The organism is Phenylobacterium sp., assembly GCF_030646615.1.
In the GTDB taxonomy this organism is placed as follows: Bacteria; Pseudomonadota; Alphaproteobacteria; order Caulobacterales; family Caulobacteraceae; genus Phenylobacterium.
The window spans coordinates 110522-168192 of record NZ_JAUSLG010000047.1 but is presented as its reverse complement, the minus strand read 5'-3'; the positions used below and the strand labels follow the sequence as shown (position 1 = coordinate 168192).

General features: G+C 68.6%; 47 protein-coding genes and 1 pseudogene (2 of these 48 running past the window's edge). 24 read left to right on the top strand and 24 right to left on the bottom strand.

Features of this window, described 5'->3' with window-relative positions; all coding sequences use genetic code 11:
• Nucleotides 1–344: the 3' portion of a DUF4126 domain-containing protein gene (locus Q7S93_RS08435; RefSeq protein ID WP_304713440.1), read on the top strand. It extends 247 nt beyond the left edge of the window; 344 of the gene's 591 nt are visible here — the last part of the coding sequence; the start codon falls outside the window, past its left edge; it ends in the stop codon at nt 342–344.
• A 3-nt stretch (nt 345–347) separates the two neighbouring features.
• Here Q7S93_RS08435 and Q7S93_RS08430 read toward each other — a convergent pair whose 3' ends face one another.
• The 7 genes from Q7S93_RS08430 to Q7S93_RS08400 form a co-directional block, all read right to left on the bottom strand.
• A complete protein-coding gene (locus tag Q7S93_RS08430) occupies nt 348–725 on the bottom strand; it encodes a hypothetical protein (protein WP_304713439.1) in 378 nt (125 codons plus the stop codon).
• A 78-nt stretch (nt 726–803) separates the two neighbouring features.
• On the bottom strand, nt 804–1823 hold the full coding sequence (locus Q7S93_RS08425; protein WP_304713438.1) for a TerC family protein: 1020 nt from the start codon (nt 1821–1823) through the stop codon (nt 804–806).
• Between the two features lie 253 nt (nt 1824–2076).
• Nucleotides 2077–2988, bottom strand: coding sequence for a DUF6999 family protein (locus tag Q7S93_RS08420; RefSeq protein ID WP_304713437.1), 912 nt, complete (start codon nt 2986–2988; stop codon nt 2077–2079).
• Nucleotides 2981–3646 carry an iron-containing redox enzyme family protein gene (locus Q7S93_RS08415; protein ID WP_304713436.1) on the bottom strand — a complete coding sequence of 222 codons (666 nt, stop codon included), beginning with the start codon at nt 3644–3646 and terminating at the stop codon, nt 2981–2983. The genes Q7S93_RS08420 and Q7S93_RS08415 overlap by 8 nt, the downstream gene beginning before the upstream one ends.
• Nucleotides 3643–4782, bottom strand: a complete 1140-nt coding sequence (locus Q7S93_RS08410; protein ID WP_304713435.1) for a beta-ketoacyl-ACP synthase III — start codon at nt 4780–4782, stop codon at nt 3643–3645. Before Q7S93_RS08410 ends, Q7S93_RS08415 begins: the two co-directional genes overlap by 4 nt.
• A gap of 156 nt (nt 4783–4938) precedes the next feature.
• Nucleotides 4939–5556, bottom strand: a complete 618-nt coding sequence (rpsD, locus tag Q7S93_RS08405) for a 30S ribosomal protein S4 (protein WP_304713434.1) — start codon at nt 5554–5556, stop codon at nt 4939–4941.
• A gap of 168 nt (nt 5557–5724) precedes the next feature.
• Nucleotides 5725–6411 carry a ParA family protein gene (locus tag Q7S93_RS08400; protein ID WP_304713433.1) on the bottom strand — a complete coding sequence of 229 codons (687 nt, stop codon included), beginning with the start codon at nt 6409–6411 and terminating at the stop codon, nt 5725–5727.
• A 339-nt stretch (nt 6412–6750) separates the two neighbouring features.
• On the opposite strand from Q7S93_RS08400, the gene bcsA reads away from it, so the two are divergent.
• The 4 genes from bcsA to Q7S93_RS08380 are packed head-to-tail and all read left to right on the top strand — an operon-like array spanning nt 6751 to nt 16736.
• Nucleotides 6751–11109, top strand: coding sequence for a UDP-forming cellulose synthase catalytic subunit (gene bcsA, locus Q7S93_RS08395; protein ID WP_304713432.1), 4359 nt, complete (start codon nt 6751–6753; stop codon nt 11107–11109).
• Between the two features lie 50 nt (nt 11110–11159).
• Nucleotides 11160–15191, top strand: a complete 4032-nt coding sequence (locus tag Q7S93_RS08390; protein WP_304713431.1) for a cellulose biosynthesis protein BcsC — start codon at nt 11160–11162, stop codon at nt 15189–15191.
• Nucleotides 15188–15673, top strand: coding sequence for a cellulose biosynthesis protein BcsD (bcsD, locus tag Q7S93_RS08385; protein ID WP_304713430.1), 486 nt, complete (start codon nt 15188–15190; stop codon nt 15671–15673). The genes Q7S93_RS08390 and bcsD overlap by 4 nt, the downstream gene beginning before the upstream one ends.
• Nucleotides 15663–16736 (top strand): glycosyl hydrolase family 8, encoded by a 1074-nt coding sequence (locus tag Q7S93_RS08380; RefSeq protein WP_304713429.1) that lies wholly within the window; start codon nt 15663–15665, stop codon nt 16734–16736. Before bcsD ends, Q7S93_RS08380 begins: the two co-directional genes overlap by 11 nt.
• Here the strand turns inward: Q7S93_RS08380 and Q7S93_RS08375 are convergent.
• Nucleotides 16724–17080, bottom strand: coding sequence for a hypothetical protein (locus Q7S93_RS08375; RefSeq protein WP_304713428.1), 357 nt, complete (start codon nt 17078–17080; stop codon nt 16724–16726). The two genes, Q7S93_RS08380 and Q7S93_RS08375, sit on opposite strands and share 13 nt — an antisense overlap.
• 184 nt (nt 17081–17264) lie before the next feature.
• Complete coding sequence (locus Q7S93_RS08370) at nt 17265–18152, bottom strand: SDR family NAD(P)-dependent oxidoreductase (protein ID WP_304713427.1); 888 nt, start codon at nt 18150–18152, stop codon at nt 17265–17267.
• Nucleotides 18153–18266: 114 nt separating this feature from the next.
• Between Q7S93_RS08370 and Q7S93_RS08365 the strand changes: the two genes are divergently transcribed.
• Nucleotides 18267–18701, top strand: coding sequence for a hypothetical protein (locus tag Q7S93_RS08365; protein WP_304713426.1), 435 nt, complete (start codon nt 18267–18269; stop codon nt 18699–18701).
• 6 nt (nt 18702–18707) lie between these two features.
• On the opposite strand, the gene Q7S93_RS08360 is transcribed toward Q7S93_RS08365, so the two are convergent.
• Nucleotides 18708–19952 carry a DUF1254 domain-containing protein gene (locus Q7S93_RS08360; protein ID WP_304713425.1) on the bottom strand — a complete coding sequence of 415 codons (1245 nt, stop codon included), beginning with the start codon at nt 19950–19952 and terminating at the stop codon, nt 18708–18710.
• A 65-nt stretch (nt 19953–20017) separates the two neighbouring features.
• Nucleotides 20018–20827, bottom strand: coding sequence for an RNA methyltransferase (locus tag Q7S93_RS08355; RefSeq protein ID WP_304713424.1), 810 nt, complete (start codon nt 20825–20827; stop codon nt 20018–20020).
• A gap of 64 nt (nt 20828–20891) precedes the next feature.
• Here Q7S93_RS08355 and bla point away from each other — a divergent pair, with 64 nt between their 5' ends.
• From bla to Q7S93_RS08340, 3 genes are all read left to right on the top strand, one after another.
• On the top strand, nt 20892–21905 hold the full coding sequence (bla, locus tag Q7S93_RS08350) for a class A beta-lactamase (protein WP_304713423.1): 1014 nt from the start codon (nt 20892–20894) through the stop codon (nt 21903–21905).
• Between the two features lie 102 nt (nt 21906–22007).
• Nucleotides 22008–22322, top strand: coding sequence for a hypothetical protein (locus Q7S93_RS08345; RefSeq protein WP_304713422.1), 315 nt, complete (start codon nt 22008–22010; stop codon nt 22320–22322).
• Between the two features lie 81 nt (nt 22323–22403).
• Complete coding sequence (locus Q7S93_RS08340) at nt 22404–23624, top strand: NADP-dependent isocitrate dehydrogenase (protein ID WP_304713421.1); 1221 nt, start codon at nt 22404–22406, stop codon at nt 23622–23624.
• Between the two features lie 9 nt (nt 23625–23633).
• On the opposite strand, the gene Q7S93_RS08335 is transcribed toward Q7S93_RS08340, so the two are convergent.
• The 3 genes from Q7S93_RS08335 to Q7S93_RS08325 form a co-directional block, all read right to left on the bottom strand.
• A complete protein-coding gene (locus Q7S93_RS08335; protein WP_304713420.1) occupies nt 23634–24956 on the bottom strand; it encodes a DUF2254 domain-containing protein in 1323 nt (440 codons plus the stop codon).
• Nucleotides 24957–25286: 330 nt separating this feature from the next.
• Nucleotides 25287–26135, bottom strand: a complete 849-nt coding sequence (locus Q7S93_RS08330; RefSeq protein ID WP_304713419.1) for a phosphotransferase enzyme family protein — start codon at nt 26133–26135, stop codon at nt 25287–25289.
• 273 nt (nt 26136–26408) lie between these two features.
• Nucleotides 26409–27170 carry a hypothetical protein gene (locus Q7S93_RS08325; protein WP_304713418.1) on the bottom strand — a complete coding sequence of 254 codons (762 nt, stop codon included), beginning with the start codon at nt 27168–27170 and terminating at the stop codon, nt 26409–26411.
• A 308-nt stretch (nt 27171–27478) separates the two neighbouring features.
• On the opposite strand from Q7S93_RS08325, the gene Q7S93_RS08320 reads away from it, so the two are divergent.
• The 3 genes from Q7S93_RS08320 to Q7S93_RS08310 all read left to right on the top strand — a co-directional run bounded on the left by Q7S93_RS08320 (nt 27479) and on the right by Q7S93_RS08310 (nt 29514).
• On the top strand, nt 27479–28084 hold the full coding sequence (locus Q7S93_RS08320; protein ID WP_304713417.1) for a DUF2939 domain-containing protein: 606 nt from the start codon (nt 27479–27481) through the stop codon (nt 28082–28084).
• 21 nt (nt 28085–28105) lie between these two features.
• Nucleotides 28106–29023, top strand: a complete 918-nt coding sequence (locus tag Q7S93_RS08315; RefSeq protein WP_304713416.1) for an AEC family transporter — start codon at nt 28106–28108, stop codon at nt 29021–29023.
• A 65-nt stretch (nt 29024–29088) separates the two neighbouring features.
• Nucleotides 29089–29514 (top strand): VOC family protein, encoded by a 426-nt coding sequence (locus Q7S93_RS08310; RefSeq protein WP_304713415.1) that lies wholly within the window; start codon nt 29089–29091, stop codon nt 29512–29514.
• Between the two features lie 18 nt (nt 29515–29532).
• Here Q7S93_RS08310 and alaS read toward each other — a convergent pair.
• Nucleotides 29533–32175: pseudogene (alaS, locus tag Q7S93_RS08305) on the bottom strand (alanine--tRNA ligase).
• Between the two features lie 261 nt (nt 32176–32436).
• Nucleotides 32437–33504 (bottom strand): recombinase RecA, encoded by a 1068-nt coding sequence (gene recA / locus Q7S93_RS08300; RefSeq protein ID WP_304713414.1) that lies wholly within the window; start codon nt 33502–33504, stop codon nt 32437–32439.
• A gap of 197 nt (nt 33505–33701) precedes the next feature.
• Between recA and Q7S93_RS08295 the strand changes: the two genes are divergently transcribed.
• Complete coding sequence (locus Q7S93_RS08295; protein WP_304713413.1) at nt 33702–34379, top strand: glutathione S-transferase family protein; 678 nt, start codon at nt 33702–33704, stop codon at nt 34377–34379.
• Between the two features lie 5 nt (nt 34380–34384).
• Here Q7S93_RS08295 and Q7S93_RS08290 read toward each other — a convergent pair whose 3' ends face one another.
• Both Q7S93_RS08290 and flgK read right to left on the bottom strand, forming a co-directional pair.
• Nucleotides 34385–35317: a flagellin gene (locus Q7S93_RS08290; protein WP_304713412.1), complete on the bottom strand. Its 933-nt coding sequence runs from the start codon at nt 35315–35317 to the stop codon at nt 34385–34387.
• A gap of 10 nt (nt 35318–35327) precedes the next feature.
• Nucleotides 35328–37424, bottom strand: coding sequence for a flagellar hook-associated protein FlgK (gene flgK / locus Q7S93_RS08285; protein ID WP_304713411.1), 2097 nt, complete (start codon nt 37422–37424; stop codon nt 35328–35330).
• A gap of 541 nt (nt 37425–37965) precedes the next feature.
• Here flgK and Q7S93_RS08280 point away from each other — a divergent pair.
• The 5 genes from Q7S93_RS08280 to Q7S93_RS08260 all read left to right on the top strand — a co-directional run bounded on the left by Q7S93_RS08280 (nt 37966) and on the right by Q7S93_RS08260 (nt 42598).
• Nucleotides 37966–39399 (top strand): flagellar hook-length control protein FliK, encoded by a 1434-nt coding sequence (locus Q7S93_RS08280; protein WP_304713410.1) that lies wholly within the window; start codon nt 37966–37968, stop codon nt 39397–39399.
• 9 nt (nt 39400–39408) lie between these two features.
• On the top strand, nt 39409–40152 hold the full coding sequence (locus Q7S93_RS08275) for a flagellar hook assembly protein FlgD (RefSeq protein ID WP_304713409.1): 744 nt from the start codon (nt 39409–39411) through the stop codon (nt 40150–40152).
• A 59-nt stretch (nt 40153–40211) separates the two neighbouring features.
• Entirely contained in the window at nt 40212–41597 is a 1386-nt protein-coding gene (locus tag Q7S93_RS08270; protein WP_304713408.1) for a flagellar hook protein FlgE, read from the top strand.
• Between the two features lie 178 nt (nt 41598–41775).
• Nucleotides 41776–42066 carry a CtrA inhibitor SciP gene (gene sciP / locus Q7S93_RS08265; RefSeq protein WP_304713407.1) on the top strand — a complete coding sequence of 97 codons (291 nt, stop codon included), beginning with the start codon at nt 41776–41778 and terminating at the stop codon, nt 42064–42066.
• 145 nt (nt 42067–42211) lie between these two features.
• On the top strand, nt 42212–42598 hold the full coding sequence (locus Q7S93_RS08260) for a DUF5367 family protein (protein WP_304713406.1): 387 nt from the start codon (nt 42212–42214) through the stop codon (nt 42596–42598).
• On the opposite strand, the gene Q7S93_RS08255 is transcribed toward Q7S93_RS08260, so the two are convergent.
• Nucleotides 42572–42982 (bottom strand): RusA family crossover junction endodeoxyribonuclease, encoded by a 411-nt coding sequence (locus tag Q7S93_RS08255; RefSeq protein WP_304713405.1) that lies wholly within the window; start codon nt 42980–42982, stop codon nt 42572–42574. The genes Q7S93_RS08260 and Q7S93_RS08255 overlap by 27 nt on opposite strands.
• Nucleotides 42983–43065: 83 nt before the next feature.
• Between Q7S93_RS08255 and fumC the strand changes: the two genes are divergently transcribed.
• Nucleotides 43066–44457, top strand: coding sequence for a class II fumarate hydratase (gene fumC, locus Q7S93_RS08250; protein ID WP_304713404.1), 1392 nt, complete (start codon nt 43066–43068; stop codon nt 44455–44457).
• A gap of 5 nt (nt 44458–44462) precedes the next feature.
• Here fumC and Q7S93_RS08245 read toward each other — a convergent pair whose 3' ends face one another.
• Both Q7S93_RS08245 and mnmA read right to left on the bottom strand, forming a co-directional pair.
• Nucleotides 44463–45653: an acetyl-CoA C-acyltransferase gene (locus tag Q7S93_RS08245; protein WP_304713403.1), complete on the bottom strand. Its 1191-nt coding sequence runs from the start codon at nt 45651–45653 to the stop codon at nt 44463–44465.
• Between the two features lie 26 nt (nt 45654–45679).
• A complete protein-coding gene (mnmA, locus tag Q7S93_RS08240; RefSeq protein WP_304713402.1) occupies nt 45680–46894 on the bottom strand; it encodes a tRNA 2-thiouridine(34) synthase MnmA in 1215 nt (404 codons plus the stop codon).
• A 205-nt stretch (nt 46895–47099) separates the two neighbouring features.
• Here mnmA and Q7S93_RS08235 point away from each other — a divergent pair, with 205 nt between their 5' ends.
• The 4 genes from Q7S93_RS08235 to Q7S93_RS08220 all read left to right on the top strand — a co-directional run bounded on the left by Q7S93_RS08235 (nt 47100) and on the right by Q7S93_RS08220 (nt 51427).
• Complete coding sequence (locus Q7S93_RS08235) at nt 47100–47297, top strand: hypothetical protein (protein WP_304713401.1); 198 nt, start codon at nt 47100–47102, stop codon at nt 47295–47297.
• Nucleotides 47298–47463: 166 nt separating this feature from the next.
• Nucleotides 47464–49005 carry a glucan biosynthesis protein gene (locus Q7S93_RS08230; protein WP_304713400.1) on the top strand — a complete coding sequence of 514 codons (1542 nt, stop codon included), beginning with the start codon at nt 47464–47466 and terminating at the stop codon, nt 49003–49005.
• Nucleotides 48993–51008 carry a glucans biosynthesis glucosyltransferase MdoH gene (mdoH, locus tag Q7S93_RS08225; protein ID WP_304713399.1) on the top strand — a complete coding sequence of 672 codons (2016 nt, stop codon included), beginning with the start codon at nt 48993–48995 and terminating at the stop codon, nt 51006–51008. Before Q7S93_RS08230 ends, mdoH begins: the two co-directional genes overlap by 13 nt.
• Nucleotides 51005–51427, top strand: a complete 423-nt coding sequence (locus Q7S93_RS08220) for a GFA family protein (protein ID WP_304713398.1) — start codon at nt 51005–51007, stop codon at nt 51425–51427. The genes mdoH and Q7S93_RS08220 overlap by 4 nt, the downstream gene beginning before the upstream one ends.
• Here the strand turns inward: Q7S93_RS08220 and Q7S93_RS08215 are convergent.
• Nucleotides 51403–52566 (bottom strand): phosphatidylinositol-specific phospholipase C1-like protein, encoded by a 1164-nt coding sequence (locus tag Q7S93_RS08215; RefSeq protein WP_304713397.1) that lies wholly within the window; start codon nt 52564–52566, stop codon nt 51403–51405. The two genes, Q7S93_RS08220 and Q7S93_RS08215, sit on opposite strands and share 25 nt — an antisense overlap.
• A 147-nt stretch (nt 52567–52713) precedes the next feature.
• Between Q7S93_RS08215 and Q7S93_RS08210 the strand changes: the two genes are divergently transcribed.
• Entirely contained in the window at nt 52714–54336 is a 1623-nt protein-coding gene (locus Q7S93_RS08210; protein WP_304713457.1) for an EAL domain-containing protein, read from the top strand.
• Nucleotides 54337–54361: 25 nt separating this feature from the next.
• Here the strand turns inward: Q7S93_RS08210 and Q7S93_RS08205 are convergent, their stop codons facing one another.
• Together Q7S93_RS08205 and Q7S93_RS08200 are read right to left on the bottom strand one after the other, a co-directional pair.
• Nucleotides 54362–56200 carry a DUF885 domain-containing protein gene (locus tag Q7S93_RS08205; RefSeq protein WP_304713396.1) on the bottom strand — a complete coding sequence of 613 codons (1839 nt, stop codon included), beginning with the start codon at nt 56198–56200 and terminating at the stop codon, nt 54362–54364.
• Nucleotides 56201–56305: 105 nt separating this feature from the next.
• Nucleotides 56306–57671, bottom strand: partial view of an alanine/glycine:cation symporter family protein gene (locus Q7S93_RS08200; protein WP_304713395.1) — the 3' portion only. It continues 125 nt past the right edge of the window; 1366 of the gene's 1491 nt are visible here — the last part of the coding sequence; the start codon falls outside the window, past its right edge; it ends in the stop codon at nt 56306–56308.

The window sequence follows — 57671 nt, the reverse complement described above, 5'->3', positions numbered from 1 at the left end:
TCAGCCCCATCGCCGGCGCCGTGCTGTTCGCCAGCCAGCAGAATGTGCTGAGCGACATGCACCCGGCCATCGGCGCCCTGGCCGGCCTGGTTGTCGCCGGGGGCTTTCATGGAAGTCGGGCGGCCGTGCGGCCCGTCTCCACCGCCACCACCGGCGGCCTGGGCAATCCCGTGCTGTCTCTGCTGGAGGATCTGCTCTCGGGCTTGCTCAGCGTCCTGGCGGTCTTCCTGCCGGTCCTCGCCTTTGGCCTCGCCGGCCTCGTGGCGGTCATCGGGGTGCTGATGCTGCTGCGCGCCGCCCGGGCCTGGCGCGAACGCAAGGATGCCCGTCTGCGGCCGGGCTGAGGTTCAGAGGCCGGGCCAGCCGATCAGCGGATTGAGCAGGAAGACCGGATCGCGGGCCACCAGCCCCAGCTCCTCATAGCTGAAGGTCAGCGACACATGCCCCGCCACCAGCGAGCGGCATTCGTCCAGCCGCTTGCGGCCGAAGGCCAGGGTCACCGCCTCGCCCTGCCGCTCCACATAGAAGGCGAAGTCGCCCTTGGTGGTGCAGCCGTTGGAGGCCACCTTGATGGTCAGCTCCCGCCGGCCGGCCTCTGCAGCGTAGAGCGGCTCCAGTTCGGCCAGGGGGACCCCCGAGGGCGCAAGGATCGGCGGCGGCGGAACCGTGGCGCAGCCGGCCAGCAGGGCGGCGACCGAGGCCATCATCAGAAAGCGGCGTGTCATGCCCCCTATCGGCCACATCCGCGCCGCCAGGGAAAGCCCATGTCGCTGGCAAGAGCGGGTCGATGTCCATGGAGAGGCTCAGACTATCCCGCCTTCAACGCCGCCCTTGGGATGCTTGGGCTTGAGCAGCGAGAAGATCACGCCGCCGGCCAGCAGGCTGACGGTGATGCCCAGCGACCAGGGGGCGGGGAACTTTCCGCCGAAGAAGAGGTCGCCGGCGAAGATCTTGAAGCCGATGAAGACCAGCACCAGGGCAAGCGCCACCTTCAGATAGTGGAAGCGGTGGACCGCGTTCTCCAGGGCGAAATAGAGCGCCCGCAGCCCCAGGATGGCGAAGATGTTGGAGGTGTAGACGATGTAGGGGTCCTGGGTGATGGCGAAGATGGCCGGCACCGAGTCGATGGCGAAGACCAGGTCGGCGAACTCCACCAGCACCAGGGCCAGGAACAGCGGGGTGGCGAACAGCACCACCTTGCCGCTGACCGGATGGGCCTGGCGCACGAAGAACTTCGAGCCCTGGAAGGTCTCGGTCACCCGGAGATGGCCGCGCAACCACTTCAATATGGCGTTGTTGGTGAGGTCCTTGGCCTCTTCCGCGTCGCTGGAGAAGGACTCCTTGAGCATCTTGGCGCCGGTGAAGAGCAGGAAGGCGGCGAAGATGTAGAGGATCCAGGCGAAGTTGGTCACCAGGGCCGCGCCGATGCCGATCATGATCGCCCGCAGGATGATCACCCCCAGAATGCCCCAGAAGAGCACCCGGTGCTGCAGCTCCCGCGGAACGGCGAAATAGGCCAGGATCAGGGAGATGACGAAGACATTGTCGAGGGCCAGGGTCAGCTCGAGGAGATAGCCGGTATAGTATTCCACCGCCTTCTGCGAGCCGAGGTCGTACCAGATCCAGGCGCCGAAGGTCAGGCCGAGGGCGATATAGGCCGCCGCCGCCTTCACCGATTCCGCGGGACCAATGACGTGGTCCTTGCGATTGAAGACCCCCAGGTCGAGGGTCAGGACCGTGAGGACGATCCCAAGGAACAACAGCCAGAGCCAGGTGGCCTGACCGAGGAACGGCGTTTGCAAAAATATAAGGAGAGCGTCCATCGGACCCCGCACCTCTCATAGTCACGACGCCGCGTCCGCGTCTGGAGAGTGAAGATCCGACATCGTCGCGACCGCCGTCGCGACCAGAGGGGCCCGGACCGAGCGGCGGACATAGGGGGACAGACCGGCCCCGTCAACAGGGTCGAAGCGTCTTCGGGTCGAATAGACCCAACAGCGACGTCAGTCGGCGCCTCAGCCCCCGATGTCATGGGAGGCTCCGACATAGTCCCGAGCCTTGAAGGCGGGTGTCGCCCTAGAGACCCGACAGGGGATTGCGGGGATCCAGCGGCAGGCCGGCGGCCTGCCTCTGCTTCAGCAGGCGAAGCCAGCCATGCAAGGCCTCGCAGTCGAGCCCGTGGAGCATCAGCCGCTGTCCCGCCTGGACCGTCGAGAGCGGGACCAGGGGGTGTCCATTCTTCACGAAGGACATGTGGTAGTCGGTCCCCAGGATCTTGCCGATATAGATGGCCACCGTCTCGTCGAGCTGGAGCGACTGGGCCGCGCGGATGAAATCGGCCCGCGGCAAGAGCAGCGCATAGAGCGGCGTATAGGCCTCGATCGCCGTCTGCACGTCGGCGAAGTTGAGCCGCCCCTTCGGCAGTTCGCCCAGCTCGAACGGTTCGTCCGAGATCATCGAGAAGTCGGGGCGCTCGACCGGCGCCAGGTCCCGCCCCTGGCCGCGCAGGCTGGCGCCCAGCTGGATGATGAAATTGAAGATGTTGAGGTCGTGCTGAAGAAAGACGTTGTCCTCCAGGTCCTTCAGCGTCCGCGGCCGCAGGGGAACGGTCTCGACCTCGACGGGACCGGCATTGCCCTTGATGAAAGCCAGCAGCTCGGTGCCCACATGAAAATGGCGCAGGATCAGGGTGTTGGCTTCCGGGGTGCAGAAGGTGCGCAGGCCCCAGTGGATCAGCCGGTGAAGGGCGCCGTTCAGGTTGGGATGGTGCGGTGAGATCCCCCGGACGATCTTCACCAGGATGAAGAAGACGAAGATCAGCGGGCGGCTGACCGGAAACAGCCACCGCCGCGACCAGGAGGCGTTGCCCATCAGCAGCGCCTTCTTGGCCTCCGGGGCGATCGGCAGGCCCTGGTCCAGATAGAGCGCCAGCCACGGGTTGGGGTCCCGCGGATCATAGGCTGACAGGTCGAAGGCCGCCTCAGTCACCGGTGATCTCCTCGATCTGCAGGGCGTAGAGCCGCGCGGTCACCCGGGCGGTCTTCACGATCTTCGCCGCCACCGCCGCATCGGGCAGGACCATGGCCAGCATGGCCTCGAACTCCTTGATGTGCTCGAGGTCGTTCTCCCCATGATAGAGCAGAAAGCGGAGCGCCTCGTCGGGCAGGCCGAGCCGCCGCTGGACCAGCCGGCCCCATTCGGCGGCCTTGATCGAGCCCAAGCCCTCGATGATCCACATGGCGCCCAGAAGGCCGAAGGGGTTGGGCCTGGACGCCTCATGGAACATCCAGGCCGAGAGCGCCTCGGATCCCAGGTTCTTCTCCGCGCCCTGGATCACCGCCAGGTCGCCGCCGGAGGTGACATAGTCGCCCTCCAGAAGCCGGAAGTCCCGGTGCTCGGTCACGGCGTGCCGCATCAGGGCGGAGCGAAGTTCCAGGTGGCGCTCATCGATATTGGACGCCGCCCGCGACATCCACAGCGCCCCATCGGCCACCTGCTGGCGCAGGCCGACCAGAAAGGCCTGATAGTCGGCCAGGTCGAAGCGGCCCCGGGTCAGCTTGCGGATCAGCGGCGTCTGTTCGAGCCGCCCCTCGAACTCCGTAAAAACAATCGTCAGCTGGCGCAGGACGTCCGGGACTCCGGTCATTCCACCGCCTCCAGCAGCATGAAACCCACCAGAGCGCGGCCGCTCTCAGGCACGACGCAGAGCACCTGCTGGCCGGGCGACAGGCGACCCGATCGCAGGAAGGCCTCCAGCATGACCCAGATCGAGGCCGAGCCCACATTGCCCACGGAGCTCAGATTGGAGAACCACCTGTCGCGGTCGATCATGCCGGCGGTGCTCTCCAGCAGGCCCTCGATCTCGGCCCGCAGGGACCGCGCCGAATAGTGGCAGAGCAGATGGTCGATCTTGGCGGGCTCGATCCTGCCGGCCTCCACCTTCTGCAGATAGACCCCGACCCAGGCGCGGATGACGCGCTTGAGCAGGTCGAAGTCCTGCAGCAGGGCGACGGCGCCCTGCGCATGGGCGGCGACCGGTCCGGCGAACGCCCAGGTGGACAGCGGGTCGGCGCGCGATTGCGGCGCGGCGCCGGCCCACATGCAGGGGTCAAAGCGATCGGCCAGCGAGATCAGGTCGATGAACCGCACCTTCAGGGACAGGCCGGAGGGACACGGGCTGGGCTCCATCACCACCGCCCCAGCGCCGTCCGAGAGGGTGAAGCGAAGATAGTCGGCCTCCGGTCGCAGCCGGCCCTTGGCGTCCACCAGGGCCGAGCCCTCATAGAAGGCGGGGCGGAACCAGCGCGACGAGAACTCGCTGGCGGCGGCGGCGGCGACGTCATGCTCGCCCGCCCGCACCGACAGCCAGGCCGACTTGGCCGCCATCAGGGCCGAACCGCAGACCGACTGGAAGCTCGCCACCTCCAGCGGCCCGCCCCCCAGCTCGCCATGCACATTGGAGCCGTGGCCGGGGACCAGATAGTCCCCCTGGGTGGTGGCGGTGGCCAGGAAGGTGAGATCCTGCGGGCTTAGCGCCGCCTGATCCAGGGCGGCGCGGACAGCATCGGCGCACATGGCGGCGTTGGAGGTGGTCGGCCGGCCCTCAGCGTCAAGGGCGTAGTGGCGGGTCTCGACGCCATTCCAGCGCAGGGCGCGACGCCCCAGGGCGCTGTCCCGGCCGCCGATCCGACCGATGTGATCCTCGATCGCGGCCGACGGCACAGGGGAGCCGGGCAGGTGCGCCCCGACCCCGGTGATGTAGACGTCGCGAAGCTCGTTCATGGCCCCTCGGCGAGGACAGACGCCACATGCGCCCGTGTGCGCAGGACTTATCAGGGTGATGCGCACGGGGGGCAACCGTCGCCACGGCCGGCAGGACAAAGGAAAAGGGCCCCGGATTGCTCCGAGGCCCTTCGATATCGCGGAATAGCCGGCGCCTTAGGAGGCGTAGAATTCGACCACGAGGTTTGGTTCCATCTTCACCGGATAGGGCACTTCGGCCAGTTCCGGGGCGCGGATGAAGCGAGCCGACAGGCCCTTGGCGTCGAGTTCGATATAGTCGGGAACTTCACGTTCGCCCGAAGCCTGGGCTTCCAGCACCAGGGCCATGTTGCGCGAGCGCTCGCGCACTTCGACCACGTCGCCGGGCTTGACCCGATAGGACGGGATGTTGACGCGCTTGCCGTTCACGGTCACGTGGCCGTGGTTCACGAACTGGCGCGAGGCGAACACGGTGGGCACGAACTTGGCGCGGTAGACCACCGCGTCCAGGCGCGATTCCAGCAGGGCGATCAGGTTTTCCGAGGTGTTGCCCTTGCGGCGCGCGGCCTCGGTATAGGTGCGGCTGAACTGCTTTTCGGTCAGGCTGCCGTAATAGCCCTTGAGCTTCTGCTTGGCGCGCAGCTGAAGACCGAAGTCGGAAACCTTGGACTTGCGGCGCTGGCCATGCTGGCCCGGGCCGTAGGACCGCTGGTTCACCGGCGACTTGGCGCGGCCCCAGATGTTCTCGCCCATACGGCGGTCGAGCTTGTACTTGGCGGAATGACGCTTGGTCATGAACACTCTTCATCATCGACACGGCCCGGCGCTTCCGAGAGTGGAGGCGCGATCTCAACGGCGGGGCCCGTATCACCCGTAATGGTCTTCGCACCGCGCAGTCGCCCGCCGGTGTGAAGGAGCGGTCTATGCCCACCGGGGCGGTGGGAGTCAAGGCGAGCGGCGGCGCTAGGGCCTAGCGGCCATGGCGGACAGAGCCATGGCGTCATTAGCCGGACGGGACGGAAGCTCACCCAGGACCTTCCGCCGCACGATCTCAGCCAAGGCCCGGACCTCGGCGGCGGCCTGGCCCCGGGGCTCCCATTCGGTGACCCCCTGTCCCTCCGACAGGGCCGACTGATAGGCCTGGCGCACCCGAAGGGGCGCGGCGGCCACGGGGACGCCGGCGAAGCGCAGGGCGTCCAGGGTCGAGGACACTTGGTTGGGTTCGCGGCCCTGCCGCGCCGAGGGACACTGGTTCAGGACGATCAGCCCGCTGGCCCGAAGCTGGCGCAGGAGTTCCAGGGTCTTCAGGGCCGCCGCCACATCGAGATAGGTGGGGCGGCTGACCACCAGGCAGAGATCGGCCACCTTGATGGCGGCGACGACGTCACCCTCCGGGGCGGCCGGCGTATCGATGATCAGCAGATCTCCGCCGCTGCGTCGGGAGGCCGTGGTCAGGGCGAACAGCTTGGAGGCCGAGGTCTCCACCACTGACAGGCTATGGGCCCGCAGCGCCTCACTGGAGGATCGCAGGGGATCGGCGTCGGCCAGTACGGCGCGAGCGCCCCGCTCGCGCAGCGCCGCCGCCAGATTCACGGCCACCGTGGTCTTACCGGCGCCGCCTTTGCGGGAAATGACTGCGATGGTCTTCATGATCGCCCCCGCCGAAACCCTAGGTCCAACTTATCCACAGGATCAAGACGTCCCCACGGGCGAGCCAGCGCCACCATTGCGGGCGCCGGCTCCCCAAGCTCCGATCAAGACGTGTATTTTGAGAGCGGGCCCTGCGGCTTCACGTCACGTTTACTATGTTCAGGAAGATGTCGATAACCATAATCGCAACAAGCTCAGCCGTACCATAAGTATCATATTGTCTGCGGTTGGCGATTTAACTGGTAACCCGACCCCAAGTCCCGACCAGTTCATTCCATAGCTCAAAATGAGCATTCACTTCGTCGCTTATTCTAAAGATGACGAAGTAAATTGCCGCTCATGAACGTTGCACGCGGTATCTTTTTGGGCGCGGCCCTGATCATCGGTCCCTTGGCCATGGGCGCGGCAATTTTCACCCCGCTGCCTCTCCAAGGTCAGATCATCTTCGGGATTGCGACCCTGGTGGCGGCCCTGATCCTCAGCCGCAACGCGTCCCGGGGCGCGACAATCGCCCTATGCCTGATCTCCCTGGCGATCAGCACGCGTTACATGGTGTGGCGCACCACAGAAACCCTGGACTTCCTCAATCCCCTGGGCGCCGTCCTGGGGATCGGCCTCTACCTGGCGGAGGTCTATGCCTGGCTGATCCTGGTGCTGGGCTATGTCCAGACCACCTGGCCCCTGCGGCGGCCGGTGCGGGCGCTCGGCGGCGGCCCGGCCGACTGGCCGAGCATCGACGTGATGATCCCCACCTATAATGAGAGCCTGCAGATCGTCCGGGACACGGTCCTAGCGGCCCTGGCCATGGACTACCCCCCCGAGCGATTCACCGTTCACCTGCTGGACGACGGTCGGCGGCCAGAGTTCAAGGCCTTCGCCGAAAGCGTCGGGGTCAATTACGTCACCCGCCCTGACAATCTCCACGCCAAGGCCGGCAACCTCAACAATGCGCTGAAGCAGACCCGCGCCGACCTGGTCTGCATCTTCGACGCCGACCACATTCCTACCCGCGCCTTTCTGCAGATGACGGCCGGATGGTTTCAGGAAGATGCGCGTCTGGCCCTGCTGCAGACACCGCACCACTTCTACTCCCCCGATCCGGTGCAGCGAAATCTGGTGACCATGAAGGACGTGCCGGACGAGGGCGCGCTGTTCTATGGGGCCGTACAGCCGGGCAACGACTTCTGGAACGCCGCCTTCTTCTGCGGTTCCTGCGCGCTGATCCGCCGGGCGGCCTTGGATGAGACCAACGGTTTCGCCGGTGAAACGGTCACGGAAGACGCCCACACGGCCCTGAAGCTGCAGCGCCTCGGCTGGAACACCGCCTATCTCGACATCCGCCTGGCCTCCGGCCTGGCCACCGAGCGTCTGGCCTTGCACATCGGCCAGCGGGCCCGCTGGGCCCGGGGCATGCTGCAGATCTTCCGCGTGGACAATCCGCTGTTCGGCCCCGGCCTGAGCCTGGGTCAGCGGCTTTGCTACGCCAACGCCATGCTCCACTTCATGTTTCCGCTGCCGCGCGTGGTGTTCCTGACCTCGCCGCTCGCCTTCCTGCTGTTGGGTCAGAACGTCATCCAGGCCGCCGCCTCGATGATCGCAGCCTATGCGGCGCCCCATCTGATCCTTTCGATCGGCGTGGCCAACCGCATCCAGGGCAAGGACCGCCGGGCCTTCTGGGGAGAGGTCTATGAGAGCCTGCTGGCCTTCCATCTGATCAAGCCGACGCTCCAGACCCTGATCGATCCCCGAAGAGGCAAGTTCAACGTGACCGACAAGGGCGGAATCCTGGAACGGGCCTATTTCGATATCCGCCTCATGTGGCCCCATCTGCTGGCGGCCAGCCTGCTGATCGCCGGCGTCGCCATGGGGTTCGGCAAGCTGGCCTGGCCCGATCGATACGAGGTCAACCTCGGAACCCTGCTGCTCAACACCACCTGGTCGGCCTTCAGCCTGCTGATCCTGCTGGTCGCCCTGGCGGTCGGTCGCGAAACGCGCCAGTTGCGAGCCTTCGTGCGGGTCGGCGCCCAACTGCCGGTGCGCCTGACCCTTCGCGGCGGCGAGGTGGTGGAGACCACGACGAGCGAAGTGTCCATGGGCGGCTTTTCCGCCCCGGCCGTGGGCGACGCCGTGACGGCCGAGAGCCTGGCGAGAACCGAAATTCTCTGCGGCGACCGGTGGGTCAACCTGCCGACCAAGGTGGTTGGCCCGCCTGGCCCCACCCTGCGGGCGCAGTTCCTCGACATCCCCCTGGACCAGCGGCGCGAACTCGTGGCCGCCGTGATGGGTCGCGCCGACGCCTGGCAGCCGGCCTCCAAGCCCCCGCCGGCCAACCCCTTCGCAGCGCTCCTCAGCATTCTCCAGGCCAGTCTCAGTCTGTTCCACCGGGGCGGCCACCGCCAGCCGGGACCTGCGCCGCAGCGCCCGTTGCGGCGGGCTCGATCCACGGGGGCGGTGGTGGCGCTCGCCGCCTGCCTGGGGGTGACCATGCAGGCCTCGGAGGCCAAGGCGCAGGATGCGAGCGCGCCGGCCCTGGCGGCCCAGCCCATGGCGGCGACGCCTGGACCCGGGGCGCAGACGCTCCGCCTGACCCTTCGAGATCTCGGCGTCGACCAACCCCTGCGACTGGTTTCAGTGGACGGCCAGGCCGGCATCCCGTTCCGCCTGGGCGCCGACGAGGTGGTCACCGGCGCGCGTCTGACCCTGGCCTATGCCCACTCCCCGGCCCTGCTGGAGGACCTCAGCCATCTCACCGTGCTGATCAATGACGAGGTCGTGGCCACCGCGCCCCTGGCGGCCAGCACGGCCGGCGGCGCCCGGTTGTCACTGGAGCTCAATCCAGCCCTGTTCCTGGTCGAGAACAGACTTAACCTGCGCTTCGCCGGCCACTACACCCGCGACTGCGAAGACCCGCTGCACTCCTCGCTCTGGGCGGTGATCAGCAACGCCTCAGTGCTGGAACTGGACATCGAGCGGCTGCCGGCGCCCCCCAACCTGGCGCGCTTTCCCGCGCCGTTTTTCGACAATGCCGACCGGCGCCTTGAGCTGCCCTTCGTGTTCGTCGGCGCGCCGGGACGCCAGGCGATCCAGGCCGCCGGGGCCCTGGCCTCCTATTTCGGTCTCCAGGCCAGCTATCGCGGTTTCCGCTTCCCGGTGCTCATCGATCAGCTTCCTGCCGGCGACGGTGTGGTGTTCGCCCTGGCCAACAGCGGGGCGCTCGGCCTTGAGCTGCCGCCGATCAATGGACCGACCGTGGCGGTGATCGCCAATCCGCTGGATACCAGCCGCCGCCTGCTGCTCGTCCTGGGCCGCGACCCGATGGAGCTGCGCCAGGCCGCCCTGACCCTGTCCCTCGGCGCCCCTGGCCTCAGCGGGGCCAGCGCGAGCCTCGGCCCGCCGACCGTTCCCACCCGCGCAGCCTATGACGCGCCGCGCTGGATCACCACCGAACGCCCCGTCAAGCTGGGCGAAATCATGGACCCGGCCCTGCTTCACGCCGATGGCCTGCCCCCAGGCCCGGTTCGGGCCTCGTTCCGCCTGCCGCCGGACCTGCTCTTCTGGCCGCAGAGCGCCGCGCCGCTCCGGCTACGTTACCGCTATCCCATGGGCCCCTGGATCGACCGGAGCGCCTCGCGCCTGGACGTGTCGGTGAACGGCCAGTACCTCCGCTCGCTGCGCCTGAACCAGGCCGCCGAGGCCGCGGGCTGGCGCCACCGCCTGTTGACGCCCTTCGTGCGCAACGAAACGACCATCAGCCTGCCGGCCTACAATCTGTTCGGCAGCAATGAGCTGCAGTTCTATTTCGACCTGAAGGCCCGCAAGACGGGCGCCTGCGAAGGCCAACTGCCCACCAATGTCCGCAGCGGCATCGATCCAGACACCGAGCTGGACCTGACCGGCGCCCACCACCTCACCAGCCTGCCCAACCTGGCCTATTTCGCCAGCGCCGGCTTCCCGTTCACCCGGATGGCCGACCTCGACCAGACCGTCGTGCTGCTGTCGGCGCGGCCGTCGCCAGCCGAACTGGGCGCATATCTCCATCTGATGGCCAGGTTTGGGGACGCCACCGGCGCGCCCGTCACCCGGGTCCACCTGGCGAGCCCCGACGACGTCGAAACGCTGCGCAACCGGGACATTCTGATGATCGGACCGTTGAGCCTGCTGGCCGAGAACGCTGATCTCAGCGCTGCTGCGCCTATAGAGATGGGCCAGGGGCGCCTGACCCTTCGGGTCCAGGACTGGGCGCGGCGGCTGTTCTCCACCTGGGGGACATTCATCGGCCGGGATGACGCCGACAGCCGCCAGCGCGCCGCGAGCCTGCTGGTCGAATCCGGCCCGTTCTCCGGCCTGATGAGCTTCGGCTCACCCTTTGGCCAGGGCCGCGTGGTTGTCGCCCTCCTCTCCGACAGGCCGGAACAGATCCTGGCCATCGCCCAGGGGCTGGACGATTCGGAGGTCAATGCGCGGGTGGCCGGGGACCTAGTGGTCGGCACTGGCGAGGGCCTGAACGCCTTCAAGGTCGGCGCCACCTTCCAGGCCGGCGACATGGCCTGGGGCTACCGGATCTTCTGGTGGCTGAGCCGCTATCCCGTTCTGATGGCCCTGGGGCTCGTCCTGGCCGCCATCATCGTTTCCGTCCCCCTGACGTTCGCCATGCGCCGCCACGAGCGCAGGCGCCTCGGAGCCATGGCCGACCAATGACCTTTCATCGCCTTTCCACTTGGCTGTTAGCTGGCGCGGCGGGCGTCGCCTTGGCCGTCGCCGCGCCCGCATCGGCTCAGACCTCGCAGGAGGCGGTCGCCACCCTTGTCCGCCAGGCCGCCTTCTGGCGCGAGCGCGGGCGGGCCGATCTCGCCCAGCAGGCCCTGGAGCGCGCCCTGGTCGCCGATCCGCGGAACGCCGACGCCCTGGCCGCCCTGGCCCGCTACGCCGCCGAGGATGGCGACGCCGCCACCGCCCAACGTTGGGCGGCGCGCCTGCGGGCGGCCGCGCCCAACGATCCGCGCTTGGCGACCCTGGCCCAGGGCGCCCAACGCCGGCAAGCCGAAGCCCGGGATCTGCCCGAGGCCCGCCGACTGGCCCAGGCCGGCCAGACCCAGGCCGCCGTCGCCGCCTATCGCCGCGCCTTTGGCGGCGGTTCGCCCCCGCCGGCCAATGCCCGTGAGTTCTATGAGACCTTGGCGGGCTTGCCATCCGGCCGCGACGAGGCCATCCGCGGCCTCAAGGGCCTGGCCGACGCCAGTCCCCAGGACGCGGGCCTGCAACTGGCCTATGCCCGCGCCCTGACCTACGCCGAGTCCAGCCGCCGGGATGGCATCGCCCGCCTCGCGCGGCTGGCCGTCGGCAGCGGCCAGACGGCGACGGCTGCGGCCCAGGCCTGGCGCCAGGCGCTGCTCTGGCTCGGCGCCGCGCCCCGTGACGCCGGCCTGTTTGAAGCCTATCTCAGCGCCCGCGGCGCCGACGCCGAGGTGTCACGCAAGCTCGCCCAGGCGCGTGAGTCCCGCGCCGTCGCCCAGGCCGCCGTCGATCCCGTCGCGATTGAGCGGACCCAGGGTTTCGCCGCCTTGGAGCGCGGCGACACCGCCGACGCCGAGGCGCGGTTCCAGACCGTCCTGGCCAGCCGGCCCAACGACGCCGACGCCCTGGGCGGGTTGGGCCTGGTTCGCCTACGGGCTGAAAGCTTCACCGAAGCCGAGGAGCTTCTGCGCCGGGCGAGCGCCGCGGCGCCGGCGAGCGCCCAGCGCTGGCGCGAGGCCCTCGCCTCGGCCCGCTTCTTCTCCGGGCTGCGTCAGGCCCAGGCTGCGCTGGACGCGGGCGACTATGGCCGCGCCCAGACCCTGGCCCAGGCCCTGGAAGCGCCCCGTCCCCAGGACGCCGCCCTGGCCTGGTCGGTCCTGGCCGAAAGCCTTCGGCAGGCCGAGCGCTGGGCCGAGGCCGAAACAGCCTATCGCCGGCTGCTGACGGCGACGCCCAACGACGCCGACGCCCAGGTGGGCCTGCTGGAGTCCCTGCTTGCTCAGGACAAGACCGAAGAAGGCTTCACCCTGGCCAACCAGCTGAGCGCGGCCGGCGTCGCGCCGGCGCGGCTGAACCAGATCCGGGCCGCCGTCGAACACCGGCGCGGCGAACGTTTCTGGGCGCAAGGGGACACCGCCAGCGCCCAGAGCGCCTTCCAGACCGCCCTGGCCCTTCGGCCGACCGACCCCTGGATCCGCTACGACTACGCCCGCTTCCTCGACGCTCAGGGCCAGGCCGGCGCGGCTCTTGGCCTGATGGCCGGCGCCGAAGCCCACGGGGACGCCGAGAGCCTGTACGCCGCAGCCCTCTTCTCCGACCAGCAGGGCCGCGGCGACCAGGCGCTGGCCCTCCTGACCCGCATTCCTGCCGCCGCACGCACCTCGGAGATGAGCCTGTTCGCCCAGGGCCTGGAGACCCGCGTCGCCATCGCCCAACTCAGCGAGGCCGCCGCCAGCGGCCAGGCCTACGCCGCCGTGCCCGCCTTGCGGGCCTATGCCTCCCGCGCCGACCTGGCGACCTCTCTGCGCGGCCAGGTGGCGGAGGCCCTCTACACCGCGGGCGATCAGGGTCAGGCCCTGGCCATGGCCCAGGCGGCCCTGATCGCCGAGCCGGAGGACGATCCAAGCGCCTACCGCGGCTTTGTCGTCGTGCTGGCCAAGGCCGGCCGCGACGTGGAGGCGGCCAGCCTGATTCGCCGCATCTCCCTGGAAGGCGCCCAGACTCCGGCGGCCCGCCGCAGCCTGGCCGAACTGGGGGCGACCCTGGGGACGGAGCGGGCCGAGCGGCTGCGCCTGGCCGGCGATCTGGCCGGGGCGTTCGACGCCCTGTCCCAGGCCTACGCCCTGGCCCCTCAGGATCCCGATCTCCTGGCCAGCCTGGGCCGGCTCTACCAGAGCGGCCAGATGTATGGACCGGCGGCCGATGTCTTCGAAGCCGCCCTGCGCCTTCGCCCCAACGATCCCGGCGCGCTCAGCGGCCTGGCCGAGGCCGCCCTGGCCCAGGGGGACCACGCCCGCGCCCGGCGCACCGTACGCCAGGCGATCGGCCAGGCGCCGGAGAATGTGGAGCTCCTGGTCCTCCTCTCGCAGGTGGAGCAGGCGGCGGGCGACCGGCGTGCGGCGCTGCGCGCCCTGGAGCAGGCCCGCGACATCCGCGAACGGCAGATGGCCGCCCGCGGGTCCGCGCTTCTGCCCGGCGGCGTGGGGGCTGGCGGCGGCGGGCTTGGCCCCAACCCCTTCGCCCGCAACCTGACCTCGCCCCTCTCGGCGGCGACGCCGGCCTGGGCGGCTGCGGCGCCGGCATCGCCGTCGGTCCTGGCCTCGGCCTATCCGTGGGCGAGCGCGATCGCCCTGCCCTCGCCGGCTGCGACCCAGATGGCGGCGCTGCAGCCTGCTGCGGCTCCGGCGGATGGCGGACTCTACTGGCCAGCCCCGACCGCGGCTCCTGCCCAAGCGCCTGCTGCGACCGCCCCCTGGGGCGCCGCCGCGCCCGTTCAGCCGGCCTGGCCCGGGGCGAGCCCGCAGGCGCCGACGGCGTTCAACCCCTTCGCCGTTCCGCAACAGGCCGCGAGGGCCTTGCCGGCGCCGGGCGGCCAGGACCGCGTGCTCAACGCCATCGACCAGCAGATCGCCGAGCTCAGCCGGCGGGCCGCGCCGCAGATCACCGGCACGATCAGTCTGCGGGCGCGTTCCGGCGAGGCGGGTTTAAGCCAGCTCAATGAACTCAAGGCCCAGGCCAGCATCTCGACGCCTCTGATCGGCTCGGGCCGCCTGGCCCTGGTGGTCGAGCCCGTCACCCTGGACGCCGGGGCCGCCAGCGCCGACAGTCTTGCCCGGTTCGGAGCCAACCCCATCCTGGCCGCCGACGCGGTCTTCGGGGAATACGATCCGCAGCTCATCGATCCCGGCGCCCAGACCGCCAGCGGCGCGGGGGTGTCCGTCAGCTACACCAGCGGGACCTTCGCCCTGGACCTGGGAGTGACGCCCCTGGGCTTTGGACGGTCCGACGCTGTCGGCGGCGTGCGCTGGACGCCGCAGTTGGCCGAAGGTCTGGAGGCCCGCCTCTGGGCCGAGCGACGGGCCGTGACCGACAGCCTGGCCGCCTATGCCGGCGCCAAGGACCCGGTCACCGGCCAGGTCTGGGGGGCGGTGCGGCGCACGGGAGCCGGTGTGGGCTTCGCCTACGAACAGGACATCGCCGGTGTCTATGCCGATGTCGCCGCCAGCCGATATGAGGGCCTGCTCACCGCCGACAACGAGAGCTACCACGTCAATGTCGGCGCCTATGTCCGCCCCTATGCGAGCGATGAGACCCAGGTCCAGATCGGGGTGAACCTGAACCATCAGGCGTTCGACAACAATCAGAACCGGTTCAGCCTGGGCCACGGGGGGTATTTCAGCCCCCAGCAGTTCACCAGCGTGGCCCTGCCGATCAGCCTGCGCAGCGCGCGCGATCCGTGGCGGCTCGAAGTCGCCCTGACGCCGGGCTATGAGACCTATCGCGAGGACTCCGTCGCCTACTTCCCCGACGATCCCGCCCTGCAGGGCCAGATGGCCTTCTATGCCGGGGAGACCCGAGAGGTGAGCGCCTTCTATCCGAGCCGAAGCCAGAGCGGCTTTGGGTTCTCGGCCGCCGCCAAGCTCGAATACGACCTCAGCGCAGCCGCGGTGCTCGGGCTTGAAACCGGCTTCAGCGGGTTCGGCGACTACGACGAGACCCGCGCGAGCGTCTATCTGAAACAAACTCTCGGGAAAGGCGTCCCATGAGCGATACGCAGACCATCATCCCTGCGGCCGAAACCCAGCAGCTCAACGAGGCCTATCTTTCGGCCCGCCGTTGCAGCGTCCAGTGGCGCGCCTTCCTGGCGGCCCTGGCGGTGGAGTTGCACGTGGGCGCCGAGCGCGAGGAAGTGCTGGGGTTTCTCCGCGCCGTCGGCCGGCGCATGGCGGGGCGCCTGCCTTTGTCCCCCAAGGACACCCTGCCCGAACTCGAGGCCGCCATGAATGACATCTGGAGCCAGGTGGACTGGGGCTGGACACGTCTGCGCCCCATCGACGAAGGCATCGCCATCGTCCATGGGGCCTACCCAACGGCCTTCGAGACCGATGGGATCATGTGGTCGGCCGGCGCCGCCGCCGTGCTCGAGGGCGTGTACGCCGCCTGGTTCGAGGCTCAGGGCAGCCCCCTCACCACCCTGAGGCGGATGTCGGACTCCGCCATGCCCCTGGAATTCCTGCATGGCCGATAGGGCGCGCGCGCAGGGCGGGCTCTGGACCCGACGCCGCACCCTGCTGGCCAGCGCCGGGCTGCTGGCGGGCGGCGGCCCTCCGCTGGTGGCCTGCGCCCGCGCGCCCGAGGCTGTGATGTGGGACGCTTTCAAGGGGCGTTTCCTCGCCGCCGACGGACGCATTCTCGACACCACCGGCGGCGGCGTGAGCCACACCGAAGGGCAGGGATTTTCCATGTTCCTCGCCGCCAGCCATGACGACCGCCCAGCCTTCGAGCTGATGTGGAACTGGACCCAGGCTCACCTGGCTCGACGCCAGGACGGCCTGTTCAGTTGGCGCTATGATCCCCGGGCGCCGGAGACCGTGGCCGACCTCAACAACGCCACCGATGGCGACATCTTTATCGCCTGGGCCCTCCTACGGGCTGGGCGGCGGTGGGGCGAGCGCCGCTACATCCAGGCCTCAGGCCGAATCCAGAAGGCGATTAAGCGACATCTGGTGACGGAGATCGCCGGGCGGCGATTGCTTTCGCCGGGGCTGGAGGGCTTTCGCACGGACGACTACCTTACGTACAACCCGTCCTATTTTGTCGCGCCTGCGCTCCAGGCCTTCCAGGGGGCCGGTCCTCAAGAGGGCTGGTCCCGCATCATCAGCGACGGCCTCGCCGAGGCTCGGGCCGCGCGCTTCGGCGAGCCGAGGCTGCCCGGGGACTGGACCCGGCGGACGTCCGACGGTCAAAGCGTCCTGGAACCGACGCGGCCGCCGAGGTTCGGGTTCGACGCCATCCGGGCGCCCTTCTATCTGGCATGGGCGGGGCTACGCGACCACCCGCAGGTCCAGGCCGCCGCTGCGTTCTGGCGGCCCTATCTCGAGGCGAACACAGCGCCGCCGGCCTGGGTCGATCTCAACACCGGCGAAACGGCCGATTTTCGCATGTCCCTTGGCGCGACCGCCATGGCGCGCTTTGTGGCCGACCCCGAGCGATCACCGAACCCGCACGGCCAGGGCGTGCATGAGGAAGACTATTATTCTGCGGTGCTTGAACTGCTCGCCAGCGTCGCGCGGGCCGATCAGTCGGCGTAACGGCGGAACAGTTCGCTCAGACGTTCGCCCGACGCCCCCTCGCTCGCGCTACCGTCCTTGGCGTAGCGGCGGAAAAGCGTACGAGGCGCCTCTTCCTGCTCCGGGGCAGGCCGCGCATAGACCAGGGCGGGCCGCGACCGCTCCGGGGGTTCGCTGGCGGCGGCCATGGCTTCGATCACCGGGTCTGGGTCCTGGGCCTCCGACGCCGCCGGCGCCTCAAAGACGGCCGCCTCAACGAGGGGCGATTCCACCGGCGCACCGAGGATCTCAGGCCGGCTGAACACCTGGTAGGTGATCCCGGTCTGGTTGATCCGCTTCAGCAGGCTGTTAACGTCGTTGGGCATGTTGCACCGCACAAATTCGGGTCGCTCACATAGCCGAAGTACGCGTCTTCTCCCCATTAGTGAAGAGCGATGGCGTTGATTTTCACGGGCTTTTATAAGCTTTTTTGCGTTTCAGGGGACCCCAGGATGATCCCCCGACCGCAAGCAATCTCAGGTGGCGCCGCACCATGACGTTAAGTAAGACTCAGGCGCGCACGCCGCCATCCACGCGCAGATCCTCGCCCGTGACATAGCTGGCGGCGCTGTCGGCGAGGTACATGACGGCGTGGGCGATCTCCTCGGGCTGGCCGGCGCGGCCGGCCGGGGTGCGGGCGCCGGAGGCCTCAGCCGCGCCGCCGCCCATCATCGGCGTGTCGATGGGGCCCGGCGAGACGGCGTTCACCCGGATATTGTCGCCGGCCACCTGCAGGGCGGTGGAGCGGGTCAGGCTCAGCACGCCGGCCTTGGACAGGGCGTAGGACATGATGGGACCAGAGCCCACATAGCCCATGACCGAGGCGGTATTGATGATCGATCCGCCGCCCCGGGCCTTCATGGCCGGGATTTCGTGGTTGGTGCAGCGGATCACGCCTTCGAGGTTGGTGGCCATGATGTCGTTGTGGACCGCCCAGTCGAACCCAGCGCCCATGTCGCCGGCCCGCCCCGCGATCCCGGCGTTGTTGAAGGCGATGTCGAGGCCCCCAAACGTCTCGACGCAGGCCGCCACCAGGGCGGCCACATCGGCCTCGACCCGCACGTCGGCGCGGCGATAGACCGCTTCGCCGCCGGCCGCCCGGATCTCGGCCTGCGCCTGCGCGCCCAGGGCCTCTCGCCGACCGCAGAACATCACCTTGGCGCCCTCAAGCGCGAAGGCCTTGGCGGTGGCCCGGCCAATGCCGGAGGTGGCGCCGGTGATCAGCACCACCTTGCCGGTGAAGCGACCATCCCGGGCCATGGCGGTGGCGCCCTCTGGCGGCGTCCTGAGGTCGGCGGCGGCGGCTGACTGAGCGGCCGATCCGGCGGCCATGGCGGCGAGGCCCGCCCCACCGGCGATCAGGGCGCGGCGCGACGGCGTCGTTTCGGAATGGGCCATGTCATCCTCCAGAAGTCGGGCGGCTACCGGCGGGATCGCCGCGACGCCTTCGTCTTGCCGCCTCACTGGACGACGTTCTCTCATCATGGGGCACGGCCGGCCGAAGCGGCAACCTTGGCCCGCTTCGCTCATTCCACCTCGATGAAGCAGAGTCTCGGTTTCCGCCGCCTGGCGCCTTTGGGCGCGGCGGCTCTCCTCCTGTCAGGCTGCCTGATGTCGATCCCCGACGACATGGAGACCCCCAGCCCGGACGGTCAGTTCGTGCTCGATGTCGCCTTCACCGGGGGCGGCCTGACCCTACGCACCGGCCTGGGGGCCGAACTCAGCCTGCGCCATGTGAGCGGCGCGGAAACCACCTTCGCCACCCTGGCCTCGGTTCGCAGCCTGGGGATCGCCTGGACGGGCGCACGCACCCTGCGGATCTGCGCTGAGGACGCCGAGCCCGTCGATGACGCCTCGGTGGTGGTGGAGACGCCGGCCGGCCCGGAGACCTTCATCGTCACCTATGCCTGCCCCGCCCAGCCTACGCCCGAAGGCTTCCAGGGTTAAGACGTCTCAGACCGCTTCGACCGGCGGCAGGCGATAGGCGCCGTCCAGCAGTTCCGGCCTGGGCAGATAGGTGCGCATGAACAGCGCGAAGGGGCCGGCCGGCGCCGGCAGCCAGTTGCCCTGCCGATCCTCGCCCGGGCTTTCGCTGCCGATCCAGATGTCGAGGGAGCCGTCGTCGTTATAGGTCAGGCCCGGGGTGCGATCGCCGATGGCGTAGCGGTCCAGGGGATTGTCGGCGAAGAAGAACTGCCCGTCCTCGGTGGCCTCATAGAGGCTCAGCGACCAGAAGGAGTTGACCGGCGGCAGGCGATCGGCGGGGAAGTGGAGCCGGTAGGCCTTCAGCCCGTCATAGAGCCCCCGGGGCTGGTCGCCGCGAGCGCGCATATACAGCGCCTCCACCGGCGGCAGGGCGGCCAGGCCCCCCAACGCCACGGTTGCCCGATAGTGATAGTTCTGCCCGAAGTCGCCCAGCGTCGCGCTGGGATAGGACCAGCCGTCGATGAAGTGGTCGCCGGTCAGGCCGCCCCGGCGCACCGCCACCCGGGCCTCGGCCAGGCCCGCCTCGATCTCGGCGACCTCAGCCTGCGAAAACCGTGCGGGATCAAAGCCGGTCTCCAGCCCCAGGGCCGCGATCTCCTCCAGAAGGGCGCGGTCGGTCACCGGCGGCGGATTGGCCTTCATGAGATCGGCGAGAGCGGCGAAATAGTCCTGCCAGGACGCGCTGCGCTTGACGGCCGGCGGCGGAGCCGGGGCCGCCGGCCCCTGGATCGCCAGGCCCGACTGCACCTGCTGCGCAGCCTCCAGGTCGTCTGGCCCATAGACCACCACCCGCCCCAGCGCCCAGACGTGGTTGGTGGGCGCGCGGACCACATGGCGGCCTTCGGCCGCCTCGTTGGGACCCACCAGGGTGAAGGTTCCACCGTTGGGCCCGGTGGTGCGGGTCCCCAGGATCGCGAAATTGTTGGTGTAGGCGTCCATCAACGCCAGGGAGAAGTAGCGCTCGCCCGTGGCAGGCAGGGTCAGGGTCACCGGCCCCTGGGACAGGTCCAGCTGGGCCGAGGAATAGAGGGTGTCGTTGTTGGGCGTGGTCACCGCCCGGTGCTTGGGCGTGGCCAGCTTGCGCACATGGGCGATGGTGTTGAGGCTCTGGCCGAAGGATAGGCCCCGCGCCCGGGTCGCGGCGATCTCAACCAGCGGCAGGCCATAGAGCCACGCCTTCATGGCGGCCGTCTTCAAATCCGTTCCCGACATGGCGCTCTCCCCGACCGCAGATAGGTTATCATTGATCTCTTATGATCGTGGAAGGCGTCCCGGCGTCAAGTCTCCGAGCCGGCCGGATCGCCCCCGGCTTCCCGCTCGGCCTTCTCTCGGGCGAGCTTGTCGAGAACCCGGCCGCGGCCGCGGGAGAGCGCGGTGACCACCCCGCGGAAGGTGCGCACCTCCTGGTCGCTGAAGCTCGCCCGACCCAGGGCCGAGCGGAGATTGTGGACCATCGACGGCCGCTTTTCCGGCGGATGGAAGAAGCCGGCGGCGTCCAGCTCGGCCTCCAGCTGGCCATAGAGGCCCATCATCGCGGCCTGGGCGGCCGGCTCCGGTCCGTCCCGGAACCGCGGCGGCGGCCCTGAGGCCTGGGTCATCCGCCACTCATAGGCGTTGATCGCCACGGCCTGGGCAAGATTGAGGGAATGGAAGCGCGGATCGACCGGCACGGTCACCACCGCCTGACAAAGGGCGACCTCGGCGGTCTCCAGCCCGGCCCGTTCGGCCCCATATAACAGGCCCACCTTCTGACCGGCGGCCACGGCGGCGGCCAGCTCTGCGGCCGCCTCCCGCGGGGTGATCACCGGGAGTTGCAGCTCCCGCGGGCGCGCCGTGGTGGCGAAGACCAATTGCAGGTCGCCCACCGCCTCGGCCACGCTGCCGCAGACCTTCGCCCCATCCAGCGGCCAGTCGGCGCCAGACGCCGAGGCCCAGGCCCGGTCCTGGGGCCAGCCATCGCGGGGATTGACCAGCCGGAGGTCCTCCAGGCCGAAATTGGCCATCACCCGGGCGCAGGCCCCGATGTTCTCGGCCAGCTGAGGGGCGGACAGGATAATGGTTGGTGCAGGGGGCGAACTTGCGGTCATGTGGCGTTTTCAGTCTGAGCGACGATGCGCGCAACCCCCTCGCCCATTGTCCGGAGCCTTGCCGATGCATCGTCTCGTCCTTCTGGCCGCCGTCCTGCTTGTCGCGGCCTGCGAACCGGGCATGCCTCAGACCGTCTCCACCACCCCGCGCCTCGACGCCGAACGGCTGGATGAGACAGCGGCCGAACTGACCGCCCGCGCCGCCCCCGGTCGTCTGGGGGCCGCGGTGATGAACCTGGAGAGCGGCGAACTCTGGGCGATCAAGGGCAGCGACCGCTTCCCGATGCAGAGCGTCTTCAAGGCGCCCCTGGCCGCCGCCGTCCTGGCCGAGGTCGATGCGGGTCGTCTGGACCTGGATGAAACCATCACCCTGACGGACGAAGACATCTCGCCCCCCTTCAGCCCTGTGGCCGACGCCTATCCCGGCCGCCGGGACTATACGGTGGCCGAGCTTCTGACCCTGAGCGCCGGCGCCAGCGACAACACCGCCGCCGACGTGTTGATGCGGCGGATCGGCGGCCCGGGCGCCGTCACCGCCTGGCTGCGCGCCCGGGACATCCGCGACATGCGGGTCGATCGTTATGAGCGTCAGCTTCAGCCCGAGATCGCGGGGATGGACTCCTTCCGCCTGGCCTGGAAGGGCGAAGCCGCCTATCGCGCCGCCCTTTTGGCCGTGCCGCCAGCCGAGCGTCAGGCCGCAACAGAGGCCTATCTGAGCGACCCACGGGACACGACCACGCCCCGCGAGGCCCTGCTCTTCCTGGCCAAGCTCGCCCGGGGGGAGCTGCTGTCTGAGGCCTCCACGGCCCGCCTGTTGCAGATCATGGGCGAAACGACCACCGGCCAGGCGCGTCTGGCGGCCGGCCTGCCTTCGGGCGCGCGCCTGGCCCACAAGACCGGCACGGCCCGCACGGACCTGGGCATGAACCCCGCCACCAACGACATCGGCATAATCACCCTGGAGGATGGCCGGCAGTATGTGATCGCCGTCTTCCTCTCAGGCGCCCGCCTGGCGGACAACGAACGCGAGGCGATCTTCGCCGACCTGGCCCGCAGCGTGGTCGGCGCCGTCGGCTGACGCCTTCGGGCTTCCCTTGGGTCACGCCTCCAGGCGCCGAATCGATCCGACCAGCAGACGCGAGCGGGACCCCGGTCCATAGAGGCGAACGCCGGTCGGCCGATGGCGCTCAAGGCGCTGGATCAGATTTTCCTGCGCCGGATGAAGCCCCAACGCCCGCAAGGCCGTAACCATGGCGCCGCCCAGGGTCATGGGCGCGATCGTGAGGATCAGTTCCTGACCGCCGTCTGGGGCGAAGTCATGGATTTTACTGACTTGTCCGCGCAGACGCCCACGCCCGTCAGGGGACTCGAAGTCCCACGGCTCCGCCACCAGTACGAGGACTGGGGCGCCAATCAGGCCGAGTGGGGGGGCTTCGGCACGCACGCGGCTTTAACTAGAACGCCCATGCGACGTTCCCATGTCGGCCATCTTTGACGCCGTCGTGGCTTTGCGCACCGGCGCAGGCCTTGTATACGGCCTCAACCCCTCAATTCCGCCACGGAGCGCGCCTCGCCTATGGCCAAGATCAAAGTCGCCAATCCCGTCGTCGATATCGACGGGGACGAGATGACCCGGATCATCTGGAAGATGATCAAGGACAAGCTCATCTTCCCCTATCTCGATCTCGACATCGCCTATTACGATCTGGGCATCGAGTATCGGGATCAGACCGACGACAAGGTCACGGTCGAGGCCGCCGAAGCCATCCAGAAGTACGGCGTCGGCATCAAGTGCGCGACCATCACGCCGGACGAGGCCCGGGTCGAGGAGTTCGGCCTCAAGCAGATGTGGCGTTCGCCCAACGGCACCATCCGCAACATCCTCGGCGGCGTGGTCTTCCGCGAGCCGATCATCTGCAAGAACGTCCCGCGCCTGATCCCCGGCTGGACCCAGCCGATCATCGTCGGCCGCCACGCCTATGGCGACCAGTACCGGGCCACCGACTTCCTGGTGCCCGGCAAGGGCAAGATGACCATCCGCTGGGAAGGCGAGAATGGCGACGTCATCGAGCGCGAGGTGTTCGACTATCCGGGTTCGGGCGTGGCCATGGCCATGTACAATCTGGACGACTCGATCCGCGAATTCGCCGAGGCCTGCCTGGCCTATGGCCTGAACCGCAACTATCCGGTCTATCTGTCGACCAAGAACACCATCCTCAAGGCCTATGACGGGCGCTTCAAGGACATCTTCGCCGAGGTCTATGAGGCCAAGTACGCCGAGAAGTACAAGGCCGCCGGCATCGTCTATGAGCACCGCCTGATCGACGACATGGTCGCCTCGGCCCTGAAATGGTCCGGCGGCTTCATCTGGGCGGCCAAGAACTATGACGGCGACGTCCAGTCCGACCAGGTGGCTCAGGGCTTCGGCTCGCTGGGCCTGATGACCTCGGTGCTGATCACCCCGGACGGCAAGACCCTCGAGGCCGAGGCCGCCCACGGGACCGTCACCCGTCACTATCGCCAGCATCAGCGCGGCGAGAGCACCTCGACCAACTCCATCGCCTCGATCTTCGCCTGGACGCGGGGCCTGGAGCACCGGGCCAAGCTGGACGGCAACGAGGCCCTGGCCAAGTTCGCCAAGACCCTGGAAGAGGTCTGCGTCTCCACCGTCGAAAGCGGCTCGATGACCAAGGACCTGGCCCTGCTGGTGGGCGACACCCAGGGCTGGCTGACCACCGAAGGCTTCATCGACAAGGTGGCGGTCAATCTCGACAAGGCCCTGTCGGCCCAGGCCTAGGCGAGACCCCTAAGGCTCGGCGCGGCGCGCCGGGCCGCCATGGGCGGCGACCGCGCCAAAGTTGCGCCGCCGCGCCATCAGGTCGCGCAGATCTTCCCTGTTGGTCACGGCCTTTCGGGCGTCCGACACGACCTTGTCGGCGTGGATGCGCAGGCTGGCCAGCCGTTGCGGATCGCGCTCCTGCTCGGCCACCAGGGCGAGGATTTCCAGCAGGCGGATCGCCACGCTGGGCGCATGGGCGCCGCTCTGACGGATCATATCGAAGCAGACATCGACCAGGCCGGCATAGTCGCTGACCGGCCGCACCACCAGGACCCGCCCGTCGCGGATGGTCACCCCCCTGGGAAAATGACGATCGACCACGCGGCAAAGGGCCGAGCCCAACTGGTCCAGCACGGCGATGGCGGTCATGGGGTCGTTGATGCCCGGCGACAGAGCCCGGACCGCCACCTCCACCAACTGGCGGACGCTGTATTCGAGATCGCTGCCGGAGGTGCGCTTGGCGCCCAGCGCCGTGGCCCGCGCCATGGCCTCTTCGGCCCCCTTCGTCTCCGGGGGATGAACCAGGGCGACGCAGCCTCCGGCGACGATGAAGTCGCCAGGCCGCACCAACAGGCGGACTCGCGCCCCGGTGTCCTGCGCCCAGTCGGCCAGGGCCTCGACATCAAGCTCCTGCAGATAGCCATTGCGGCCGTCGCTGACCCGGCGGGCTTCCGACCAGTCCAGGTCGATATCCTCTGGTCCCAGGCTGTTTGGGTCTGGCTCCCGACGCGTCAGGCTGTCCAGGGCGGCGAACAGCTCGCGGCGCACCAGATCGATCACGGTGTCGATATTGATCCGCGTCGACATGTGGTGGACGTAATAGACCAGCAGCGCCACGCAGAGACCGGCCAAGACCATGGCGCCGCCCAGCGCAAGGCGGGGCACGAACAGGTCGTCCTCGCCGCCGCGAACCTGACGCAGGACCACCAGGCAATAGGCGAAAGACCCCAGGAAGACCCCGAGCACCACCTGGTTTCCGCGGTCGCGGGTGAAGTTGTCCAGCAGGCGCGGCCCCATCTGGCTCGACGCCAGGGTCAGGGCTGCGATGGTGATGGAAAACAGCGTGCCGGTGACGCCGATGGTCGAGGTGGCGATGGCGCCCAGCAGGGTCCGCGCGCCGCTCTCGCCGCCCTCATAGAGCAGCGACATCAACGGCCCGGGAATCCAGTCGGCCCCCTCGGCCGCCACCGCCCCAAACGCCGCCGCCGTTCCGAGCGCGACCAGCACCGAGGGCACGACCCAGAAGGTGGTCCGCAGATCGTGCGCAAGCTTGTGTAGCCGGGCCCCCATGCCGCCTCAAACGCACCAGCCAAGCTTAGGCTCCGCCAGGCGGCTATCGTTCGAATTGCGGTGGACCTGACCCCACCATAGGTCTGGCCCGGACGACCTAAGCCGGCCCCGGCGCGGCCCCGAGGGATCGCGATGTCCATGGATGTCCGTTCGGCGCCAGAGCCGGATCTTACCGCACGGCCGATATGCGCACATTCCCGAGCGAGAATGTCGCTGGTGCCAACGATCAGTGGCAGGTGAAACCAATACGCGTCGAAGCTCTGTATCGACTGGCTCGCGACACGTGAAGATGGGCTGATCAAGTAGGGCCGGGAGCTCCACCGCCACCCACTACAGTCTCGCGATCCTATCCAGGGCAGCCTCGATGACCGCGCGAAGCTCGGGCACGAATGGGCTCGGGTACCGGCGCAGCGAGCGAAGCAGTACAAAAAGCTCGAGCCACTCGGGCTGCTCAGGCGGCAGATCGCCATACCCTTCGAGAAATGCGCTCAGCCGGGCCTCGTCACCCTGCCGGTTCACGTCGTAAAGGGCGCCCGGAAAAGCCTCGGAGTAAATGAGGCACAAATCAAATACCCGAGGCGCCACCCAGACGTCCGCCGGCTTGTCGAAGAGGACGACTTCGCCGCCCCGCTTAAGGGCGTTATTGAGGTGCAAGTCGCCGTGGGTCAGCACGAACTCTGGCGGGTTGAACTTCTTGAGCTTTGCCAGCCCGAGTGCGGCTTTGTCGAGGAGGCCCGCCGGCAAGCCTGTCTCCCGCTCCCGTTGTCGATCAATGGCCTTGTGGATCAGCTCTGCGACGAAATCCTGCCAGCTCGCGAGAACCGGCATTCCTTGGCCATCCAACGTCTGGAACTCTGATGATCGGATGCCGTGAAGGTCTCTAATGGCCTCACCCCAACGCCGGCAGAGGTTAAGTGATGGCGAGCCACCGATGGTGGGCGACCCCGAGACGTATTCCATCAGCAGCTGATCCGGACGGAGTCCACTGCAGTCTGCGACCTGGAGGTTCGGTAACCCATGCTCACGTAGTGAGCTCTGAAAGAGCCGTTCCGCCGCTACCTCTCGCGGCCGATGACACTTGAGAACCCAAAGTTGACCGCCGGCTCGGACGAGGTCGACCGTTGCGTTACCGCCGCCGCCAGCGAGTGGCCGTACTATTTCAATCTGCGATACGTCCATGCGCGAAACTCGGATGGGACGATCGGCCGGTCAACAGGTCAGGTGGTGGAGATCTCCCCCCTCGCGCGCTCGCTCGGTGGCTCAAGCGGGTCTGCCGTAGGAGAGCCTGGCCGTGCAGGGCTGCGGCGGCCGTTGAGCGCCACGACCGGTCTTACCTCCGGGCTGATGTCCGGACATACCTCAGCGAGGGCGAGTGGCCGGCTGCTTGCAGACTGGCCGCCGGTGAAATCGACCCAACTTGGACACTTGTAGTGTGGATCTCTTCGCCCGGCGCTATGGCTGCGGCGGCCCACTGACGATCTCTGTCCCGAAGGAAGCGCATGCTTTCACGCCCCACCAACCTGAATGTTCACTGGCTCCGTTGGGGCTCACCGCGCTGTAGCGGACTTCCGTCGCGCGAACTTCGCCGCCGACGATGAGCACGGCGCCCATGCGGGTGAAACCGCGCGCGTCAGCCTGCGCGTCGAAGAACGTCACATACATGTCCTTCCGCGGCTGTCCGTCGAATGGGCCGACGTATTCGTATGAGGGGCAAGGTTGACGCTCCACATCCGCGCGCCGTTCCGGTGTGTTCCATCGCTCCACCTTGTCCCGGAGCGCCAGGTAGGGCGCGCAATGCGGATCGTTTGGCCTGCGGAGTTCCAGCCGATAGATGCCTGTCGGCTCTCCTACCATTGGGCCGAAGGCGCCGGAGTTCGGATCAACGTACTTTCGCTCCTGCACGTTAATCAGCACCGTTCGCGCGATACCGCTTCGCAGCAGCACCTCGCCGTAGCCAAAGTCTCGATAGGGCTCAGCATCGGCCAGTGGCGCGTGCGGATCGGGTTCACGGTTCAGGTTCCCCGGTATCCACAGGTCCAAGCTCTCGGCCCGACCGCCCCGCCAACGCACCCCGGAATCGCGGGCGCACCAGCGTCCCATCTCATTTAGCACGGACTGTGATGGGCGATTGGTCACGTACAGCGCCGTGGTGATGCAGCCCTGAAGGCCAAACGCTACGACGGCGAGAAGAGCGCCAGAGAGCCATCGCTTCATGCGCAAACACTTTCGATGCAACGCCAATGCAGGAGTCGCGCCAACCTGCGCTCGAGCGTACCGCACCAACGCCCGAAATCCACCCGTCTCAACGGTTCAAACACCTCTGCACTGCGGTCGTCGACTGGCGATACGTGCGACGGCTAAGAGCCCAACCTGATCATTGCGGGGCGCCGGTAAGGGGCAAGGCCGCGGTCCCTCGTCGGGCTCCGCGCGTCCTGCTGGGCGAGGAAATGGCGGCCTGGCGGGCGCCGTGTTAAGCCTGATCCATAACCTGCAAAGCTTGGCCGAGGGGACCCGACCGGCCCATGGTCAGACGTCAGCTCTTCAAGATCTTCCTCGTCTGTCTTGTGCTGTTCGCGCTCGCCTTCGCCGCGGCGCCCTGGTTCGCCTATCGGGCCCTGAAGGCCAATGCGCGGGACCAGGACGTGGTGGGGTTGGCCGAGATGGTGGATTTCCGCGCCCTGCGCACCAGCCTGCGCGATCAGGTCCGGGAGCCGCCGCCGCCGGAGCGCGCCGCCGGCGAGGCGGCCGCGGCGCCCGACATCTGGCGCGACCCCATGGGCGCCATGCGCCGGGCGCTGGAGCCCTTCGCCGAGCCCCTGGCGCCCCTCACGCCGGCCCCAGCCCGACTGGAGCCCTATCTGACGCCGGCCGGCCTTTATGACGTGGTCCGCGGCTATGAGCCGGGCGCGGCGCCGCCCGAGCCTGCGCCGGCCCAAGGCGCCCGCCGCCTGACGGCGCCCCTCAAGGAGCCCTGGCCCAGCCTGCGCTACTGGGGGATCAACCGCACCCGGTTCGCCGTCCATCCTCCGGGCCGGCCGGGCGAGGTGACGGTGCTGACCTTCCAGCGCACCGCCCTTTTCCAGTGGACTCTGGTGCATGTGCGCCTGCCTGAGCGCCCGGAAGCCTAGGCGCGGTCGGACCTTCGAGCCTTGGACCTTCTTGCGCGCATCGCGCCCTTCTTCGCGATCATCGCCGCCGGCGCCCTGGCCGGCCGGTTCGGCCTGCTGGGCGCCCGCCTGGGGGGATGGATGTCGGCCTACACCTTCTGGATCGGCTTTCCCGCCCTGCTGATCCGCTGGCTCGGCGACGCCCCGCCGCCAAACATGAGCCAGGCCCTGGCGCTGGGCCTCTATGGGCTCTCCCTGACCGCGGTCCTGCTGTTCGCCTGGGTCCTGGCCCGGCGCCTCGACCTGCCCCGCCAGAGCGTGGCGGGCCTACCCATGGCGGCGGCCATCGGCAACACCGCCTTCCTCGGCGCCCCCCTGGCCGTCGCCGTGCTGGGGGAGGCTGTCCGACCCCAGGCCGCAGCCCTGGTGGCGGTGGACTTCATCGTCCTGATGGGCCTGGCCGTGGCCATCTTGCAGACCGGCGCCGCCTCGGTCGGCCTGGCCGCAGCCCTGCGTCGGGTGCTGGCCAATCCCACTGTGCTCGGCGCCGTCTGCGGGCTCATCCTGTCGGCCACAGGGACCCGCCTGCCGGGCCTCGCCGACCAGGGGCTCAGCCTTCTGGCGGCCACGGCCAGCCCCATCGCCTTGATCGCCCTGGGCGGCCTCATCGGCCGCGAGGGCGCCTGGCCAGACCGGGCCGCCCTCGCCCCCCTTGGCCTCGCCCTCGGGCTCAAGCTCCTGGCCGCCCCGGTGCTGGTGTGGGTGGTCCTGGGCCTCGGCGGGGTCGATCCGGCCACGCGCGCCGTCGCCACCCTGCTGGCCGCCTGCCCCACGGCGGTGAATGTCTTCATCCAGACCCGGGCCCTGGGGGTGTTCGCCCGCGGCGCCGCCGAGGCGGTGATCGCCGGCACGGTGCTGAGCGCCCTGACCATGACCCTGGCGGCCCACTTCCTAAGCTAGAATGTTCCTGTTATGTTCTATTCCACGGAGCCGGATGGCCGGCCTGATGGGATGGGAGAGATCAGATGACGACGCCGCCGACCGCCGGGGATGCGGGCCCGGTTCTGGGCTATATGACCCTGGGCGCAGATGACCTGCCTGCGGCGGTCGCCTTCTATGATGCGGTGCTGGCCACCCTGGGCCTGACCCAGCTCTACGCCTTCGAGGGCTGGACCGGCTATGGCCGCGCAGGCGACGGCCAGGGCCAGACGCTCTGGGTCTGCAAGCCCTTCGATGGCCAGGCCGCCCGGGCCGGCAACGGCGTCATGCTGGGCTTCTACGCCCCCACGCCCCAGGTGGTGGACGCCTTCTATGAAGCCGCCATGGCCCATGGCGGCGCTGATGAGGGGCCGCCGGGCCTTCGCCCGCAATATGGCGAGGGCTGGTACGCCGCCTATGTCCGCGACCCGCAGGGGAACAAGCTGGCCTGCGTGCGCACGCCCCCGGCCTGAGGCCGCGACCGTCCGGCCCTAACCGGTGATCGCCGCCTTCAGGGCCGCCAGCCCCTCTTCGGCCCGGGCGCCATCGGGGGCGCCGCCCTGGGCAAAGTCGGGACGCCCGCCGGCGCCCTGCCCGCCCATGGCGATCACGGCGGCCTTGGCGAGGTCGGCGGCGTTGAAGCGATCCTTGGCCGCGCCGGTCACCGCCACGGTGACGGCGGCCTTGCCTTCGGCCACCCCCACCAGGGCGATGATGCCGTCGGTCACCTGCTACTTGAATTCTTCGGCGATGGGCCGCAGGTCCTTGCCGCCGACCCCGTCCATCACCCGCGCCAGCACCTGGACGCCGGCGATCTCCTCAGGCCCGGCCTGAGCCGCGCCCCCGCCGCCGCCCATGGCGAGCTGGCGCTTGGCGTCGCCCAGTTCCTTTTCCAGCTTGCGCCGCTGAGCCTCCAGGGCCTCCACCCGGCCCAGAACCTCGGACACCGGGGTCTTGAACTGCTCGGCCAGCTGGCGCGACACCAGAGCCTGGTCCAGCAGCCAGCGGCGGGCCGGCTCACCCGTCAGGGCCTCGATGCGGCGAACGCCGGCGGCCACGCCGCTTTCGGAGACGATCTTGAACAGGGCGATGTCGCCGGTGCGGGCCACATGGGTGCCGCCGCACAGCTCGACCGAATAGGGGCCGCTCCCATCCAGGGCCCGGCCCAGGGTCAGGACCCGGACCACATCCCCATACTTCTCGCCGAACAGGGCCATGGCGCCGGCCTCGATGGCCTCTTCGGGGGCCATGTTCTTGGTCTCGGCCGGCAGGTTCTGGCGGATCACCGCATTCACCTCGGCCTCGATCTTGTCGATCTCCTCCAGGGTGAGCGGCTGGCCGTGGCTGAAGTCGAAGCGGATGCGCTCGCCGTCCACCATCTGGCCCTTCTGGCTCACATGGGGTCCCAGCACATTGCGCAGGGCCGCATGCAGCAGGTGGGTGGCCGAGTGGTTGGCCCGGGTGGCGGTGCGCCGCGCAGCATCCAGGGCCAGACGCACGGACGCGCCTGTGACCAGGGCGCCGTCGGTGATCTCGATCACATGGACGTGGAGGTCGCCAGCCTGCTTCTGGGTGTCGAGGACACGGGCCTGGCCCCCGGCCCATTCGACTTCGCCCAGGTCACCAGCCTGGCCGCCGCTCTCGCCGTAGAAGGGGGTGTGGTCAAACAGGACCTGGACGGTCTGGCCGGCTTCGGCGCGGGGAATCTCGGCGCCCCCATCCACCAGGGCCAGGACCTTGGCGGTGGTCTCGGTGGTGTCGTGACCGACGAATTCGGTGGCCCCCAGGCGTTCGCGCAGGGCGAACCACTCGCCGGACGCCGCCACCTGGCCAGAGCCGGTCCAGGCCTCGCGGGCCTGGTCCTTCTGGCGCTTCATGGCCGCATCGAAGCCGGCGAGATCGACGCTCAGGCCCATGGCGCGCACGGCGTCCTGGGTCAGATCGAGGGGGAAGCCGTAGGTGTCATAGAGCTTGAAGGCCGTCTCGCCGGGCAGTTCGCCGCCCTCGGCCAGTTGGGCCGTGGCCTCTTCCAGCAGGCTCATGCCCCGGCCGAGGGTGCGGCGGAAGCGTTCCTCCTCCTGGCGCAGGGTCTCGGAGATCGTCGCCTCGGCCCGCCGCAGTTCCGGATAGGCCTCGCCCATCTCCGACACCAGGGTCGGGACCAGCCGGTGCATCAGGGGCTCGGCCGCGCCCAGCATGTGGGCGTGGCGCATGGCCCGGCGCATGATCCGCCGCAGCACATAGCCGCGGCCTTCATTGGAGGGCGAGACGCCATCGGCGATCAGGAAGCTCGTGGAGCGCAGGTGATCGACGATGACCTGGTGCGAGAACCGGGCCTCGCCGCGGGCCGCGGCGCCCGTGGCCTCTTCGCTGGCGGCGATGAGGGTGCGGAAGAGGTCGGTGTCATAGTTGGAATGGACGCCCTGTAGGACCGTGGTGATCCGCTCCAGGCCCATCCCGGTGTCGATCTGCGGCTTAGGCAGGTCCTTGCGCGTGCCGTCGGCGAACTGCTCCCAGCGCATGAAGACCAGGTTCCAGATTTCGACGAACCGGTCGCCGTCCTCGTCCGGGCTGCCGGGGGGGCCCCCGGCCACGTGGTCGCCGTGATCATAGAAGATCTCGGTATTGGTGCCGCACGGGCCAGTGTCGCCCATGGACCAGAAGTTTTCTTCCAGCCGCACGATCTTTGAATCCGGCAGGCCGGCGATCTTGCGCCACAGGGCCGCGGCGTCCTCGTCGTCCGGCGCGATGGTGACCATCAGGCGGGCGGGGTCCAGACCAATGTCCTTGGTCATCAGCTCCCAGGCCAGTTCGATGGCGCCTTCCTTGAAATAGTCGCCGAAGGAGAAGTTCCCCAGCATCTCGAAGAAGGTCTGGTGGCGGCCGGTATAGCCCACATTGTCCAGGTCGTTGTGCTTGCCGCCGGCCCGGACGCACTTCTGAACCGACACCGCCCGGGGCGCCGGGGGCGTCTCGGCGCCGGTGAAGTAGTTCTTGAACGGCACCATGCCGGCGTTGACGAACATCAGCGTCGGATCGTTCTGCGGCACCAGGGGCGCCGAGGGGATCACCAGGTGATCGCGACCCTTGAAGAAGTCGATGAACGTGCTGCGGATCTGGTTCAGGCTGGACATGGCTTGCATATAGGGCGCGCAGGCTCGGCCGCGCAGGGGAATTTTGCCGGTCGTTTACGGGAGTCCACGGCGCGCGCAAAGAAAAAGGACGCCCTGGCGGCGGGCCAGGGCGTCCTCCTCCGCAAACGAGGCGCCGCGTTGGGGTCCTGAGAGGACCGAACGCATATCGGCGGGGGCGTCCGGCCCGGGCGCGACGCTGTCTGCGGAGAACCTATGACCGGCTCTCCTCAGGACATCTGTGACGGATGCCGGCCAGAAGCCTCAGTCGTCCTTGTCGTCAGGTCCGCCGACGAGCAGTTCTTCCTCGATCTTGGAGGTGGCGCCGCGCACCGCCTTCTCGATCTCGTCGGCCACATCGCGATTGGCCTTGAGGAATTCCCGCACATTGTCGCGGCCCTGGCCGATCCGCTGGCTGTTGAAGGAGAACCAGGAGCCGGACTTCTCGACCACGCCGGCCTTGACGCCCAGGTCGATGATCTCGCCCAGCTTGGAGATGCCTTCGCCGTACATGATGTCGAACTCGACCTCACGGAACGGCGGGGCCACCTTGTTCTTGACCACCTTGACCCGGACATTGTTGCCGACGATCTCGTCACGCTGCTTGACCGAGCCGGTGCGACGGATGTCCAGGCGCACCGAGGCGTAGAACTTCAGCGCATTGCCGCCGGTGGTGGTCTCCGGGCTGCCGTACATGACGCCGATCTTCATCCGGATCTGGTTGATGAAGATGACCAGGGTCTTGGTCTTGGAAATGGAGCCGGTGAGCTTGCGCAGGGCCTGGCTCATCAGCCGGGCCTGCAGGCCCGGCAGGCTGTCGCCCATCTCGCCTTCGATTTCGGCTCGCGGCGTAAGGGCGGCCACGGAGTCGATGACAATCACGTCAACCGCGCCGGAACGGACCAGGGTGTCGGTGATCTCCAGGGCCTGCTCGCCGGTGTCCGGCTGCGAGACCAGGAGGTCGTCCAGGTTCACGCCCAGCTTGTGGGCGTAGGACGGGTCCAGGGCGTGCTCGGCGTCCACGAAGGCCGCGGTGCCGCCGCCCTTCTGGACCTCGGCCACCACGTGCAGGGCCAGCGTCGTCTTGCCGGAGCTTTCCGGGCCATAGATCTCGACAATCCGCCCCTTGGGCAGGCCGCCGATCCCCAGCGCCAGGTCCAGGCCGAGGGAGCCGGTGGAAAAGGACTCGATCTCGACGATCTTGCCCTTGTCCCCCAGCTTCATCACCGAGCCCTTGCCGAAGGCCCGATCAATCTGAGACAGCGCCGCCTCGAGCGCGCGCTGCTTGTCGCCTTCTTCTTTACCCACGAGTTTCAACGCCGACTGTGCCATTTGAGGGGACCCCTTATCCCATGATTCCGTCGGGCCGACCGGGGCGATCCCCGTCTGTGCGGCCAGGACTCAGTCGTACGCTTTTTGTTCTATGTTCGCAAGATGTTCTCTCCAGGTCCCGTGACCTCGTGATTTGATCCGGGACAAGGCCACGCCCTCCAAGGCCGGCGAAGCTGGCGAAGGCGGGGAGACAACCGATGGCGACACTCATCTTTCACTCGATGGCCGGCAGCGCCTATCTGTGGACCGCCATGTTGGCGGCCGACGAAAAGGGAATCGACTACGAGCTGAACCCCCTGGTCCTTGGCTCGGAGGCCCATCTTCGGCTGCACCCGTTCGGCAAGATGCCGGTGATGCAGCACGGCGAGGTCATTCTCTACGAGACCCTGGCCATCACCCATTATATAGACCGCGCCTTCGAAGGCCCGCCCCTCCAGCCGCACGACGCGCTTGGCCAGGCCGAGGTGCTGCGCTGGATCAGCCTGGTCAACGCCTATGTGTTCCCGATCATGAACCGCTTCATGAAAGAGCGCCTGGTGCGTCCCAACTGGGGGTTCGAGGTCGATCAGGATTTCCTGCAGGCCGCCCGCGATCCGCTCCGTCTGCAAATGCGGCTGATCGGCGAGGCCGCGGCGGACGGCGGCTATCTGGTGGGGCGCCAACTGACCCTGGCCGACGCCTTCCTGCTGCCCCACCTGCTGTTCTTCGGCCGCACGTCGGAAGGCGCCGCCCTGCTGGAGGCGACCCCGGCCGCCAAGGCCTGGCTGGAGCGCATGATCTCACGGCCGAGCTATGTCGGAAGCCCCATGGATCAGGCCTATGTCGCCTTCCACAGCCTGTCCAGCCAACCCGCGACGGTCTGGCCTGAGGACTGAGCGCCCTATCTCAGGACGTTGAGCAGCGAGCTTTCCTTCAGCGCGATAAAGACCTGGGCGGCGGCCTGAACGGAAATCTGGGCCTGTTCGAGATTGGAAATGGCCAGGGTCATGTCGGCGTCGACGATGTCCCCGATCATGCTCTTTATGCTGTTGGTGCGGATGACCAGGTCCTCCTTCACCGACTCGACCCGGCTCTGGACCATACCGTTGCGGCCAGCGATGTTGATCTGGTCGTTATAGACGCTGTCCCAGACCTGCAGCTGTCCCTCCAGGAAGGTGCGCTGGGCATCGGTCAGATTGCCGTTGAAGGGGCCATCGGCCCCCTCGTGGAACGCCTGCACCGCCTTGAAGGCCTCCATCATGCCCGTGCCGAAGGCGTCGGCCAGGAAGCCCGTATTGACGAGGGTGGAGTCGTCCACCTTGGCCTGGGCGATGAAGGTGTCATTGTGGAAGTAGTCGGCCACATTGGTCGCCGGGATGGTCAGGTCGCTGAGCGAGGTGGCCGAGAACGGCGGGGTGTCCACCTGGCCGCCGGAAAACAGGTACTTGCCGCCATAGCGGCTGTTCAGCCCCTCGACGCCATTGCGGAAGGCGCCCTGCATATCCTGCATCAGGGTGTCCACCCGGCCGCTGGCGATGGCTTCGGCGATCGCCTGGCGGGCGGTCTGGGCGGCGTCGGCCACTTGGTTGAGCGCGAAGTCCTGGGTGATCAGCTTGTCGTTCACCAGCTTGTTCTGCTCGGTATAGCCGGCCAGGCGGGTGTCGATAGAGCGCATCGCCGTCAGCATCTCGGCGTTGCGCGAATAGTCCTTCAGGTCCGAACCGTTCTTTTGGCTCGAGACCTTTTCCCCGGCGTCGGTCTGCCGCTGCTGGGCGGCGATCAGATTGGCCAGGACGGCGCTGTAGTTTCCGCCGGTGGAGACGCGGCTCACCATGTGAATGCCCTCAGACGATGTTGGTCAGGACGTCGAACAATTCCTTGGCCGCCTGGATCATGCGGGCCGAAGCGTTGAAGGCCTGTTGATAAGTGGTCATTCGCACCAGCTCTTCGTCGAGATTGACGCCCTCGACCGCCTGGCGCCGGTTCATGGCCTCGGTCTGGACCGCCCGCGCGCTGTCTCGGCGGGTGTCGGCGGCGGCGGCCTCCCGACCGACGGAGCCGCCGAATTCCGAGGCGTAGCGCGAGAGAGTCATGTCCACCTTGCCCAGGGAGCCGGCTGCGGAGAACCGCGTCACCACATCACCGGCATTGGCCAGGGCCAGGGCGCCGCGGCCATCCCCCGGGGTCAGCACCGGCTGGCCCGGGGCCATGGAGAGATCGAGCTTGGCCAGGCCGATCTTCATCGGGTTGGCGATAAAGGACGAGGCCACCGCTAGCCGGTTGGCCCGGCTCGTGCGCTCTGTGACCCCCAGGCCGAAGAGCTCGCTGATGGAGGGCCCGCCGACGCCGCGGGAGGTGTTGTCCTGCACCACCGAGGCTGTGGCGTAGAAGGGCTCGGACCCCGTAAAGGCCAGGGCGCCATTGGCGTCCAGACTGTACTGGCCATAGAGCCCGACGCCTGTGGTGTTGCTGTTCAGGGCGTTGACAAGGTCGGCCATGGTGGCGCCGGCGGGCACGGTGACCGTCACGTCGCGGATCGGCTTGCCGTCGGGCTGGGCCAGCCGCAGCACCATCTGGTCGCCGGGCGTAAAGCCGTGGGCGTCGGTGAGGGACAGGCCGCTGTCATAGTTGGTGACGCCGTCCGAGCGGATGATGTCGTTCAGACCAAAGAAGTGCGAGAAGCCCCGCCCGGCCTTCTGGGATGTGCCCTCGTCCACCGCCACGCCGCCGGTGGCGGCCGAGATGCTGAGCGCCCCGTTGGTGAAGGTCGCCGATCCGGTGGCCCCCAGGCTGGTGTTCAGATCGGCCAGGAAGCTCGCCGGTGTGAAGGCCGCCGCGGGGCCCCCGTCCACGCTCATGGTCCCGGCGTCGAAGTCGATATCCACCCGGCGGGTCAGCTGACCCGCACTGTCGACGATGGCGACCGTCGTGGCGCCGCTGAAACCGCTGACCGCAGTGGGCAGGTCAAGGCCCGTATAGCGCCCGGTCAAGGTCGCCTGGGCCGGCACGGTGGTGGCGCCGTTATGGGCGGCGTTGATCGCGTCCGAGGCCCGGGTCATGAACTCGCCCAGCTGGTCGGACAGGCCCGGCAGCTTGTCGTCGCGCAGGTCCAACAGCCCGCGCAGTTCGCCGCCAGTGATGGTGATGGGCTTGCTGACGCCCGATCCCGCGGTGGTGACCGCGGTGATATAGCCCTTGGTGCTGTCGGTGCGGGAATAGGCCAGCACGGCTGCGCCGTCGCCCGCCAGCATCACCCCTTCGGTGGAGCGGATCATCAGACCGCCGGTGGGGCGGGCCGAGACCTGGACGTTGATCAGGCCGCTCAGTTCGTCGACCAGCTGGCTCTGGATGTTCTCCGAGCCCGAGGCGTCGGCATTGACCATCTTGGCCCGGCTGATGTCGGCGTTCAGCTTGTTGATCTGGTCGAGCAGATCATTGGCCCGGTCGATGTCGGCGGTGATCTTGGTGTCGACGGTCCGGAACAGGTCCTGAAGGGAGTTGTTGATCCGCGCGCCTTCGTTGAGGAAATCCTCGACGGTGGAGAGCGCCTGACTGCGCAGCAGGCTGGAGGACGGGTCGTTGGCCGTCGCCGCAAAGGCGCTCCAGATGTCGTCGAGCCGTCCGAAGAAGAAGCTGTCGCCGGAGGGGTCGCCGAACAGGGACTGGGCGTTGTCCATATACTGGGCGACCGCTTCCCAGCGCCCCGCCTCGGAGGCCGAGCTCAGACTGGCCAGTTGGAGATACTGATCGGTCACCCGCTTGACGCCGGAGACCTCGACGCCCATTCCGCGGCCGCCCACCACCATTTGCTGCTGGTCGACCGTCTTGCGGACGTAGCCGGCGGTGTTGACGTTGGCGATGTTGTCGGAGACGGCTCGGAGTCCGACCTGCGACGCCACCAGGCCGGAATTGGCTGTCTTCAGGACCGCTGTCAGCGACATGGCCTTCACCTTCCACCCGGCAATCCTCGCTGCGGCGCCCGGCGCATTCTGCCGGGCATAGAGTGAACGCGCACGCGAGGGTCCGGAAAAACCCTAGCCTTTTCAATACCGACCCATTCAGGGCCCGGAACGGACATCTGAAGGGTCGCAAATCTGGCGCCAGCTTTCGCGCCCAAGCTCGGTAACCCTTTTGAAAGGCGGCAGACTCGTCCGGGCCATGATCGGTCGACTGGGCAAGATCGGCCTGCGCCAGCAATGGCGACCGAAAGGTACGCAATCTTTTTCATCAGCGTTTTCCGCCCCTTAGCGTCATCACGGAAACTGGCGTGAAGGTTGCTGGCATTGTGTCGAACACCCCGGCGCAGCAGGCGCCACATCCCACCCCCTGTCCGGCGCACACGCTTCTGCGCCCAGCCTGCTGGCCCTGATGTCGTTCTCGCTGCCGCTTATCGCCGTTCCGCCCCCCGCCGTCTCTGGAGCCGGCGGCCAGGTTGCGCCTGACGCTTCGGGCGCTTCGGCCGCTTCTGGTTTCGGCGCCCTGTTGGCGGCCCTGCTGGGAGAAACGCCCGAGGCGCAAGGCCAGGCCCCGGTCGTCCCCGGGGCCAAGGGGCAACCGCCCGCCCCAGTGGATGCGGTCCCGGCCGAAGCCACGCCCGAAGGGGAAGACGCCGAAGCGATGGCCGCCGAGGCCGCCCTGCTGGCTGCGGCCGCCCAGGCGCCGGCGCCCATCATGCCGCCCGTGGTGACAGGAGACGGCGCGCAGACCGCCATCGACGCCGTCGCCGCCCGGGCGCCGTCTTCCGCGCGACCCCTTGAGGTCGAAGCCGCCCTCGCCGCTGAGCCTGAGGCGCCTCCGGCCGAGACCGCTGAAACGCCGGCCCCAGCCGCCAAGGGGACGCCGGAGGGGCCAGTCCCAGCCGAGACGGCCGACGCCGCGCCGGCCCCGGTCCCGACCACCGATCCCAAGCCGGCGCTCAGCGTCCCGGCAGGCGACCTGGCCGCCCAGACCCCGGAGCGCCGGTCGGCGGCCACATCGGTCGCCGCGGCGCCTGCCGCGCCGGTTGCGACAGACACGCCGCCTGCGCCGCCCCCAACCGCCCTGGCCGCCGCCCCGGCCGCGGTCACTACGGCCGCCCAGCCGCTGATGACCGCAGCCGTCGCAGCCTCCGCCACCAGCCTCAAGGCGACCCAGACTGTGGACTCCGTCGAGGCCGCGGCCGTCGAGAGCGACGAGTCGGCGCCGCCCGCGGCGGCCAAGACGGCTGAGGCCAAGCCCAACGTGGCTGTCGAACAGGCCAAGCCCAACGCCTTCTCACCGGCGCAGCCCAATCCCGCCGCCGCAGCCTCCAAGCCCGAGGGCCCCGCCCTGCTGGCCTCCGTGGCCGAATCTGCGGCGCGTGACGCCGCACCGGCGGATCTCGAGACCCCGGACGCCGGCGCCGATCTTGACGCCCCCGATCAGCCCAGCACGTCCACGGCCACCCAAACCTCTGCGGCCCATCTTGAAGCGCGCGAGGCCGCCCGCGTCGCGGCGACCTCGGCCACCGTGGCCGACCTGGCCGCCCAGGTGTCGCGCAAGCTGCAGGGCCGCAACACGCACTTCGACATCCAGCTGACGCCAGAGGGCCTCGGCCGGGTGGACGTGCGGGTGGATATCGACGCCCAGGGCAAGCTCACCGCGGCCATGGCCTTCGACAATCCACAGGCGGCGGCCGAACTGCGTGGCCGGGCGGGAGACCTGCAGCGGGCCCTGGAACAGGCCGGCTTCGACATCTCCGGCGGCCTGTCCTTCCAGTCGCCGCAGGACGGCCAGGGCGGCGGGCGGTTCGCCGACCAGGCGCCCGACCGGGAGGCCTGGCAGGGCCGCGCCTTCCAGAACGCCCTCGGCGTCGCCGACGAGGCCGAAACCGCCGCAGTCGCCGCCCGCCTCTACCAGCAACGCCGGTCCCCCACCGGCGTAGACCTTCGGATTTAGAGAAGCCCCATGGTCGACACCGTCAACAACACCCAGACCACCGCGACGTCGGGGACCAATGCGGGCTCCCAGCGTCTGGCCGAGAGCTTCGACACCTTCCTCATCCTGCTGACCACGCAGATGAAGAACCAGGACCCACTCTCGCCGATGGATTCCGGCGACTTCACCCAACAGATCGTGCAGATGACCGGGGTCGAGCAGCAATTGCTGACCAATGACCTTCTGAAGCAGTTGGTGGGCTCGGCCGGCGACGGCGTCGCCGACGCCGTCAGCCTGATCGGCAAGGAAGTCCGGGCGGCTACCGACACGGCCAACCTGTCCAAGGGCCAGGCTGAGTGGGTCTATCGCCTCGACCGTGAGGCCCAGAGCGTCAAGATCGAGGTCCTCGACGACAAGGGCTCCATCGTCCACGTCCAGGCCCTGGAGAATGTCCAGGGCGGCGAGCACGACTTCAGCTGGAACGGCAAGAATATCCTGGGCTCTCAGCTGCCTGACGGCGGGACCTACACCCTGCGCATCACCGCCACCGACACCGCCGGCGCCACCGTAGGCCACAACACGTTCATCCAGGGGTTGGTCCGCGCCGTCGAGCAAATCGATGGACAGACCTATGTGACCATCGGGGGCAGCCGCGCGCTCTGGCAGACGATCAGCAGTATCGGCCTGCCCACTGAGAAGACCACCCAAACCGATACCACCCCAGATCCTACCAACGACAGCGACGACGAAGAGACCCCGGCGCAGGCGGCCTGAGCGCCGTCCTGAAAGGGTCCGTCCAAGCCCCCCACAACCCCTAGAGAAGGCAAGCCCCCATGAGTATCAACAGCGCCATGCTCGCCGGCGTGTCGGGATTGACCGCCAATTCCTCGGCGCTCGCCGCGATCTCCGACAACATCGCCAACATCAACACTGTCGCCTACAAGCGAAACCAGGTGAACTTCGCCAATATCGTGACCGCCCAGGCGGTGACCGGGCGCTACAGCGCCGGCGGCGTCCAGGGCCTGACACGGCAGTACATCAGCCAGCAGGGGCTGATCCAGAGCGCCAACGCCTCCACTGACCTCGCCATCGCTGGCGACGGCTTCTTCATCGTCACGGAGAAGGGCGCCGGCCTGACGGACGCCGACAAGCGGGTCTTCACCCGGGCGGGTTCGTTCAGCGTCGACGCTGACGGCTTCCTGCGTAATGACGCCGGCTTCTTCCTGCAGGGCTGGCCGATCGCCGCGGACGGGACGATCAGTTACAACCCGTCTGACCTGAACGAGCTGGACTCGATCAACGTCAAGAACCTGGGCTCGGCCGTTCAGGCCACGGCCAACGTGGTCATCAACGCCAATCTGGACAAGCGTCAGACCATCTCGGCGGCCGAAGGCACCTATGATGCGGCCACCCGCTCCATGGCCGACTGGGAGGAGAACGCCGACCCGCTGACCGGCACCCAGCCGGACTTCAGCATCGAGATGAACGTCGTCGACACCATGGGCGGCACCCACAAGGTGTCCATCAGCCTGCTGCGCTCGTCGGCCAATCCCAATGAATGGCACGCGGAAATCTACGCCATTCCCGCCGGCGACGTGACGGGCGGCCCCTCGGGCCAGATCGCCGAAGGCCTGGTGATGTTCAACCAGGACGGCACCATCGACCTCGCCAATACGACCCTGTTCGGCGCGGCGGGCGCGGCCCCGACCATCAGCCTGGCGGCCTCGGGCACGGCCGATACGCCCCGCTGGGATGACGCCCTTGGGGTCGGCGCCCAGGACATCACCTTCGACCTGAACAAGCTGACCCAGTACGCCAACGCCTCCACCGTCCGCTTGGTGAACCCCGACGGCGCCACGGTCGGCACCGTGGTGGGTGTGGAGGTCGACGAGGCCGGCATCGTCTCGGCCATCTTCGACAACAGCCAGGTGCGAAAGATCGCCCAGATCGGCGTCGCCACCTTCACCAATCCCGACGGATTGCAGGCGGTCAGCGGCAACGCCTACCGCGGCACCATCGACAGCGGTGAGTATGTGATCAAGCTCCCGGGCCAGGGCGGGGCCGGCGCCATTTCACCCTCCACCCTCGAAAACTCCACAGTCGACATGTCGGCTGAGTTTACAGGCCTGATCACCACCCAGAAAGCTTACTCAGCCTGCTCGCGCATCATTACAACGGCCGACCAGATGCTGGATGAACTTATCAGTATGCGCCGATAACTTGCGGCGTAACTGAGATTTAGCGAAGGTTAATCCCTTCTGAAATCTCTAACTGTATCATTTCAGTACACGGGGGGATCAAATGGTTACTGGGTTTTTCACTATCGCGATTCACCAGCTGTTATGGCAGCCCGACTATGGTCTGGCTCAACGATGATGGTGTGAAGGGCGTAAAGCCATGTTGCAACAACAACAACAGACCCGAACCAACAGCCGCGGCGAGCCCTACGTGATCGGCCCGACGGGCGCGCCCTTGACCCTGGCCGATCTGCCGCCCTCCGACACCGGCCGCTGGGTGATCCGCCGCAAGGCCGAGGTCGTCGCCGCGGTTCGCGGCGGGCTGCTCAGCCTGGAGGACGCGCTGGCCCGCTATGGCCTGACGTCCGAGGAGTTCCTGGCCTGGCAGAAGTCGATCGACCGTCATGGCCTGGCCGGCCTGCGGACCACCCGACTGCAGCAGTATCGCTGAACCTGAACTCCCCCCAGGTCGGTTCGCGATGGACGGCCGCGCCCCGCAAGAGGCGCGGCCGTTTTTCATGCCCGATCACCACTCGAAGAACGCTGGCATGCGATAAGCAGGGAGACCCGAGATCGCATCGTTGGGGGATGTCCGAGTGTCAAAAGAAGACAGCCTGTGGTTCGCCCTGGCCGGCGCCGTGGTCTGGGCGGCGGCGACCCTCTTCTACGCGGCCTTCGCCGGCGGCCTGATCGAGCAGGCCTTCTGGTTCTACGCCCTCAACGCCGCCCTGGCGGCGGCCGCGCTCGCCTTCTTCTTCCATCTGACCGCCCGGCTCCGGCGGATCCCCCGGGGCCGCTGGCTGCTGGCCGCCACGGCCTTCAGCGCCCCTGGTCTGGCGGGCGCGGCCGTGGTGATGATCCTGTTCGACAGCCTGATGCCCGGCCTGCCGCCGGAAAGCCTTGGCCGCTACGGCGCCTTTGTGGCGGTCGCCTATGCGGTGGTGGCGACGCTCGCCCTAGAGCGGCCGGCCAAGTCCGCTTGACGGCGCAGGCGTGCTGGCGGCGAAGGCGTCGGAGAGCCGCCGCACCTGGACGATGATCCGCTCCCGCTCGCCGGCCCGGCGCTCCACCAGCAGCCGAGCCACCTGAGCGTCGTCATGGAAGGCGTAGCCCTTGATGGCGTCGAGGATCGCCTTGGCCAGGTTGTCGAGGTCGAGCCAGGGCGGGTCGCCGACATATTCCATGGTGATCTCGACCGCATACTCGCCCCAGGCTGGCCGACCGCCCCGCCAGGCCTTGCGAAAGAACTCATAGATCAGGGGCTTGTAGTATTTGGCCTGGGTGGTCAGCCCATCGACGACCACGTCCATGGCGCCCTCGCCCTCCCGGGCGCGCACCTTGCCATGATGGGTCCAGCCCTCGTTCATGCCCCTCTCTAGCCTGCAGACGCTTTGCAGTCTCGCCCGGCCTCGCTAAACCGACGCGACACCAGTTGCTGGAGGCTTCCCCGATGACCGCGACCCGCACCGAATCCGACACCTTCGGCCCCATCGAGGTGCCCACCGACCGCTACTGGGGCGCCCAGTCGCAGCGCAGCATCGGCAACTTCAAGATCGGTTGGGAAAAGCAGCCCCAGCCGATGATCCGCGCGCTGGGCGTGGTCAAGCGGGCCGCGGCCGAGGCCAATATGGAGCTGGGCCGCCTGGACCCCAAGATCGGCGCGGCCATCATCCAGGCCGCCCAGGAGGTCATCGACGGCAAGCTCGACGATCACTTCCCCCTGGTGGTCTGGCAGACCGGCTCGGGCACCCAGTCGAACATGAACGCCAATGAGGTGATCTCGAACCGCGCCATCGAGATCCTGGGCGGGGTGATGGGCTCCAAGTCGCCGGTCCATCCCAACGACCACGTGAACATGAGCCAGTCGTCCAACGACACCTATCCCACGGCCATGCACATCGCCTGCGCCGAGCAGGTGGCCCGCGAGCTGATGCCCGCCCTGGAGCACCTGCACGTGGCGCTGAAGGCCAAGACCGAGGCTTTCAACCACATCATCAAGATCGGCCGCACCCACACCCAGGACGCCACGCCCCTGACGCTCGGCCAGGAATTCTCGGGCTATGCCCACCAGGTCTCCAGCGGCGTGCGCCGCCTGAAGGAGAGCCTCTATGGGCTTTACGAACTGGCCCAGGGCGGCACGGCGGTCGGCACCGGCCTGAACGCCCCGGTGGGCTTCGCCGAGAAGGTGGCCGAGAAGATCGCCGCGATCACCGGCCTGCCCTTCATCACCGCCCCCAACACGTTCGAGGCCCTCGCCGCCCACGACGCCATGGTCTACAGCCACGGGGCGATCAACACCGTCGCCGGCTCCCTGTTCAAGATCGCCAACGACATCCGCTTCCTGGGGTCGGGGCCGCGTTCGGGCCTGGGTGAGCTCTCGCTGCCCGAGAACGAGCCGGGCTCCTCGATCATGCCGGGCAAGGTGAACCCCACCCAGTGCGAGGCCCTGACCATGGTCTGCGCCCAGGTGTTCGGGAACCAGTCGACCATGACCTTCGCCGGCGCCTCGGGTCATTTCGAGCTGAACGTGTTCAATCCCGTCATGGCCTACAACTTCCTGCAGTCGTGCAAGCTGCTGTCGGACGCAGCGATCTCGTTCACCGACAACTGCGTCGCGGGGATCGAGGCCCGCGAGGACAACATCAAGGCCGCCCTCGAGCGCTCCCTGATGCTGGTCACCGCGCTCGCGCCGAAGATCGGCTACGACAACGCCGCCAAGATCGCCAAGACCGCGCACAAGAACGGCACCACCCTGCGCGACGAGGCCGTGGGCGGCGGTTATGTGACCAATGAAGAGTTCGACGAGGTGGTCCGCCCGGAGAAGATGATCTCCCCGGGCTGAGGTCTCTAGACGAGTTCCACCGCCACCGCCGTGGCCGCGCCGCCGCCGATGCACAGGCTGGCGAGGCCGCGACGACCACCGCGCGTCTGAAGCGCGGCGATCAGGGTGGCCAGGATCCGCGCGCCCGACGCGCCGATTGGATGGCCAAGCGCACAGGCGCCGCCATTGACGTTCAGCTTCTCCCGAGGGATGGCCAGCTCGCGCTCGGCGATCATGGCCACCACGGCGAAGGCCTCATTCACCTCGAACAGATCGACCTCGTCCACGGTCCAGCCGGCCTTGGCCAGGGCCTTGCGCATGGCCGGGACCGGGGCGGTGGTGAATTGGCCAGGCTCATGGGCGTGGGCGGCGTGGGCCACGATGCGCGCCACCACCGGCAGGCCGAGTTTCTCGGCGACCGAGGCCCGGGTCAGGACCAGGGCCGCGGCCCCGTCGCTGATCGAGCTGGCGTTGGCCGCGGTGATGGCTCCGTCCTTGGCGAAGGCCGGCTTCAGCGTCGGGATCTTGGCCGGATCGGCCTTCAGGGGCTGCTCGTCGGCGGAGACGGTTTCGGCGCCCTTGCGGGTGGCGACCTCCACCGAAACGATCTCGCCCTCGAAGGCGCCGGTCTCCGTGGCCGTCCGCGCCCGGGAGAGGCTCAGAATCGCAAAGGCGTCCATGGCCTCGCGGGTGAACTGGTAGGCCCGCGCGGTCTCCTCGGCGAACGATCCCATCAGCCGCCCGGGCTCATAAGCGTCTTCCAGGCCGTCGAGATACATGTGGTCGAAGGCCGTATCGTGCCCGATCCGGGCCCCCGACCGATGCTTGGCCAGCAGATAGGGGGCGTTGGACATGCTCTCCATGCCGCCGGCGACGATGATCTCGGCCGAGCCGGCCATCAGGGCGTCGTGCGCCATGATGGCGGCCTGCATGCCAGAGCCGCACATCTTGTTGACGGTGGTGGCCTGCACTGACCGCGGCAGGCCTGCGCCCAGGGCCGCCTGCCGCGCCGGCGCCTGGCCAAGACCGGCCGGCAGGACGCAGCCCATGAAGATCTGCTCCACCGCCTCAGGCGAGACGCCGGCCCGCGCGACGGCGGCTCGAACCGCCGCGGCGCCCAGCTCGGTGGCCTTGAGGGATGACAGGGCGCCCTGGAAGCTCCCCATGGGGGTGCGGGCGAAGGCGGCGATGACGACGGGATCGGAGGCTTGGGTCATGGACCCAGATATAGGCCGGGCGGGCGTCAGGCTCCAGCCGGCGGCGCCTGCGCCGGGACAACCGCCCGCGTGCCGGCGATGAAGCCGCCGCCGAGCACCCGATCGGGATCTTCCGGCGCATAGAGCACGCAGGCCTGGCCCGGCGCGACGCCCTCTTCGGCGCCGTCGAACTCGACCCCGGGCTCGCCATCGACCCAGGCCATGCGGCCAGGGACCGGCTCGCGGGTGGACCGGACACGGGCCAGCACCGGCCGGCCCTCGTCACAGGCGGTCTCGAAGCTGGCGGATTCCCCCAGCCAGTTGGTTTCCTTGAGCCGGAGGGCCGCGGTCAGCAGCGCCTCCCGCGGGCCGACGATCACCTGACGGGCGGCTGCGTCGATCTTCACCACGAACAGGGGGTCGCCCACGGCGACGTTCAGCCCCCGGCGCTGGCCGAGGGTGTAGCGGGTCACGCCCTCGTGCCGGCCCAGCACGCGGCCATCCAGGTGCACGATGTCGCCCGGCTCAGCGCCCTGCGGGCGCAGGCGGTCGATGACGGTGGTGTAGCGCCCCTCGGGCACGAAGCAGATGTCCTGGCTGTCGGGCTTGTCGGCGATGGCCAGGCCGAGCTCAGTCGCCACCCGCCGCACCTCGCTCTTGGGCAGGCCGCCCAGGGGGAAGCGCAGGAAGTCCAGTTGCTCGGCCGTGGTGGCGAACAGGAAATAGCTCTGGTCGCGGGTCGCATCGATCGCCCGCTGCAGGTGGGGCCGGTTGCCGCCTGAGGCGCGGCGCACATAGTGGCCGGTGGCCAGGGCCTGGGCGCCCAGATCGCGGGCCACGTCCAGCAGGTCGCGGAACTTGACCGTCTGGTTGCAGCGCACGCAGGGGATCGGCGTCTCGCCCCGCAGATAGGCGTCGGCGAAGTCCTCGATCACCTCCTGGCGAAAGCGGCTTTCGTAGTCGAGGACATAGTGCGGGATGCCGATGGCCTCGGCCGCGGTGCGCGCATCGTGGATGTCCTGGCCGGCGCAACAGGCGCCCTTCTTGGCCAGAGCCTGGCCATGGTCATAGAGCTGCAGGGTGACGCCGATGACGTCATAGCCGGCGCGGGCGAGCAGGGCCGCGGTCACCGTGGAATCCACGCCGCCGGACATGGCCGCCACCACCCGCGCGCCGGCTGGAAGGCCGACCGCGGCGCGCGCGGCCTCGACCGCGGCGTCGGCGGCGGAGGCGTTCGGCGGGGACAGGGTGTTCACGCTCATGGCGCCTATTTAGCGATTGCCGAACCCTTTTGCGAGACGCGGAGCGAGGCCAGGCGCCGCAGGTCGCCGATAAGCTTCACCTGATAGTTGATTGGCAAAAAGCCCTGTTCTGGCCTAGGTTGTAGACATCGCCGGACAGTCTCCACCCAAGCGTCGGCGACTGGGAGACTTAGGCGCTCCCGCTTTCCTTTTGCGAGTGGGTGATATGCAGCACTACAGACTCTATATCGTGACGGCGGCGGAAGATATCTCCCGCACGGTTGAAGACGATTACCCTAATGATCTGGCGGCCTTGGCCCAGGCGGCGCGTCTGCAGACGGAGGAACATGCCGTCGAGGTCTGGACCGGCGAACGGCTGGTGGCCAGGCTCGGCGGAGCGTTCGACTTCGGGCGCCGCGCCTAAGGCGCACGCAAGCGGCGCCTCCCGCCGCGCCATCACCCCGAAATCAACGCTCGCCACCCAATTTAGGATCGCGGCATGGGAGCCTAGCTTTGCCTCGCGCCTTTGTTTAGCCAAAGCCCTGCTTGAGTAAGGCGCGGTCAACAACGGCAAGGGAGCCAGCCCCGGCGTGAGTCCCGGAACACCCAACACCCCCTTCGGCGGCCTGAACCGCCGCGACCTCATGGTGGCTGGCGCAGGTCTGATGCTAACTGCGGCCGCGCCAAAGACCTTCGGTTTTGATGATGTCAAAGTCCTGGCCCGAGACTTGGCGGCCAGGCCCTACGCGCGCCCCGACACGACCCTGCCTGCGCCGCTCACGGCCCTGACCTACGACACCTATCGGCAGCTGGGCTTTCACGACACCCAGGGGCTTTGGGCCGACCAGCGCCTCCCCTTCCAGGCGCAGTTCTTTCATCGTGGCGGCGGCTTCCGCGAGAAGGTGGAGGTCTTCGAGGTCGCCGACGGCGTGGCCAGGCCGGTAGCCTATGACCCGGCCATGTTCCGCTATGGCGCCGGTCCCTTGAGCGACCTCGTCACCGTGAATGAGCCGACCCTCGGCTTTGCGGGTCTGCGGCTGCTCCATCCCTTGAACCAGAACGACAAGTTCGACGAGACCGCCGCCTTCCTGGGGGCGAGCTATTTTCGGGGCGTGGCCCGCGGCGGCGTCTATGGCGCCTCGGCCCGCGGTCTGGCGATCGGGGCCGGCGAGCCGGAGGAGGAGTTCCCGAGGTTCAGCGCCTTCTGGCTGGTGCGTCCGGGCCGCCGGGACCGGAGCCTGACCCTCTACGCCCTGATGGACAGCCCCAGCCTGGCCGGCGCCTATCGGTTCGTCATCACACCAGGCGCGCCGACCCTGACCGAGGTCCAGGCCGAACTGCACCCGCGCACCGAGGTGCGACGGGCGGGCTTTGCGCCCCTGACCAGCATGTTCCTGTTCGATCCGCAGACGGCGCGGCGCTTCGACGACTATCGGTCGCGGGTCCACGACTCCGACGGCCTCGCCATGGCCAACGGGGCGGGCGAGCGTCTGTGGCGGCCCCTGTCCAACCCGACATCTCTCCAGGCGAGCGGCTTTGCCGACGATGGGCCCAAGGGCTTTGGCCTATCTCAACGGGCTGACGGCTTCCCCGCCTATCAGGACCTTGAGGCGCGTTATGACCTGCGCCCCAGCATGTGGGTGGAGCCCCTGGGAGACTGGGGCCCTGGCCAGGTCCGATTGGTGGAGTTGCCGACCCCGGACGAGACCGAGGATAATATCCTGGCCGAATGGCGCTCCCCCACGCCCCTGCGCCCTGGCCAGCCCCACCAGGTGGCGTACCGGCTGCACTGGGGGGCCGAACCCACCCCGCAGCCGCCCCTGGCGCGCGCCCGTCAGTGGCGGGAGTCCGCGCTGGAAAGCTGGCATGACACCGATCCTGAGAACGCCGGCTGGCGTCGGGTCCTGATCGATTTCGACGAGACGGGATCAGACATCGCGCCCGAGGCCCAGATCGATCTGGGCGACGTTCCTGTTCGCCACGTGGTGGTCAAGCCCAACCCCGCCCTCGGCGGCTGGCGGCTGACCTTCGAATTCCGGCCCGGTTCGACGAAGGCGATCGAACAGCGGGTCCGGTTGGTGAATGCTCGCGGCGTCTGCAGCGAAGTCTGGGTGCGTCGATGGCTAGCCTGAGCCGCGCCATGGGGCCGGCGACCCGCCGTCGTCGCCGACGCCTCCGGCCCTCCCGCCTGAAGACCGCGCCGCAGGCCAAGGCGACGGTCGAGCGGCGACGCATTCCTTATCCCGCCCTGCGTTCGCTTCCGGAACCCGCGCCCCTGGCCATGCCGGAACAGCGTCTGGACCAGGGTCCTGGCCGGCTGGCGCCGCTGCTCGACGTAGGTCTTCGCCGCGTTCTGCTGATCGGCCTGACCCTGGCCATGACCGGCGCAGCCGGGATGCGTATGGCCGATATCCTCGCCCCTGGCGGCCTGGGCTTCGCAGATGTCGGCATGCTCATCCTGTTCTGCATCCTGTTCGCCTGGATCGCCTTCGCCTTCCTGAGCGGCGTGGCCGGCCTCGTCTTGACCTGGCGGGCGGCGGGCGCCCCATGGCGGCCCCGCCCCGTGATCTTCACCCGAACCGCCCTGCTGGCCCCGGTCTACAACGAAGACCCCGATCGGGTCCTGGCGGGGCTCGAGGCGATCTATGAGGACCTGGTCGCCTGTGGCGTGGCCGAGCTCTATGACATCTTCGTCCTGTCCGACACCCGCGACCCTGACATCGCCCGGGCCGAAGCCACCGGGGTCCTGCGCCTGCGCGCCCGCACCGGCGCGCCCGACCGGTTCTTCTACCGCCGCCGCGCCCTCAACCGCGACCGCAAGGCCGGCAACATCGCCGAATGGGTGACCGCCTGCGGCGGCGCCTATGAGGCCATGGTCATCCTGGACGCCGACAGCCTGATGAGCGGCGACACCCTGGTCCGCCTGACCGCCGAGCTGGAGCGCGACCCGAAGGCCGGCCTCATCCAGACCCTGCCCACCATCATCAACGGCTCGACCCTGTTTGCGCGGATGCAGCAGTTCGCCGGAAGCCTCTATGGCCCCATGGTCGCCCGCGGCCAGGCCTGGTGGTCGGGCGCGGAAGGCAACTACTGGGGCCACAACGCCATCATCCGCACCCGGGCCTTCGCCGACTGCGCGGGCCTGCCGCACATTCCAGGGGGCAAGCCGTTTGGCGGTCACATCCTGAGCCACGATTTCGTCGAGGCGGCCCTGCTTCGCCGCGGCGGCTGGGCGGTGCGGATGGCCGCCCACCTGGACGGCTCCTACGAAGAGGCGCCGCCGTCGCTGGTGGACATGGCCGTGCGTGATCGCCGCTGGTGCCAGGGCAATCTCCAGCACTCGGCCGTGCTGCCGGCCCGCGGCCTGCACTGGGTCAGCCGCCTGCACATGGCCCGCGGCATCCTCTCCTACGCCACCTCGCCGCTCTGGCTAGGCTTCCTGATCCTGGGCGGCGTGGTCTGGGCCGAGCAGCGCCACGAGTCGGGAGGACCACCATCGGCCGCCCTGGTCCTGTTCGGCGTCACCATGGCGATGCTGATGGCGCCCAAGGCCATGGCTTCTGCGATGGCCTTCGGCCAGGCCGGCGTCCGCCGCGCCTATGGCGGGACCACGCGGCTCCTGGCCGGCGTCGTCGCCGAACTCGTGCTGTCGTCCCTGATGGCGGCGTCGATGATGCTGATGCAGAGCCGGGCGGTGGTCGATGTCCTGCTGGGCCGCGATTCCGGCTGGAACGCCCAGACGCGGGATGATCCACAAATCTCCCTGGCCGACGCCTGGCGCAGGCATCGCCGGCACACCGCCGTTGGGCTCGCCTGGGTGGTGGTGGCAGGCCTGCTGGACCCCATGCTGCTGGCCTGGACCAGTCCCCTGGCCCTGGGCCTGGTGTTCTCCGTTCCCCTGACGGTCTGGACATCCCGCGCCAATAGGCCGGGCCGCCGCGGCCTCTTCCAGACGCCGGAAGACGCAGCCCCGCCCCGGGTGATTTCCCGTGCCAACGCCCTGCGGCTGCGGCATGAAGGCGAGCGCGCGGCGCGCCTGGAGATCGAGCGGTTGATGTCCGAGCCCGTGCCGCCGCACGTCCCCGCCGCCGTGCGGGTTCAGCCATGGCGCCAGGAGGCCGATCTCATCTCATGAGCGAGACATCGCAAACCATCCACCAGGGCGGCTGCCTCTGCGGCGGCGTCCGCTACGAGGTGAGCGGCCCGCTGGAAGACATCCAGCTCTGCCACTGCAGCCTGTGCCGCAAAGCCCAGGGGTCTGCGTTCGCCGCCAATATTCCGGTCGATGAGGCCAGGCTGCGCTTCGTCTCCGGTGAAGACCTTCTGACCCGGTTCGAATCCTCGCCCGGCAAGCTGCGCGTCTTCTGCAGGCGCTGCGGTTCGCCGCTGCTGAGTCAGGCGACCGCCAAGCCGGGCGTGGTCCGGCTGCGGGCCGGGACCTTGGATGCGCCCACCGGCGCCCGCCTGGGCTTCCACATCTTCGCCGAGTCCCACGCCGACTGGTGGCCGCTGGACGACGCGCTTCCCCGCTACTCCGAACGCCCGCCGGCCTGAACAGTCTCGTCTGAGCTCTCGATCAGGCCCTGACGCGGATTGAGGCGGGCCGCCGCGTCATGGGGCAGGACGACCTGGAAGTCGCTGAACCGCAGGTCCGGCGTCATATAGTCGGTGGAGATGTACTGAGCGCCGGAGGCGAAGGCCGCGTCGCGCCGGGCGGGATCGTTCGCCCGCGCCTCCACCGTGTCAGCGTCGGCGCGGGTGCGGACGATCAGGCCGGCCGCCACGGCCGCAGCGATCCGCTCCGCCTGCTCGGCCGGCGAATTGAGGGTGATATAGGCCGAGGCGTCCTCATCCTCTTCGATGTTGACGAACAGGACCAGGCCTTCCAGCGAGGGCCGTGGGCCGCGATAGAGATCGACCTGCGCGCGCGGCGCATCGAGCGCGAACATCACCCTGCCGCGGGCCTCACCCAGGCTTGGCCAGCCGCCGGCCGCCACGGCGGCGCGCAGGGTTGCGGCCTCGCCCCGCACCAGGTCCGGCGTGATCAGGGCCTCCGCGGGAAAGACGCTGCGGATTTCGGCGTCGATCAGGTCCATGGCCGCCGCATCAAAGGGCGCCGGCGTCACCGCTCCAGCCGCCGGCAGGGCGGCGCCCTCCTTGAGGTTCATCAGGATCAGCAGCGGCGCGTGGTCGGGATTGGCCCGGGACCAGGCGGCCACCTGCGCCAGGCACTCGACAAACAGGGGACAGGAGCTGCGATAGTCCACGTCCTGGACATGCAGCACCTTCAGGCCCGGCCGCCGCAGGGGCTCCAGATCATAGGGCTCCGCGGCGGGGACAAGCCGCCGGGCCAGCGGGTCAGCATAGCGACCCGGATCCGGATCGTTGAGGACGTCGATCTCCAGTTGCCGGGCGCCGGCCTCAAGCTGCTCGGTCAAGGGCGCATGGGCGTAGTCCAGGGTGCGCGCCATGTCGGGCGCCATGGCGCTGAGAAGCGCCATCTCCGCCGCAGGAATCGCCAGCTTGTAGGAGTTGTGCGTGCCCACCGCCTGGATGGCGTTCATTGGCAGGGCGTCCACCGCCGCCCGCGTGCAGCCGTCGCGCCCGTGCGGCGCTTCCAGGTCGCAGTCGGCGGGCAAGGCCAGGGCGGCGGGGAAGGAAACGGCGGCGGCGAGCATAAGGGCGGTGATCATGGGCGGGGCCTATCTCGTCTCGGCGTCGGTTGGATGACGGCGGGTCTTCGACTGCGCCAACTTGCCGCAAGACTTCGAGGAGCGCCATTACGCGACATTAAGCGCAACCGTACAGAATGCCGCCTGATCCGGAGCGCCCCCGTGCCCATGAATGCCAAGAGCCTGCTGGGCTTCGCCTTCGCCTCGGCCGACCTTCTCATCGAGGTGACGGCTGCCGGCGACATTTCGATCGCCCTGGGCGCCGGCGAGGCGCTGGCCGGATCCGCCGATCGCAACCTCAAGGGCGCCCGCCTGGCGGACTTCGTCGCCGCCGAGGACCGTCAGCTCATTTCGGTTCTTCTGGATGGTCTGGAGGTCGGCCGCCGCGCCGGCCCCGTCGTCGTGCGCCTGCACGCCCAGGACGGTGAGACCGAGCGCGCGGCGAGCCTCTCGGCCTTCCGCCTGCCGGAGAACGACGGCGCGGTGTCCTGTGTCCTGTCCCGCGCCAGCATCCCCCGGGGGCCGGGGCCGCACGGCCTCCATGATCGGGCGTCCTTCGAAAGCGCCGCCACGGCCCTCCTGGCCCATGCCCGCGAGCGGGGCCTCGAGATCGAGCTGGCCATGATCGAACTGGCCGGCTTCGAGGCCGAGGCCAAGGGCGCCGGCGAACAAGAGGCCTCGGACATGCGGGCCCGGCTGGCGGCGGTGATGCGGGCGGAGTCCTATGCCGGCGCGTCGGCCGCCCAACTGGGCGAGGACCGCTTCGCCCTGCTGCGCGAGGAGGGCGAAAGCACCCAGGACCTGTCCCGCAGGGTTCACCGGCTGTTGGCCCTGAGGTCGGACCAGGACGTGCGCCCAGTCATCCAGGCCCTGGGGGCCGGGGCCGACATGCCCGCCGGCCAGATGCTGAAGGCCATTCGCTATGCGGTGGACCTGTTTCTCCGCGACGGTCGCCATTGGTCGCCGCCCTCCACCCTCGGGGAAGCCTTCCAGCTGTCGGTGACCCAGACCCTGACCCGCGTCAGCGCCCTGGGGCGGCGGGTGGAGGCCAAGGACTTCGCCCTCTTCTACCAGCCGGTGGTCAGCCTGGACGGGCCGCCGCGGCTGCATCACCACGAAGCCCTGATCCGCTTCGGCGACCAGGGCGCGCCCTTCCCGATGATCCGCATGGCCGAGGAGATGGACCTGGTCTGCGCCCTGGACGCCGCCGTGGTGGACAAGGCCCTGGACAAGCTCGCCCGGACCCCCGGCCTGGTCCTGGCGGTGAACCTGTCCGGCCGCTCGGTCAGCAAGGACGCCTTTGTCAGCCAGGTCGCGAGCCGGGTGAAGGCCTATCCCCAGCTCCGGGGACGGCTGATGTTCGAACTCACCGAAAGCGCCGCGGTGGCCGATCTCGACGCCGCCGACCGCAGGCTCCAGACCCTGCGCGCCCTGGGCTGCGAAATCTGCCTCGACGACTTCGGCGCCGGGGCGAGCTCCCTGGCCTATCTGCAGCGCCTGCATGTGGATGTGGTGAAGATCGACGGGGCCTTCATCCGCGAGCTGGAGCACGACAGCCGGGGCGCGGCCTTCATTGGCCAGCTCGTGCGGATGTGCGGCGAGATGAAGATCGCCACCCTGGCCGAGATGGTGGAGACCCAGTTGGTCGAGGACGTGGTCCGCAAGGCCGGCGTCCAGATGGCCCAGGGCTGGCTCTACGGCGCGGCGGCCCGGGAGCCGGCCCCCTTCCCGGCCCAGCCGCCATCCGCCGCCCCGGCGCAACGCCGGGGGGCCGTGGAGAGCTGGGGCTAGAGCCTGAAGCGGTAGATCGGGTCGATCAGGCCCGACGGGCGGCGATGTGGTTGTCGATCACCGCCTCGAGCACGGTCAGCGGCATGGCGCCCGACAGCAGGCCCGCATCGTGAAAGTCGCTGAGATTGAACCGGTCGCCCAACTGGGTCCTGGCCTTTTCCCGCAGGCGCAACCAGGTGAGCTTGCCAACCATGTAGCTGCAGGCCTGTCCCGGCCAGACGCAGTAACGCTCAATCTCGGTGGTCGAAGACGAGGTCGGCGAGCCGTCGATGGACGACATGGTCTCGATGGCCTTTTCGCGGCTCCAGCGCTTGGCGTGCATGCCGGTGTCGACCACCAGGCGCGCGGCGCGGAAGAGGGCGGCCTGCAGATAGCCGACCTCGCCCAGCGGGTTATCCTCATAGACCCCCATCTCCTTGGCCAGCTCCTCGGCATAGAGCGCCCAGCCCTCGCCATAGGCCGACAGGAAGGTGGCCCGCCGGATCATTGGCAGGTCGGCCTCCTGCTGCAGGGCCAGCTGCATGTGATGGCCCGGCGCCGCCTCGTGATAGGTCAGGGTCGGCAGGGTCCAGGTGGGGTTCTCGGCGGAGTCCCGCAGATTGATCCAGAAGATGCCCGGCCGTGAGCCGTCCAGGGTGGGCTGGTTGTAATAGCCGCCGGGCGCGCCGGCCTCGATGAACTTGGGCACCCGACGGACCTCGACCGGCGCCTTGGGCAGGGTCCCGAAATATTCCGGCAGCCGCTTGTACATGGCCTCGGTCATGACATTGAGGGACTCGATCAGCTCTTCCTTGCCGGCGTCGGTGTTGGGGAAGTGATATCTGGGGTCCTTGAACAGGGCCGCGATCCGCTCGCCCACTGCCCCCTGGGTGTAGCCCTCGGCCTTGAGAATGACATCGGCCCGCGCCGACAGCTGACGCGCCTGCTCCAGGCCCATCTGGTGGACCTCCTCGGCGGTCAGGGTGGTGGTGGTCGAGGCGCGCAGGGCGTGCTCGTAGTAGGCTTCGCCGTCGGGCAGGCGCCAGACCCCGGCGTCATGGACGGCCCGGGGGGCCAGCTCGCCCATCACGGCGATCTGGCGCTCCAAAGCCGGCAGCACCTTGTCGGCATAGATGGCCTGGGCCTGGGCGCCATAGTCGCCGCCGATGCCCTTTTCCGCCGCTCGCTCCGCCACCGAGGTGACCAGGGGCGACTGGCCCGGCTCGGCGCGCAGGCCGCTCATCTGTGTCAGGGTGCGTTCGATCACGAAGTCCGGCGGGATGACGCCGAGATCCACGTCGCGGCGCACCCGCTCGATCTCCTGGTCCATCACCGTGGCGAAGGCCTCCAGGCGGGCGAGATAGGCGTCGGCGTCGGCCTTGGTCTCGATGACGTGCTGGGAGCCCAGGAAGTCCGGCACGCCCTGATAGGCGCCGGTGAGCTGGGAGATCACATAGGGCTGGCCGGCGCCCTCGTCGCCGTAGACGAAGCGGCGGTTGGCCGCGTCGGTGGTCTCCAGGCCAAACAGCACCGCGTCGTAGTTGACGGCGTCCATGCCCGTCAGGTCGCCCCGGGGAATGGCCTTCAGGCGGGCCAGTTGTTCGGCGGTCTTGGCGCGGTCGGCGGCGAGCTCCGCCGTCGAGGCCGGGCTGAGCTGGCTCTTGGCGGCCGCCCGGGGTCCGGAGTCCAGGCCCAGGCGGGTGACCAGTTCGGGCACATCGTTGAGGGCCTCCTCGTAGAAGGACTCCAACAGGGCGTCGAGCCGGACGTCGGCGGCGGTCTGGCTGAGGGCGTTCTGGGCGAAGGCGGTTTGGGCGCGACCGAGGCCCCCGGCCAGGGCCAGGGCGCCGGCGGCGGTGAAGAGCATCTGGCGACGGGTCTGCAAGGCGGACTCCTCTTTCGGGACTGTTACCTGTGTTACCGGCCACGCTATGGCGCGTGGCCGGCCAGGAAAACCCGAAAAGGCGCGATCAGCCCCGCAAAACCCCCGTCAGTCGTGGTCCTTGCCGGCCGTCTTGTCCCCGCGGGCCAGCTTGAAGACCACGCCGGACAACAGGGCCAGGGCCACCAGGTTGGGCAGGGCCATGCTGGCGTTGGCGATGTCTCCCATACGCCAGACGAAGGTGATCTCCTGGAACGACCCGACGAAGATCATCAGCACCCACACCAGGCGGAAGGGGATGGCCAGCTTTTGCCCAAACAGATGGGTGACGGCGCGCTCGCCGTAATAGCTCCAGGTGATCAGGGTCGTGAACACGAACAGGATCAGGGCCACAGAGGCGATGAGGGCGCCGATCGAGAACCCCATGATCTGCAGTGGGAAGGCCGCCGCATAGGCCGCCTCGGTCATGGCGAAGCCGTTGAGGTCTGAGGACCAGACATGTTCCTGCATGGTCGTGACCCCATCCGCGCCCGTCACCGGGAAGGCGCCCTGGACGGTCAGCAGGACGAGACCGGTGGCGGTGCAGATGATGATGGTGTCGATGAAGGTGCCCATCATGGCGAAGCGGCCCTGGCGCTCAGGATCGTCGGTCTGGGCGACGGCGTGGGCGATGGCGGTGGAGCCCTGGCCAGCCTCGTTGGAGAACAGGCCCCGGGCCACGCCGGCCCGGATGGCCACGATCATGCCAGCCCCCAGGAAGCCCCCCATGGCCGCGTGGCCGGTGAAGGCGCTCTCAAAGACGGTGGCGAAGGCGCCGGGCAGATCCTCGAGGTTCATGATCAAGGCGATGACCGCCATGGTGAGATAGGCGAGCGCCATGGCGGGCACGATCTTCTCGGCGATGGCGCCGATCGACTTGATGCCGCCGATGATGACGGCGAACACGGCGCCGGCGACGATGAGGCCGGCCAGCCATTCCGGCGCCCCGGTCAGGCCGTGGATCGAGTCGGCCACGGAATTGGCCTGGATCATGTTGCCGGTGGTGACCGAGGAGAACAGGGTGCCGACGCAGAACAGCACCGCCAGCCAGCCCCACTTCTTGCCTAGGCCGCGGCGGATATAGGTCATGGGGCCGCCGCGATAGGCGCCGTCGGCCCCCTGCTCGCGGAAGCGGATGGCCAGGGAGCCCTCGGCGAAGGCCAGGGCCATGCCGATCAGGGCGGTGACCCACATCCAGAACAGGGCGCCTGGACCGCCCAGCGTGATGGCCGTGGCCACGCCGGCCAGATTGCCGGTGCCCACCTGGCCCGACAGGGCGGTGGACAGCGCGGCGAAGGGCGAGATCTCGCCCTTTTTGCCGTCGCCCTCGGCGTCCGCCTGCTTCTCGCTCTTGAACAGGCCCACAAAGGCCGAGCCGAGATTGAGGATCGGATAGAAGCGCAGGCCGATCATCATCCAAAGACCGACGCCGAGC

Bases quoted from the DNA above. Each gene is read 5' to 3' on its own strand.
- Q7S93_RS08215 (WP_304713397.1), bottom strand. From the start codon at position 52,566: ATGATCACCGCCCTTATGCTCGCCGCCGCCGTTTCCTTCCCCGCCGCC.
- Q7S93_RS08275 (WP_304713409.1), top strand. From the start codon at position 39,409: ATGGTCGACACCGTCAACAACACCCAGACCACCGCGACGTCGGGGACC.
- Q7S93_RS08380 (WP_304713429.1), top strand. From the start codon at position 15,663: ATGGCCGATAGGGCGCGCGCGCAGGGCGGGCTCTGGACCCGACGCCGC.
- Q7S93_RS08330 (WP_304713419.1), bottom strand. From the start codon at position 26,135: ATGGACGTATCGCAGATTGAAATAGTACGGCCACTCGCTGGCGGCGGC.
- bcsA (WP_304713432.1), top strand. From the start codon at position 6,751: ATGAACGTTGCACGCGGTATCTTTTTGGGCGCGGCCCTGATCATCGGT.
- Q7S93_RS08375 (WP_304713428.1), bottom strand. From the start codon at position 17,080: ATGCCCAACGACGTTAACAGCCTGCTGAAGCGGATCAACCAGACCGGG.
- Q7S93_RS08310 (WP_304713415.1), top strand. From the start codon at position 29,089: ATGACGACGCCGCCGACCGCCGGGGATGCGGGCCCGGTTCTGGGCTAT.
- Q7S93_RS08220 (WP_304713398.1), top strand. From the start codon at position 51,005: ATGAGCGAGACATCGCAAACCATCCACCAGGGCGGCTGCCTCTGCGGC.
- Q7S93_RS08290 (WP_304713412.1), bottom strand. From the start codon at position 35,317: ATGGTGAGCCGCGTCTCCACCGGCGGAAACTACAGCGCCGTCCTGGCC.
- Q7S93_RS08320 (WP_304713417.1), top strand. From the start codon at position 27,479: ATGGTCAGACGTCAGCTCTTCAAGATCTTCCTCGTCTGTCTTGTGCTG.
- rpsD (WP_304713434.1), bottom strand. From the start codon at position 5,556: ATGACCAAGCGTCATTCCGCCAAGTACAAGCTCGACCGCCGTATGGGC.
- Q7S93_RS08340 (WP_304713421.1), top strand. From the start codon at position 22,404: ATGGCCAAGATCAAAGTCGCCAATCCCGTCGTCGATATCGACGGGGAC.
- Q7S93_RS08360 (WP_304713425.1), bottom strand. From the start codon at position 19,952: ATGTCGGGAACGGATTTGAAGACGGCCGCCATGAAGGCGTGGCTCTAT.
- Q7S93_RS08245 (WP_304713403.1), bottom strand. From the start codon at position 45,653: ATGACCCAAGCCTCCGATCCCGTCGTCATCGCCGCCTTCGCCCGCACC.
- mdoH (WP_304713399.1), top strand. From the start codon at position 48,993: ATGGCTAGCCTGAGCCGCGCCATGGGGCCGGCGACCCGCCGTCGTCGC.
- Q7S93_RS08415 (WP_304713436.1), bottom strand. From the start codon at position 3,646: ATGACCGGAGTCCCGGACGTCCTGCGCCAGCTGACGATTGTTTTTACG.
- Q7S93_RS08400 (WP_304713433.1), bottom strand. From the start codon at position 6,411: ATGAAGACCATCGCAGTCATTTCCCGCAAAGGCGGCGCCGGTAAGACC.
- fumC (WP_304713404.1), top strand. From the start codon at position 43,066: ATGACCGCGACCCGCACCGAATCCGACACCTTCGGCCCCATCGAGGTG.
- recA (WP_304713414.1), bottom strand. From the start codon at position 33,504: ATGGCACAGTCGGCGTTGAAACTCGTGGGTAAAGAAGAAGGCGACAAG.
- Q7S93_RS08410 (WP_304713435.1), bottom strand. From the start codon at position 4,782: ATGAACGAGCTTCGCGACGTCTACATCACCGGGGTCGGGGCGCACCTG.
- flgK (WP_304713411.1), bottom strand. From the start codon at position 37,424: ATGTCGCTGACAGCGGTCCTGAAGACAGCCAATTCCGGCCTGGTGGCG.
- Q7S93_RS08370 (WP_304713427.1), bottom strand. From the start codon at position 18,152: ATGGCCCATTCCGAAACGACGCCGTCGCGCCGCGCCCTGATCGCCGGT.
- Q7S93_RS08270 (WP_304713408.1), top strand. From the start codon at position 40,212: ATGAGTATCAACAGCGCCATGCTCGCCGGCGTGTCGGGATTGACCGCC.
- Q7S93_RS08325 (WP_304713418.1), bottom strand. From the start codon at position 27,170: ATGAAGCGATGGCTCTCTGGCGCTCTTCTCGCCGTCGTAGCGTTTGGC.
- bcsD (WP_304713430.1), top strand. From the start codon at position 15,188: ATGAGCGATACGCAGACCATCATCCCTGCGGCCGAAACCCAGCAGCTC.
- mnmA (WP_304713402.1), bottom strand. From the start codon at position 46,894: ATGAGCGTGAACACCCTGTCCCCGCCGAACGCCTCCGCCGCCGACGCC.
- Q7S93_RS08425 (WP_304713438.1), bottom strand. From the start codon at position 1,823: ATGGACGCTCTCCTTATATTTTTGCAAACGCCGTTCCTCGGTCAGGCC.
- Q7S93_RS08255 (WP_304713405.1), bottom strand. From the start codon at position 42,982: ATGAACGAGGGCTGGACCCATCATGGCAAGGTGCGCGCCCGGGAGGGC.
- Q7S93_RS08210 (WP_304713457.1), top strand. From the start codon at position 52,714: ATGAATGCCAAGAGCCTGCTGGGCTTCGCCTTCGCCTCGGCCGACCTT.
- Q7S93_RS08430 (WP_304713439.1), bottom strand. From the start codon at position 725: ATGACACGCCGCTTTCTGATGATGGCCTCGGTCGCCGCCCTGCTGGCC.
- Q7S93_RS08355 (WP_304713424.1), bottom strand. From the start codon at position 20,827: ATGACCGCAAGTTCGCCCCCTGCACCAACCATTATCCTGTCCGCCCCT.
- Q7S93_RS08345 (WP_304713422.1), top strand. From the start codon at position 22,008: ATGGCGCTCAAGGCGCTGGATCAGATTTTCCTGCGCCGGATGAAGCCC.
- Q7S93_RS08235 (WP_304713401.1), top strand. From the start codon at position 47,100: ATGCAGCACTACAGACTCTATATCGTGACGGCGGCGGAAGATATCTCC.
- Q7S93_RS08335 (WP_304713420.1), bottom strand. From the start codon at position 24,956: ATGGGGGCCCGGCTACACAAGCTTGCGCACGATCTGCGGACCACCTTC.
- sciP (WP_304713407.1), top strand. From the start codon at position 41,776: ATGTTGCAACAACAACAACAGACCCGAACCAACAGCCGCGGCGAGCCC.
- bla (WP_304713423.1), top strand. From the start codon at position 20,892: ATGCATCGTCTCGTCCTTCTGGCCGCCGTCCTGCTTGTCGCGGCCTGC.
- Q7S93_RS08295 (WP_304713413.1), top strand. From the start codon at position 33,702: ATGGCGACACTCATCTTTCACTCGATGGCCGGCAGCGCCTATCTGTGG.